Source organism: Agrobacterium sp. K11, from assembly GCF_059429395.1.
In genome coordinates, this window is the sequence record NZ_JCAHRB010000002.1 from 629,214 (window position 1) to 686,884 (window position 57,671).

The 57,671-nt window shown below is 57.2% G+C and carries 45 protein-coding genes (2 of these 45 cut by a window edge); 22 read left to right on the forward strand and 23 right to left on the reverse strand.

Features of this window, described 5'->3' with window-relative positions; all coding sequences use genetic code 11:
• From AC5SEO_RS04525 to AC5SEO_RS04545, 5 genes are all read left to right on the forward strand, one after another.
• Positions 1 to 163 carry the end of an FGGY family carbohydrate kinase gene (locus tag AC5SEO_RS04525; protein WP_025596024.1) on the forward strand. It extends 1,235 nt beyond the left edge of the window, so the window shows 163 of its 1,398 coding nt (coding positions 1,236-1,398); its start codon lies off the left edge, out of view; the stop codon is at positions 161 to 163.
• Between the two features lie 346 nt (positions 164 to 509).
• Positions 510 to 2,915 (forward strand): glucan 1,4-alpha-glucosidase, encoded by a 2,406-nt coding sequence (locus tag AC5SEO_RS04530; RefSeq protein WP_162716294.1) that lies wholly within the window; start codon positions 510 to 512, stop codon positions 2,913 to 2,915.
• Between the two features lie 36 nt (positions 2,916 to 2,951).
• Positions 2,952 to 3,956 carry a phosphogluconate dehydrogenase (NAD(+)-dependent, decarboxylating) gene (gnd, locus tag AC5SEO_RS04535; RefSeq protein WP_013761314.1) on the forward strand — a complete coding sequence of 335 codons (1,005 nt, stop codon included), beginning with the start codon at positions 2,952 to 2,954 and terminating at the stop codon, positions 3,954 to 3,956.
• Between the two features lie 11 nt (positions 3,957 to 3,967).
• Positions 3,968 to 5,338, forward strand: coding sequence for a glucose-6-phosphate dehydrogenase (zwf, locus tag AC5SEO_RS04540; RefSeq protein WP_174011836.1), 1,371 nt, complete (start codon positions 3,968 to 3,970; stop codon positions 5,336 to 5,338).
• A gap of 35 nt (positions 5,339 to 5,373) precedes the next feature.
• Complete coding sequence (locus tag AC5SEO_RS04545; RefSeq protein ID WP_025596028.1) at positions 5,374 to 6,051, forward strand: ROK family protein; 678 nt, start codon at positions 5,374 to 5,376, stop codon at positions 6,049 to 6,051.
• A 66-nt stretch (positions 6,052 to 6,117) separates the two neighbouring features.
• Here AC5SEO_RS04545 and AC5SEO_RS04550 read toward each other — a convergent pair whose 3' ends face one another.
• Positions 6,118 to 7,896 (reverse strand): diguanylate cyclase, encoded by a 1,779-nt coding sequence (locus AC5SEO_RS04550; protein ID WP_495363753.1) that lies wholly within the window; start codon positions 7,894 to 7,896, stop codon positions 6,118 to 6,120.
• A gap of 345 nt (positions 7,897 to 8,241) precedes the next feature.
• On the opposite strand from AC5SEO_RS04550, the gene AC5SEO_RS04555 reads away from it, so the two are divergent.
• Positions 8,242 to 10,188 (forward strand): ABC transporter ATP-binding protein/permease, encoded by a 1,947-nt coding sequence (locus tag AC5SEO_RS04555; protein WP_111782641.1) that lies wholly within the window; start codon positions 8,242 to 8,244, stop codon positions 10,186 to 10,188.
• A 231-nt stretch (positions 10,189 to 10,419) separates the two neighbouring features.
• Positions 10,420 to 10,827 carry a low affinity iron permease family protein gene (locus AC5SEO_RS04560; RefSeq protein WP_025596031.1) on the forward strand — a complete coding sequence of 136 codons (408 nt, stop codon included), beginning with the start codon at positions 10,420 to 10,422 and terminating at the stop codon, positions 10,825 to 10,827.
• Between the two features lie 26 nt (positions 10,828 to 10,853).
• Here AC5SEO_RS04560 and AC5SEO_RS04565 read toward each other — a convergent pair whose 3' ends face one another.
• Positions 10,854 to 11,297, reverse strand: a complete 444-nt coding sequence (locus AC5SEO_RS04565; protein WP_236736254.1) for a cyclophilin-like fold protein — start codon at positions 11,295 to 11,297, stop codon at positions 10,854 to 10,856.
• Between the two features lie 25 nt (positions 11,298 to 11,322).
• Positions 11,323 to 12,438: an MFS transporter gene (locus AC5SEO_RS04570; protein ID WP_111782697.1), complete on the reverse strand. Its 1,116-nt coding sequence runs from the start codon at positions 12,436 to 12,438 to the stop codon at positions 11,323 to 11,325.
• Positions 12,439 to 12,902: 464 nt separating this feature from the next.
• On the opposite strand from AC5SEO_RS04570, the gene AC5SEO_RS04575 reads away from it, so the two are divergent.
• Both AC5SEO_RS04575 and AC5SEO_RS04580 read left to right on the forward strand, forming a co-directional pair.
• Positions 12,903 to 13,964: an alpha/beta hydrolase gene (locus tag AC5SEO_RS04575; protein WP_495363792.1), complete on the forward strand. Its 1,062-nt coding sequence runs from the start codon at positions 12,903 to 12,905 to the stop codon at positions 13,962 to 13,964.
• A gap of 115 nt (positions 13,965 to 14,079) precedes the next feature.
• Entirely contained in the window at positions 14,080 to 14,973 is an 894-nt protein-coding gene (locus AC5SEO_RS04580; RefSeq protein WP_013761305.1) for a LysR family transcriptional regulator, read from the forward strand.
• A gap of 98 nt (positions 14,974 to 15,071) precedes the next feature.
• On the opposite strand, the gene AC5SEO_RS04585 is transcribed toward AC5SEO_RS04580, so the two are convergent.
• On the reverse strand, positions 15,072 to 16,433 hold the full coding sequence (locus AC5SEO_RS04585; RefSeq protein WP_495363754.1) for a class I SAM-dependent methyltransferase: 1,362 nt from the start codon (positions 16,431 to 16,433) through the stop codon (positions 15,072 to 15,074).
• Between the two features lie 42 nt (positions 16,434 to 16,475).
• On the opposite strand from AC5SEO_RS04585, the gene gmd reads away from it, so the two are divergent.
• From gmd to AC5SEO_RS04600, 3 genes are all read left to right on the forward strand, one after another.
• Entirely contained in the window at positions 16,476 to 17,546 is a 1,071-nt protein-coding gene (gene gmd, locus AC5SEO_RS04590; protein WP_019566379.1) for a GDP-mannose 4,6-dehydratase, read from the forward strand.
• Positions 17,530 to 18,525 (forward strand): GDP-L-fucose synthase family protein, encoded by a 996-nt coding sequence (locus tag AC5SEO_RS04595; protein WP_060642725.1) that lies wholly within the window; start codon positions 17,530 to 17,532, stop codon positions 18,523 to 18,525. Before gmd ends, AC5SEO_RS04595 begins: the two co-directional genes overlap by 17 nt.
• A gap of 164 nt (positions 18,526 to 18,689) precedes the next feature.
• Positions 18,690 to 20,996, forward strand: coding sequence for a glycoside hydrolase family 28 protein (locus tag AC5SEO_RS04600; RefSeq protein ID WP_111789534.1), 2,307 nt, complete (start codon positions 18,690 to 18,692; stop codon positions 20,994 to 20,996).
• 540 nt (positions 20,997 to 21,536) lie between these two features.
• Here AC5SEO_RS04600 and AC5SEO_RS04605 read toward each other — a convergent pair.
• The 7 genes from AC5SEO_RS04605 to AC5SEO_RS04635 all read right to left on the reverse strand — a co-directional run bounded on the left by AC5SEO_RS04605 (position 21,537) and on the right by AC5SEO_RS04635 (position 29,091).
• On the reverse strand, positions 21,537 to 21,833 hold the full coding sequence (locus AC5SEO_RS04605) for a hypothetical protein (protein WP_060642727.1): 297 nt from the start codon (positions 21,831 to 21,833) through the stop codon (positions 21,537 to 21,539).
• 224 nt (positions 21,834 to 22,057) lie between these two features.
• Positions 22,058 to 23,317: a polysaccharide biosynthesis/export family protein gene (locus AC5SEO_RS04610; protein WP_111789533.1), complete on the reverse strand. Its 1,260-nt coding sequence runs from the start codon at positions 23,315 to 23,317 to the stop codon at positions 22,058 to 22,060.
• A gap of 3 nt (positions 23,318 to 23,320) precedes the next feature.
• Positions 23,321 to 25,483, reverse strand: a complete 2,163-nt coding sequence (locus tag AC5SEO_RS04615; protein WP_111789532.1) for a polysaccharide biosynthesis tyrosine autokinase — start codon at positions 25,481 to 25,483, stop codon at positions 23,321 to 23,323.
• A 56-nt stretch (positions 25,484 to 25,539) separates the two neighbouring features.
• Entirely contained in the window at positions 25,540 to 26,250 is a 711-nt protein-coding gene (locus AC5SEO_RS04620) for a response regulator transcription factor (protein WP_013761297.1), read from the reverse strand.
• An 89-nt stretch (positions 26,251 to 26,339) separates the two neighbouring features.
• On the reverse strand, positions 26,340 to 26,993 hold the full coding sequence (locus AC5SEO_RS04625; protein WP_025596041.1) for a PIG-L deacetylase family protein: 654 nt from the start codon (positions 26,991 to 26,993) through the stop codon (positions 26,340 to 26,342).
• Positions 26,990 to 27,802, reverse strand: coding sequence for a glucose-1-phosphate cytidylyltransferase (locus AC5SEO_RS04630; RefSeq protein WP_013761295.1), 813 nt, complete (start codon positions 27,800 to 27,802; stop codon positions 26,990 to 26,992). Before AC5SEO_RS04630 ends, AC5SEO_RS04625 begins: the two co-directional genes overlap by 4 nt.
• Positions 27,799 to 29,091, reverse strand: a complete 1,293-nt coding sequence (locus tag AC5SEO_RS04635; RefSeq protein WP_013761294.1) for a class I SAM-dependent methyltransferase — start codon at positions 29,089 to 29,091, stop codon at positions 27,799 to 27,801. The genes AC5SEO_RS04630 and AC5SEO_RS04635 overlap by 4 nt, the downstream gene beginning before the upstream one ends.
• Positions 29,092 to 29,398: 307 nt before the next feature.
• Here AC5SEO_RS04635 and rfbC point away from each other — a divergent pair, with 307 nt between their 5' ends.
• Entirely contained in the window at positions 29,399 to 29,926 is a 528-nt protein-coding gene (rfbC, locus tag AC5SEO_RS04640; RefSeq protein ID WP_019566369.1) for a dTDP-4-dehydrorhamnose 3,5-epimerase, read from the forward strand.
• A 4-nt stretch (positions 29,927 to 29,930) separates the two neighbouring features.
• Here the strand turns inward: rfbC and AC5SEO_RS04645 are convergent, their stop codons facing one another.
• The 4 genes from AC5SEO_RS04645 to AC5SEO_RS04660 all read right to left on the reverse strand — a co-directional run bounded on the left by AC5SEO_RS04645 (position 29,931) and on the right by AC5SEO_RS04660 (position 34,822).
• Positions 29,931 to 31,274, reverse strand: a complete 1,344-nt coding sequence (locus AC5SEO_RS04645; protein WP_080850104.1) for a DUF4910 domain-containing protein — start codon at positions 31,272 to 31,274, stop codon at positions 29,931 to 29,933.
• A 13-nt stretch (positions 31,275 to 31,287) separates the two neighbouring features.
• Complete coding sequence (locus tag AC5SEO_RS04650) at positions 31,288 to 32,358, reverse strand: NAD-dependent epimerase/dehydratase family protein (protein WP_112153382.1); 1,071 nt, start codon at positions 32,356 to 32,358, stop codon at positions 31,288 to 31,290.
• A gap of 117 nt (positions 32,359 to 32,475) precedes the next feature.
• Positions 32,476 to 33,879 carry a glutamate-1-semialdehyde 2,1-aminomutase gene (locus AC5SEO_RS04655; protein WP_013761290.1) on the reverse strand — a complete coding sequence of 468 codons (1,404 nt, stop codon included), beginning with the start codon at positions 33,877 to 33,879 and terminating at the stop codon, positions 32,476 to 32,478.
• Between the two features lie 214 nt (positions 33,880 to 34,093).
• Entirely contained in the window at positions 34,094 to 34,822 is a 729-nt protein-coding gene (locus AC5SEO_RS04660) for a LuxR C-terminal-related transcriptional regulator (RefSeq protein ID WP_003517620.1), read from the reverse strand.
• Positions 34,823 to 35,616: 794 nt separating this feature from the next.
• Here AC5SEO_RS04660 and AC5SEO_RS04665 point away from each other — a divergent pair.
• Positions 35,617 to 39,900 (forward strand): CheR family methyltransferase, encoded by a 4,284-nt coding sequence (locus AC5SEO_RS04665; protein WP_041694613.1) that lies wholly within the window; start codon positions 35,617 to 35,619, stop codon positions 39,898 to 39,900.
• Between the two features lie 33 nt (positions 39,901 to 39,933).
• Here AC5SEO_RS04665 and AC5SEO_RS04670 read toward each other — a convergent pair whose 3' ends face one another.
• The 3 genes from AC5SEO_RS04670 to AC5SEO_RS04680 all read right to left on the reverse strand — a co-directional run bounded on the left by AC5SEO_RS04670 (position 39,934) and on the right by AC5SEO_RS04680 (position 43,856).
• Positions 39,934 to 40,893 carry a glycosyltransferase family A protein gene (locus AC5SEO_RS04670; protein ID WP_060642735.1) on the reverse strand — a complete coding sequence of 320 codons (960 nt, stop codon included), beginning with the start codon at positions 40,891 to 40,893 and terminating at the stop codon, positions 39,934 to 39,936.
• Complete coding sequence (locus AC5SEO_RS04675; RefSeq protein ID WP_060642736.1) at positions 40,890 to 42,401, reverse strand: oligosaccharide flippase family protein; 1,512 nt, start codon at positions 42,399 to 42,401, stop codon at positions 40,890 to 40,892. Before AC5SEO_RS04675 ends, AC5SEO_RS04670 begins: the two co-directional genes overlap by 4 nt.
• A gap of 222 nt (positions 42,402 to 42,623) precedes the next feature.
• Positions 42,624 to 43,856, reverse strand: a complete 1,233-nt coding sequence (locus AC5SEO_RS04680) for a polysaccharide pyruvyl transferase family protein (RefSeq protein WP_060642737.1) — start codon at positions 43,854 to 43,856, stop codon at positions 42,624 to 42,626.
• Between the two features lie 270 nt (positions 43,857 to 44,126).
• On the opposite strand from AC5SEO_RS04680, the gene AC5SEO_RS04685 reads away from it, so the two are divergent.
• The 6 genes from AC5SEO_RS04685 to AC5SEO_RS04710 all read left to right on the forward strand — a co-directional run bounded on the left by AC5SEO_RS04685 (position 44,127) and on the right by AC5SEO_RS04710 (position 50,645).
• Positions 44,127 to 45,326 carry a glycosyltransferase family 4 protein gene (locus tag AC5SEO_RS04685; protein WP_060642738.1) on the forward strand — a complete coding sequence of 400 codons (1,200 nt, stop codon included), beginning with the start codon at positions 44,127 to 44,129 and terminating at the stop codon, positions 45,324 to 45,326.
• A gap of 64 nt (positions 45,327 to 45,390) precedes the next feature.
• Positions 45,391 to 46,650: a glycoside hydrolase family 140 protein gene (locus AC5SEO_RS04690; protein WP_236773618.1), complete on the forward strand. Its 1,260-nt coding sequence runs from the start codon at positions 45,391 to 45,393 to the stop codon at positions 46,648 to 46,650.
• A gap of 254 nt (positions 46,651 to 46,904) precedes the next feature.
• On the forward strand, positions 46,905 to 48,050 hold the full coding sequence (locus AC5SEO_RS04695; protein ID WP_495363756.1) for an MraY family glycosyltransferase: 1,146 nt from the start codon (positions 46,905 to 46,907) through the stop codon (positions 48,048 to 48,050).
• A 142-nt stretch (positions 48,051 to 48,192) separates the two neighbouring features.
• Positions 48,193 to 48,759: a YdcF family protein gene (locus tag AC5SEO_RS04700; RefSeq protein ID WP_236773617.1), complete on the forward strand. Its 567-nt coding sequence runs from the start codon at positions 48,193 to 48,195 to the stop codon at positions 48,757 to 48,759.
• Positions 48,756 to 50,033: a hypothetical protein gene (locus tag AC5SEO_RS04705; protein WP_162694331.1), complete on the forward strand. Its 1,278-nt coding sequence runs from the start codon at positions 48,756 to 48,758 to the stop codon at positions 50,031 to 50,033. The genes AC5SEO_RS04700 and AC5SEO_RS04705 overlap by 4 nt, the downstream gene beginning before the upstream one ends.
• Positions 50,034 to 50,036: 3 nt before the next feature.
• Entirely contained in the window at positions 50,037 to 50,645 is a 609-nt protein-coding gene (locus tag AC5SEO_RS04710; protein ID WP_174003081.1) for an LbetaH domain-containing protein, read from the forward strand.
• Here AC5SEO_RS04710 and AC5SEO_RS04715 read toward each other — a convergent pair.
• From AC5SEO_RS04715 to AC5SEO_RS04725, 3 genes are read right to left on the reverse strand one after another with little or no spacing between them, the layout of a single operon-like run.
• Positions 50,609 to 51,784: a glycosyltransferase gene (locus AC5SEO_RS04715; RefSeq protein WP_174003078.1), complete on the reverse strand. Its 1,176-nt coding sequence runs from the start codon at positions 51,782 to 51,784 to the stop codon at positions 50,609 to 50,611. The two genes, AC5SEO_RS04710 and AC5SEO_RS04715, sit on opposite strands and share 37 nt — an antisense overlap.
• Positions 51,781 to 53,064, reverse strand: a complete 1,284-nt coding sequence (locus AC5SEO_RS04720; RefSeq protein WP_112391058.1) for a glycosyltransferase family 4 protein — start codon at positions 53,062 to 53,064, stop codon at positions 51,781 to 51,783. Before AC5SEO_RS04720 ends, AC5SEO_RS04715 begins: the two co-directional genes overlap by 4 nt.
• Complete coding sequence (locus tag AC5SEO_RS04725) at positions 53,061 to 54,314, reverse strand: glycosyltransferase family 4 protein (RefSeq protein WP_174003101.1); 1,254 nt, start codon at positions 54,312 to 54,314, stop codon at positions 53,061 to 53,063. The genes AC5SEO_RS04720 and AC5SEO_RS04725 overlap by 4 nt, the downstream gene beginning before the upstream one ends.
• A 639-nt stretch (positions 54,315 to 54,953) precedes the next feature.
• Here AC5SEO_RS04725 and AC5SEO_RS04730 point away from each other — a divergent pair.
• Together AC5SEO_RS04730 and AC5SEO_RS04735 are read left to right on the forward strand one after the other, a co-directional pair.
• A complete protein-coding gene (locus tag AC5SEO_RS04730) occupies positions 54,954 to 55,430 on the forward strand; it encodes an Hsp20 family protein (RefSeq protein ID WP_112959767.1) in 477 nt (158 codons plus the stop codon).
• A gap of 73 nt (positions 55,431 to 55,503) precedes the next feature.
• Positions 55,504 to 55,803 (forward strand): DUF982 domain-containing protein, encoded by a 300-nt coding sequence (locus tag AC5SEO_RS04735; protein WP_065660130.1) that lies wholly within the window; start codon positions 55,504 to 55,506, stop codon positions 55,801 to 55,803.
• Between the two features lie 196 nt (positions 55,804 to 55,999).
• On the opposite strand, the gene AC5SEO_RS04740 is transcribed toward AC5SEO_RS04735, so the two are convergent.
• Together AC5SEO_RS04740 and AC5SEO_RS04745 are read right to left on the reverse strand one after the other, a co-directional pair.
• Positions 56,000 to 57,247 (reverse strand): glucarate dehydratase family protein, encoded by a 1,248-nt coding sequence (locus AC5SEO_RS04740; RefSeq protein ID WP_112391060.1) that lies wholly within the window; start codon positions 57,245 to 57,247, stop codon positions 56,000 to 56,002.
• Positions 57,247 to 57,671: the 3' portion of a sugar phosphate isomerase/epimerase family protein gene (locus AC5SEO_RS04745; protein ID WP_035199242.1), read on the reverse strand. The gene runs 373 nt beyond the window's last position; only the last 425 of its 798 coding nucleotides appear in the window; its start codon lies off the right edge, out of view; it ends in the stop codon at positions 57,247 to 57,249. Before AC5SEO_RS04745 ends, AC5SEO_RS04740 begins: the two co-directional genes overlap by 1 nt.

Sequence of the window (57,671 nt, forward strand, 5' to 3'; positions counted from 1 at the left end):
GCGCGAGTTGACGGCGCTTGGTCTCGCGGAACTGTGCGATATCGATGTAACCGCCATGCGAAAAGATGCCGAGATATTCAAACCCGACGGATCGGTCGAAGAAGCGGATCACGCTCGCTTCTCACGCGCCATAGGCAACGCAAGGGGCTGGTCGGGCGGTTGATATCCACTTGGAATAGCCGGTTCATCGGCAATATCGGTGTGATCCACAACGGCCGCCCGCTCTAGCGGCGGCTCGGTGGCTGAGCGTGTTGGTCCTGCAACCCAAAACCTCCAACGCGCGGCGCGGCTTAAATTACCAAATCTTTAGTTGTGTACCAGTTCGCCAATACCTAGCTTTATGGCGAGGCTGCATCCGTTGTGGATATGAGCAAGGAACCGGTAAGCCCGTTTCCTGTTGTTATCCAGGAACAGAGCCTTGGTTCAAGGTCGAGATACCCCGTCATGACTGTTCAGGACTGCAATTCGCGCCACTTTCGCCTGCCTCATCAGCGTAACCGAGACATTTCATGATGCGCACCGGACTGGATTTTGCACCGGGCGCGCCTGGCATAGAAGCGCGCTGGACGTCGAGCGCCAAAAACGGGGTCGGCACTGCGCTGTCGGAAGCATCGCCTATCTGGTTCACGCTCAGCCACGGCATTCTGAACGAGGTCTATTATCCGAGGATAGACAGTGCCTGCACCCGCGATCTCGGTTTTGTTGTCACTGGGCCTGAGTGTTACTTTTCGGAAGAAAAACGCGACTGCGTATCCGTCACCCGCCCTTTTAAAAGTGGAATTCCGGCATTTCACATTACCAATACGGCGACGGATGGCTCGTTCAGAATTGAGAAACAGGTGATCAGCGATCCCGCGCGGGCCAGTGTTCTTCAGCAGCTTTCGTTCATTCCCCTGAAGGGACAAATTTCGGATTATCGCGTGACTGCGCTGCTGGCACCTCATCTCGTCAATGCAGGCAATCTTAACTCGGCTTGGATTGGCGACTATGAGGGATATCAGGTCCTCTTCGCGACCGGCCGTTCACGATATCTTGCGCTTGTCTGCGATCTGCCCTGGCGGGCAGTCAGCGCCGGTTTCGTGGGTGTTTCCGATGGTTGGCAGCAGTTGCATCGGCACGGACGCATCGTTGAAGAGTACCAGCGAGCCGATGACGGAAATGTCTCGCTGGCAGGTGAGATCGACTTCAGTGATGTCAATGGCGCGGCAACATTGGCGCTCGGCTTTGGCGAGACGGAATATGAAGCGGCTGCGGCGGCCGTTTATAGTCTGAAGCATGGCTTTGAACGGGCGCACGAGGCCTACGTTGCCAACTGGCGCAACTGGCAAGACCGGCTGGAAACGCTCGACCGCGATACGCATCACGGCATCAATTCCTATCGGGTGTCGACAGCAGTGCTCGCCGCACATCGTGCCGCCGACCGACCGGGCGCTGTTGTTGCAAGCCTGTCGATCCCTTGGGGAGCATCGAAGAGCGATGACGATCTCGGTGGTTATCACCTGGTCTGGCCGCGCGATCTGGTGGAAGCGGCCGGCGGATTTCTGGCGGCCGGCGATCACCACGAGGCGCTGGCGATCCTCAATTATCTTCGTCAGGTACAGCAGCCATCGGGCCGCTGGCCGCAAAATCTCTGGCTGGATGGCAAACCCTATTGGCCAGGCGTCCAGATGGATGAATGCGCCTTTCCGATCCTGCTGGCGGATATGCTGCATCGACATGGTCACCTGGATCATGCCACGCGGGCGGATTTTATGCCGATGATCCACCGCGCCGCGGCCTATATTCTGGCAAACGGCCCGACGACCGGTGAGGACAGGTGGGAAGAGGATGCCGGCTACAGTCCCTTCACCCTTGCCGTCGAGATCGCTGCGCTGCTTGCCGCTGCCGACCTTATCGATATGGACGGTGATGCTGCCGAAGCCGTGCATCTACGGGAAACGGCTGATTGCTGGAACGAGCAGATCGAACAATGGACCTTTGCCGGTGACGAGACATTCTGCGCCGCGCTTGGCATTTCCGGCCACTATGTTCGCATCGCTTCGCCTGACGCGACCGACGTAGCTCGACCATTCGGCGATACGCCCATCCGCAACCAGACGCCGGACCGTTCCACGCTGCCGACCAGCGACGTCATCAGTCCCGATGCGCTTGCCCTTGTTCGCTTCGGCCTGCGCGCGCCTGACGATCCGCATATTCTCGCGACGATCAAAGCAATCGACCATTGCCTGCGTGCCGATCTGCCGCAGGGGCCTGTATGGTATAGATATACGGGCGATGGATATGGTGAGCACGCCGATGGAGCAGCATTCGACGGCACCGGGCAGGGGCGGCCATGGCCGCTTTTAACCGGCGAACGCGCCCATTACGAGCTTGCTGCGGGAAGGCGGGAGGTGGCCGAAGCGCTGCTGGTAACGCTGGAGAAATCGGCCGGTGGGAACGGCCTTTTCCCCGAGCAGCTCTGGGACCAGCCCGACATCCCCGAATACGAGCTTTTCTACGGCCAGCCCTCAGGAAGTGCGATGCCGCTGGTCTGGGCGCATGCTGAACATATCAAACTTCTGCGGTCGCTTGCCGATGGTTCCGTTTTCGACGTGCCGCCGCAGGGTGTGGAGCGCTACATCCTCAACAAGACGCCGTCGCACCTTCGGATCTGGTGTTTCAATAACAAGATTGCCGGGATGCCGGCCGGCAAGATGTTGCGGCTCGAACTGACGGATGATGCTGTCGTGCACTGGAGTGCGGATGGCTGGGTGACGACCAGCGACACCAGAACGAGTGCTTCCGGCCTTGGCACATATTTCGTCGACTTGCCCGTTCAGGATATGGCGGCGGGCGACGCAATCGTTTTTACTTTCTTTTGGCCAAACACAGGGAATTGGGAAAACCAGGATTTCACCGTTCGCCTCGGCGAATGAAGTACATATCGCGCATTGGACAAATGGAGTGTCAGCATGCAGATCGGAATGGTTGGGCTTGGACGAATGGGCGCAAACATGGTGCGCCGTCTTCTGAAACAGGGTCATGATTGCGTGGTCTTCGACGTCAATCTCGACAATGTCGCAGCATTGGTGAAGGAAGGCGCAGTTGGCGCGACCTCGCCAGACGACCTGGTTGCGAAGCTGTCACCGCCACGCGCCGTCTGGCTAATGCTGCCGGCGGCAATAACGCCGAAAATTGCTCGTGACTTTGCCGCCAGATTGCAGGCGGGCGATGCCATCATCGATGGCGGCAACTCCTTCTACCGGGATGCCATCGATTTGGCGGCGGAATTTGCGCCCCGTAGCATCGACTTCATCGACACCGGTACATCCGGTGGCGTCTGGGGTCTGGAGCGCGGCTATTCTCTGATGATCGGTGGCCCGTTGGGTGCTGTGCAGCGGCTCGATCCGATTTTTGCTTCGCTCGCTCCCGGTGCGGGCCAAGGCATCGCGGCCGATCCCGTCACCGGCACGGCGCCAATGGGATATTTGCATTGCGGACCGTCAGGCGCAGGGCATTTCGTCAAGATGGTTCACAATGGCATCGAATACGGTGTCATGGCCGCCTATGCTGAAGGCCTGAATATCTTGAAGGCCGCGAATGCCGGCACGCAGCACCGGGAGGCCGATGCGGAAACTGCGCCGCTCGCCCACCCGCAATATTACCAGTTCGACATCGATCTTCCTGCCGTGACGGAGGTCTGGCGACATGGGTCTGTCATCGGCTCGTGGTTGCTCGATCTGACGGCGGAGGCGCTGAAGCAGGACCCTCATCTCGACCAGTATGGCGGGCGGGTGTCAGATTCAGGCGAAGGGCGCTGGACCCTTCAGGCGGCCGTCGAAACGGGTGTTCCTGCGCCTGTTTTGGCTTCCGCCCTGTTCGAGCGCTTCTCCTCACGCGGTGAGGCGGAGTTTGCCGGCAAGGTACTCTCGGCCATGCGCAACGCCTTTGGTGGCCATCTGGAAAAAGCAAAATGAGGGCGCCGGCCATGGATAAGCAGCGATCGGACGTGCTCGTAGTGTTCGGTGCCACCGGCGACCTTGCCTACAAAATGATCTTTCCTTCCCTTTACGCCATGGTGAAACGCGGCGCGCTTCAAACACCAGTCATCGGTGTCGCCTTCGATGACTGGTCGCGCGATCAGTTGATCGCAAGGGCGCGCGACGCGGTTACCAGCCACGTCGACAAGATCGATGAAGCCGTCTTCGAAAAATTCGCTTCTCAACTGCATTACGTGTCCGGCGACTACCGAAACGAGGCGACATTCGAAAAGCTGCGCGCCGCACTCGGTGACCACGGTCATCCGCTTTATTACCTCGCCATTCCGCCGTCACTGTTTGAAACCGTCGTGACCGGGCTTGATAAGGCCGGGATAGCCGCCTCGGCACGATTGATGGTGGAAAAACCGTTCGGCCGCGATCTTGCCACGGCGGAGGCGCTGAACCAGTCGCTGCACGCGGTTTTCGAAGAGGACGCCATTTTTCGCATCGACCATTTTCTCGGCAAGGAGGCGATTCAGAACCTTCTTTATTTCCGGTTCGCGAATGCGTTTCTTGAACCGGTCTGGAACCGCGACCATGTTGAAAGCGTGCAGATCACCATGGCCGAGGATTTTGGCATCAAGGGACGCGGAAAGTTTTATGACGAGGTTGGATGCATCCGGGATGTGATCCAGAACCATCTCATCAACGTGCTGTTGCTACTGGCCATGGAGCCACCGGCAACAAGCGCTTCGGACGATCTTGTCGATGAGAAAGTGCAGATCCTCAAAGCCATGCCACCGCTCAGCCGCGAGGATGTGGTGCGTGGCCAGTTCGACGGTTACCTTGACGAACCCGGCGTTGCGTCCGGCTCGAGCCGCGAGACCTTTGCCGCCGTGCGGTTTCGCGTGGCCACATGGCGCTGGAACGGCGTGCCTTTCTTCATCCGCGCCGGAAAGAACCTGCCTGCCCATGCAACCGAAGTTGTGGTGCGCTTCAAGCGGCCGCCGATAGCGCTATTCGGCGATGTTGAGACGGCGGCCGCAAATTATGTGCGCTTTCGGCTCGGGCCAGATATCGCCATCGGCATAGGCGCGCGCCGCAAGGCTGCCGGGGACGGTATGCTCGGCGAGGCGGTGGAACTGGGTGCTGTCGATGACGGCATCGGCGACATGGCGCCTTATGAACGGCTGATCGGCGATGCGATGGAAGGCGAACGCCAGCTTTTCACCCGTCAGGATGCGGCAGAACTCGCATGGAGAATCGTTGAGCCCATTCTCGACGACCCGGCCGTGCCGCCACGCTATGCCGTAGGAAGCTGGGGTCCGGTCGAGATGGAGAGTTTCGCGCCGCCCGGCGGTTGGGTCGATCCGGAGTGACGCCCATGCCGGCAAATACCACGGACGGTAGTTCAATGACACAGGATCGGATCGTACTAGCGATCGATATCGGCGGCAGCCACGTCAAGATTCGCTCAAGTGCCGGTGGCGACGAGCGCAAGGTCGAAAGCGGCAAGGCGATGACTGGGCCAGAAATGGTCATCGCCGTAACCGCCATGGCGAAAGACATGACCTATGACGTCATCGCCATGGGATATCCCGGTCCGGTCGTCCACAACAAACCGCTTCGCGAACCGGTCAATCTGGGTACAGGCTGGGTTGGTTATGATTACGCCGGCGCTTTCCGCTGCCCCGTTCGTATCGTTAACGATGCGCTGATGCAGGCAATCGGCTCCTATCAGGGCGGGCGCATGTTGTTTCTCGGTCTCGGAACAGGCCTGGGAGCTGCGATGATTGTCGAAAACGTGGCCCAGCCCATGGAGATCGCTCATCTTCCCTATCGGAAGGGCAAAACGTACGAGCACTATCTCCGAGAGGCGTATCGCGAAGAGAAGGGCAATGCCAAATGGCAAAAGCGCGTCACTGATGTCGTAAAGCGTCTGACTGCCGCCCTTGAACCGGATGAGGTGGTCATCGGCGGCGGTAATGTCGAAAAACTCGATACCCTGCCGCCCGGATGCCGCCGCGGAGACAATGCGCTTGCTTTCGAGGGCGGATTCCAGCTGTGGAAGAACCCGAACCTCATCGTCTAGCCGGTCAAATATGCTAGGTCGGCTGCTGCGTCGATAACCACGCAATCGGCGCGGCGGAGCCTCTACCTAATCGGTTGGAGGCTTCTCGGCCGACACCCACTTGTTCCGGCCTGTCTGCTTAGCGCTCAAAAGCGCAGCGTCCGCCCGTTCCAGGACGCTGCTCACGGTTCCGGCACCCGGTGACGTTGCGATACCAATGGATATGGTGATCGAGTCAAGGAGACGGCCCCGGTAGGTGAAAGGTGCGCGCTCGACCGCGTGCCGGAGTTTCTCCGCAACCTTGATGGCATCTTCAATGCCCCCAGCCGGCATGAGCACGGTGAATTCCTCGCCGCCGAAACGGAATAGTTCACCCAGATCGCCGACAGCTTCCGACAGTACCTGGGCGACATATTGCATCACCGCATCTCCGGCATCATGGCCAAACCGGTCATTGAAGCGCTTGAAATGGTCGATGTCGAGCATCAGACACGCAAGAGAATTGGCTGGCTTTTCAATATGCCTGTTCAGCGTCTCATCAAGCGATCGACGGTTCAAAAGACCAGTCAGGGCGTCTTGCCGTGCCATGCCAACCAGCCGCTGCCGAAGCTGGAGGTTTGCAACGGCAAGGCCTATATTTTCGGCGAGGAGTTCGAGATATAGCCGCTCTAACTCCAGCGTCTCGCTACTCTGCGGAATTTCAAGATACAATAAGCCGACGGTGTCTCCCAATGCGGTGAGTGGTATGCAAAGGCCGGTTCCGAAACTGCCATGTAGGTGACGGCAGACAACATCGTCTCCGCCCGGGTTGCTGGCGTGGGGACGTCCGCGACGGAGAGCCCAGCAATCGTCTATCGAAAATTCCGGGGCGGAAAACGAAGGATCGGACCATTGTCCGGTCGATTGGAGAACCGAACTGTTTTCCTTGAGAACAAGCAGGCGGCCGGCAATGGCCGGGAAAATCTGCGGCATGAATTTCGAAACGACGTCGGACAATTCTTCCTGATTCTGGCAGGCCTGAATCCGATGCATCATCTGCAGGATCAGGTCCTTGATGCGTTGATTCCTGCGGTGCTCCGCGTCAAGCCGTTCCCGTTCCAGCCCGTTGCTGCGGAAGATCCTGATAGCCTGGTTCATTTCACCGATTTCGTCACGCCGGCCTTCGTCGGGCAGGTCGATACTGTAATCCTGCCGAGCAAGGCGCGTGACGATGTTGCTCATTTTGATAAGCGGCAAGGCAACGCGTCTGCTGAGGACAAAATAGAGTACGGCCACAAACATGAGGGCGGTGAGCGCAAGCATCACCTTCGCGATCGATCCGTAGAAATCGCTTCGGTCTTTAGCCTGGTCAACAATTGCCTGCGAGCGGGCCGCAATGGCTTCTCTCAGCGTCGCGACGGTTGTCAGCAGGTCCGTATGCAGTCGATAGTGCTCATCGCCGAACAGGACCTGCTGTGCATCGTTCTGGCGGCCGGATCGATAGAAACCGATTGCATCGCGCTCCATCTTGTCCAGTGCGTCGGCGCTCTTTCGTATGTCCTGAAATGAGCCTGCCTCTTGCGGCGAAACACCAAGAGCTGCGAGTTTGTCCAGGCTGTTTTCAAGGTGCTTTTCCTGATCTTCGTCGATGTAGAATTTTGCGAGATGCTGCTCGTCGCCCCGCATGACGTAAAGACGCGCCTCCTCGGTGCGCTCGTCCGCAATGATCGCCAGTTCTTCGGCGAGATCGGTCAGTTCGAGATGATTCTGGATTGCCACCCGCTCTTGAGAAGCGCTTCTGGCCGATAGAATGAATGTGGTCGCCGATACTGTCGTGAGCACGAGGGTGACAGCATAAGCCAGGTTCGTGATGGTACTGAGTCGCATGATGGCGCCGTATGCTTGCCGCACGGCATGAAAACCGGGTGCGGCGGGGTCCAATTTCAGAGTCTGCTTATGTTAGGCCATCTCGTCAAACGGGAAGTCAACACGCGGTTAACCGTCAATATGATCTGTCGCACCGCGCGCTAAGTCAGGCACCCCATGGCGATGCACCTGGACCGTCTCCACCAACGGTCAGAATATCCGCTAGCGCAATTCCGGTATGTCGGCAGCGGGCCAGAAAGCCGTGTATTTAGAGCCTTTTGAAAAGCGCCGCGCAGTAACGGAATTATATTTCACGACGCATCACAAAGTCGTGAAACCTTTCGACGCATTGTTCGTTTAGCGCCCATGATCGATAATGACGCAGGACCGAAGCCGGTCGTTGGTGCCGACGAGACTGGCACCCCAACCGCATCCGAAAACGATGCCCATGAAAACGATGATCCGCTCCCGCCAGAGGAGATGGAACCCGCTTTGGGCTTGACGCCGGAGGAGGCAGAGGAGGCTCGCAGGAAATATCTGCTGAAGCGTTTCTGGATCAGCGCGCGAGGTTTCTGGAGCCGTCGCGGCGATCGGCTGGCCTGGCTGTTTTCGCTCGGGCTTCTGGCTATGATCGGCATAAATGTCGGCTTCCAGTATGGCATCAACGTCTGGAATCGCGGGATTTTTGACGCGATTGAAAAACGCGACGCGTCGACGGTCTATTTTCTTGGATCCGTCTTTCCGCTGCTCGTCCTGGGAAGTGTCTTTATCGTGACCTCGCAGGTGTATGTCAGGATGCGCATTCAGCGGCGCTGGCGTTCCTGGCTGACAAAGGCGCTCGTTGGGAGATGGATTGCGAATGGCCGCTATTATCAGCTCAATTTGATCGATGGTGACCATCAAAACCCCGAGGCAAGGCTCTCGGAGGATATGCGTATTGCCACCGAGGCGCCGGTGGATTTTGTTTCAGGTGTCATCGCTGCATTCGTGTCTGCCTCTACCTTTATCGTTGTCTTGTGGACGATTGGTGGGGCTCTCACGGTCTCCATCGCGGGCGTCTGGATCACGATCCCCGGCTTTCTCGTGATTGCGGCCGTTATCTATGCAATCATCACATCCAGTTCCATCGCCTTCATTGCCCGGAACTTCGTCAAGGTTTCCGAAGTCAAGAACCAGGTTGAAGCGGAGTTTCGCTACACGCTTACGCGCGTCAGGGAGAATGGTGAGAGCATCGCCCTGCTTGGCGGCGAAGACGAGGAGCGCAGCGATCTGGACAAGCGCTTCGGCAATGTCCGGCGGCAGTGGCGTCTCATGGCGCAGCAATACATGCGCACCACGGTCGTATCGAATGGATCGATGTTGATTGCCCCCGTCGTACCGGTTCTGTTGTGCGCGCCGAAGTTTCTCGATGGAAGCATGTCTCTTGGCGAGGTAATGCAGGCTGCTTCCGCTTTCACCATTGTCCAATCCGCATTTGGCTGGCTGGTCGACAACTATCCCCGTCTGGCCGACTGGAATGCCTGCGCGCGACGTGTTGCCTCCCTGATGATGTCGCTCGATGGCCTGGAGCGCGCCGAAAAGAGCGATACGCTCGGTCGGATCGTGCGAGGCGAAACGGAAGGCGAGACAATACTCAGCCTCAAGGATGTGTCCGTTTCTCTCGGTGACGGAACGGCCGTCGTCAAGGAGACGGATGTCGAGATCGGCGCGGGTGAGAGAGTGCTTGTCGCGGGGGAATCGGGCTCGGGCAAAAGCACACTGGTTCGGGCCATTTCCGGTCTCTGGCCATGGGGTGGAGGCAGCGTCAATTTTCGCGCCGGCAGCCGATTGTTCATGCTGCCGCAGCGGCCGTATATTCCGGCCGGAACGCTACGTCGGGCGGTCTGCTATCCGCAACCGGCCGAGAGCTGGACGCCGGAAGAGATCGGGGCCGCTCTCGACAAGGTCGGTCTGGGTCAACTCAAGGACAAGATTGAAGACGAGGCGCCGTGGGACCAGACGTTATCAGGTGGCGAAAAACAACGGCTGACCTTCGCACGCCTGTTGCTGAACGCCCCCGACATCATCGTTATGGACGAGGCGACGGCGGCTCTGGACGAGAAAAGTCAGGACAAGATGATGCAGACGGTAATTGATGAGTTACCCGATGCGACGATCGTAAGCGTAGCGCATCGTGCCGAACTGGAAGCGTTTCATAGCCGGAAGATCACATTGGAACGGCGGGAGGGGGGCGCAAAGCTTGTCAGCGATATCGATCTCATTCCTCACAAGGCGAGAGGCTCCATGCTTCGGAGAATAGTCAAGCGGAGGTGATGGCACCGACACTTGTGCTGACCTGCTTGAATGCCGGGGTAGGAGAGTTGGTGGCCGCCTCATTGTCGTTGGGGAGAATTCACCGACCACTTTGGCGAGAACGAACACAAATGAGGGCTTGCCGCGGATCGAAGTGCAAATCGGAACTTCTGCTGTCACGGCACCCGGGAACAATCGTGCATTTTGTTTGTTAGTTGGCATCCCTAAAATGGCAACAAGGGGCAGCGTGTTATGAATAAATTCTTCACTCGCTTCGCAAGCGCTATAGCTTCATTTTCCGGCTCTCCAACGGCGTTCATGGTGGCTCTCGGAACCGTGCTCGTCTGGGGGATAAGCGGACCGCTGTTTGGGTTTTCGGAGGTCTGGCAACTGGTCATCAATACGGGTACGACCATTGTCACCTTCCTGATGATTTTCCTCGTGCAGAATTCACAGAACCGGGATTCCGCGGCGATGGAAGCAAAACTGGACGAGCTGCTGCGGGCGGTGGAGCAGGCGCGCGGTGACTTCATTGGGATCGAGCACCTCACGGAAGAGGAAATCGAAAAGATTCGTGCACGTCTCGAAAGGGAAAGCGGACCGGATAGCGATAAGCCGGCACCCCATCATGCCATGACCCGCTTGCTTTCCCGACGTTAGTGGCATTTACCTTTGGCAGGCGCGTGTCAGGCGCGCTCTATGCGCAGAGAGAATTCGCCTCGGGTCAAAAGTGGCTCGAAGCCGTCATCGAAACGTCCGAGGCGGATCAGCCCTTTCGAGTATCGGTAGCTGTCGTAGTAGAAGACCAGATTACCCCATGGCGCGTAATAAGCGATGTCGCCGGGACGTGCGTTATCGAACGGCTTATCCGTCACCTGCGTCAACTTTCGAGGCAGATATGCGATTTTCTCGTTGGTCGAATAGTCTTCGATCGTGAGATCGAGCGGCAGCATTTTCATGAGCTCGCGTGCGGACGGGTTGTCAAACAAGGTCGCGGTCATGCTGTGACCACCAAAGGCCATTCGGAAACTCATCAAGGATACCTCCGTTTTTGTTGCCTGACCGAACAATGCGGACGGGAAAGCTGTGGCCGCGGTAGCCAGCCCAAGAAATAGACGCCGGTCGATCATTGGAATGCTCTCATGCCAAACTGCTTTACGAGGATATTCTCGATGATTTGAATGCCAGCGCTGACGCTGCCAGGAGCAAACCTGCGCTTGCCAGGAAAGTCATGCGGTAGCCGGATGCGTCGTAAAGAAATCCGCCCACTATCGCACCGGCTGATATCGCAAGCTGGATGACCGCAACCATGAGACCACCTCCGGCTTCTGCATCCTGCGGCAGTGAGCGGGCGAGCCACGCCCACCAACCCACTGGCGCTGCAGTGGCGATCATTCCCCAGACCGCAAGCGCTATCGCCACGACAGGGAGACTGTTGCCGAAGGCAGCAAGTATCATGGCCGTCACCGCCATCAGAGCCGGGATGACGATCAGAACGCGATACAGGCGGTTGGCGAGAAAGTAACCGATAAGGCTGGTGCCAACGATGCCGGCAACGCCGATGCCCAGAAGAATGGAGGTGAGTATCGAGATATCTACTCGTGTCACAGTTTCGAGAAACGGGCGGACATAGGTGAACAGTGTGAACTGGCCCATGAAGAAGACCGAGACCGATGCCATGCCGATAGCGATCAAAGGACGGTTCAGTAACCTGAATGCATTCTTTGACGTTTTCCCGGGGAGAGGTTTCATGGAAGGGAGGCTTGCCAGCTGCCACAGGAATGCGATCGCCGCGACGGGGACGACAGTGAAGAAGGCACCTCGCCAACCGATGATCGATCCGAGAAACGCGCCGAGCGGAGGAGCAACGACAGTTGCCAGCGCGTTACCGCTGTTAAAGATTGCAAGCGCTCGGGGAACGAGATGCTCCGGTACAAGACGCATGGCGGTCGCCACCGATATGGACCAGAACCCACCGATCACTATCCCGATGAGCGCGCGCCCGACCATGAATATTTCATAGTTCGGTGCGATCGCCACGGTCACGCCAGAAAGGGCCATAAGTGCCGTCAGGGCAAGCAGCAGCAGCTTACGGTCCCACTCTCCCGCGAGATACGAGACAAAGAGGCTCGTGACGACGGCGAAAGCGCCGGAGATCGCGATCGAATGTCCGGCCGATCCTTCGCTGATGCGCAGTTCATCCGCGATCGGCGTCAGCAGGCTGAGAGGCATGAATTCAGACGCGATCAGGGCGAAAACGCAGAGCGTCATCGCCAACACACCGCCCCAATTTGCGGATCGGGATCTGGCTTCCCCTGTGGAAATTGTAGTTTCTATGGACATGGTACGGCAGCTTTTCTTGACTATTTCTTCAACGGTCTTCCGCTGCTGATGGGAGGCAGCGAGGTGAACATAAGTCATGAAGCATCTTGCAATTAGCCGCCTGTCACGGGATGCAGTCATGAACGATGCTCATCAAAGGGTCTTGTTTAGCCGCGCCCGGCCTGCTTGCGCGTTATCCACGTCGATGCAAGGGCTCGGTTCATTCATGAATATCGCTCATGACGGCATGCCTTCGCCGCGGTCTAATCTCGCGACAATCTCCGATCTATCTTTTGAGCGACGCTGCTGCATCACCCCTCAAAGCAGCCCACCGGCCGCTCGTCACGGCAACGACAATGGAGAGTGAAGTGAGCAATCAGAACGAAAACGCTTCTACGGGAGAGGGCCTAGACATGGGCCGCCGCGGCCTTCTCAAGATTACGGGCGTCGGCATCGCCGCGATTGGCGCGGCGTCAGTGATGGCGGTTTCGAAGGCAGAGGCGCAAACATTGAAGATGACGCAGGACTGGGACAAGGTTTTTCCGAAGAGCGAGAAGGTCGATCACCAGAAGGTCTCGTTCAAAAACCGTTATGGCATCACCCTGGCGGCCGACCTCTACATGCCCAAAACCCGCAACAGCGTCGGAAACCCCGCAATCGTGGTGAGTGGACCGTTTGGCGCGGTCAAGGAACAATCGTCCGGCCTTTACGCACAGACGATGGCCGAACGCGGTTTCGTCACTCTGGCATTCGATCCTTCCTATACAGGTGAGAGCGGCGGCGAACCGCGCAATATCGCGTCTCCCGACATCAACACCGAGGATTTCAGCGCGGCTGTGGACTACATCGGCCTTCGTCCCGAAGTCGATCGCGAACGGATCGGCGTCATCGGTGTCTGCGGCTGGGGTGGCATGGCGCTCAATGCCGTGGCCTCGGACAAGCGTGTGAAGGCCGTGGTTGCCAGCACCATGTACGATATGACCCGCGTCATGTCCAAGGGCTACAACGACAGCGTCACGCTGGAGCAGCGCGCGGCGAGCCTGGAACAGTTGAGCCGCCAGCGGTGGGTCGATGCGGAAAAGGGTACACCTGCCTATCAGGCGGCCTACAACGCGGAAGTCGGACCCGACGCGCCGCAGTTCATGGTCGATTATCACCACTACTACTCGACACCACGCGGTTATCATAAGCGGGCGGTCAACTCCCGTAACGCCTGGTCGCAGACAACGCCAATTTCGTTCATGAACATGCCGATCCTGAGCTACATCGCGGAAATTTCGCCGCGCCCGGTTCTATTCATTCATGGCGAGAATGCCCATTCTCTCTATTTCGCGGAGACCGCGTATGCAGCGGCGGCCGAACCGAAGGAACTCCATGTCATTCCCGGCGCCAGCCACACGGACCTCTATGACAAGATGGATGTGATCCCCTTCACCAAGCTCGCCAGCTTCTTTGAGCAGCACCTGTCGGCTTGATACGTCCTGCAGTGACGTAACAGCTCAGGAGCCCGGCCGAAGCGGGCTCTTTTTCCGTTAGTGCGACATGAGCATTATGCCATAATCAACAGGTCTGGATGCAGGAGGCTCATGAATGGCACGCGATACCGTCAACGATCTTGCAGCTTTCATTGCTGTTGCCCGAGAACAGAGCTTTACCCGGGCTGCGGCGAAGCTGGGCGTATCGCAGTCAGCATTGAGCCACACACTTCGCCAGCTTGAAGCCAGGTTGGGCGTGCGTCTCCTGATGCGGACGACCAGAGCGGTTTCGCCGACGGAGGCGGGCGAACGGCTGCTAAACGGGATCGGTCCACATTTCGACGAGATCGAAGCGCATGTCGACGCGTTGAACGAACTGAGGGAAAAGCCGGCGGGAACGATCCGTATCGTCGCCGCCGAGTACGCGATCACCTATGTCCTCTGGCCCAAACTCAGGAAATTTTTGCCTCAATATCCCGACATCAAGGTCGAGCTAATCCTCGACAACGGACTGACCGACATCGTGACGGAGCGTTATGATGCGGGGGTGCGTATGGGCGAACATCTCGCGAAAGACATGATCTCCGCAAGGATAGGTCCCGACTTTTGTCTCGCTGTCGTCGGATCGCCCGCCTACTTCAAGAACCGACCACACCCGAGGCATCCCAAGGACCTGGTCGGCCATGATTGCATCAACTTCCGGCTGCCGAGTGCCGGCGGCCTTTATGTATGGGAGTTCGAGGACAAGGGCCGCGAGATCAAGATCAAGGTCGATGGCCAGCTCGCCTTCAACAACAGTTTCAATTCGCTGGAAGCCGCGCTTGACGGCTTCGGGCTTGCCTACATCCCGGAGGAAATGATCCTTCCTTATGTCGCAGACGGCCGGCTGGTTCGCGTGCTGCAGAAATATTCCCCGCCCTGGGACGGATATTACCTGTATTACCCCAGCCGTCGCCAGGCATCACCGGCGTTCGTCAGGGTTTTGGAGGCCCTGCGATATCGGGTTTGACGGGCGTTGGCGGTCCCCCTGTGGATGTCCGCAACCCGGAACGATCCATGTCCGACTTTCGTCTTCTCTGCGCTCGCTCCGGCTGACAAGTCCTGATCCTAGATCAGAAGATAGCTGGCTTCAGAAATGCGTTGAACAATGGCTTGCCCCGCAAGGACGATAATGTCGCCTTCCATCGGTTGATGAGGCCGCAGCAAGTGTTTGTCGATCGTCAGCAGGAAATGCGATGAATGCAGTTCGCCTGGCGAAATGGAAATGTAGGACCAGCGATGCCAGGCAAATGGCATGGTGGCGAGGGCCATTCCCAGTAATCCTTTGAGGCGCATCGACCATGTTGACGAGGACTTGGCGTGGCGAGCAGCATCGGTTGCAACGGCACCTTCGACAATATGCTGTTGGTTCCAGGTTGTCTGGCCATGGTTGATCTTCCATGCCTCGGGGTCATCGTTTGCCAGATCGATCCTCGATTTTACCGGCTCGGCGATCAGCGCGACGTTCGGACTGAGAAAGCGTGGAACAAAAGAAAACGGCAGGCTGCGGATTTCGCGCAGGGGCGCGTTGACGCGGATAAGCTGCGCCAGACACCGCCAGTCGAAGCCCTGGTGTGACGTATGGTGCGCGGGCACCCGGTCCAGCCGGTATAAGCCTGCCCAAAAAGTCTCTTTCAGATTGCCGGATTGCCGGTTGTAGCCCATGAGGGCCGAACCCCAGTTCTTGATCCATACGGCTGGCCCGACTTCGACGGGTACCGTAACCAGGAAAATGCGGGGACGAACGATCGCGCAGACGTGCTCGATCACACGGACGGTGCGGTTGAGGTGGATATGTTCAAGCGTTTCCAGCGCGATGACGATGTCGGCCTCGATCGTTTCGTAAAGGCTCTCGTCGGTGGCGTCGCCGACGATGAAACGGCAGTTTTCGTAGTTGCTGTAGCGATTGCGCGCGGCCTCGATGAAGATTGGATCGTAGTCGATACCGACGTATTCAACGTCGAATTTTTCCAGAATATGTCCGACCGCGGTTCCGGGGCCGCAGCCGATATCCAGTATTCTGACCTTCCGATTGCCGACGTCCTTCTGCACTGTTTCGAGGACCTCGAGCAGCTTTCGATAGCGGCCTGCATGCAGAAAGCGCGTCAGCCAGTTGAAGTTCTGCATTTTTTCGTAAGTCGTCGCGAACGTACCCATCCAATCCGCCTCCATGAACCGTAGATGATGTCGTCTCGCGCTACCTGTTATCGTAAAGATCGTGCGCGACCCGGCGTTGTATTTTTGAAGTCTGGCACGGCCTACGTGACCTGCAACTCGACCAAAAGGCTTAAGTCGGAAGCGGGGATACCCACCCTGCCTCCTCTTAAAGGCAGATGTCGACGTGGTGGACGGTGAATCAGCCAGTTCTGACCGGCCGTCCTCTCCCTTTTGGTATGCTGCCGATGCGCAGGGCCTCGTTATACCTTTCAAGGAGGCGCCATCCGGGGCCGGAACCGCTGGGAGATGTGGTGGATGGTAGACAAGAGAGCCTTGATTATCGGCGTAACCGGGCAGGACGGCGCGTATCTCAGTGAATTGCTACTTGCCAAGGGATATATTGTGCACGGCCTGAAAAGGCGGTCCTCCTCATTCAATACCGGCCGGATCGATCATCTTTATCAAGATCCCTTCGAGGAAAACCTTCGCTTTCGTCTTCACTTCGGTGACCTGACGGACGCCACGAACCTGTGCCGGGTCATTCAGGAGGTCCAGCCCGACGAGATCTACAATCTCGGCGCCCAAAGCCATGTCCAGGTCAGCTTCGAGACGCCGGAATATACGGCAAATGCGGATGCGCTTGGCACGCTGAGGCTGCTGGAGGCCATGCGCATTCTGAACCTCGGAGACCGTTGCCGGTTTTATCAGGCGTCCACATCGGAGCTGTTCGGGGGGATGGGCACTGTTGCTCAGCACGAGGGTACGCCGTTCTATCCGAGAAGCCCCTATGCTGCGGCAAAACTCTACGCATACTGGATGACGGTCAATTACCGGGAAAGTTACGGCTTTCACGCATCCAACGGCATTCTCTTCAACCATGAGAGCCCCATTCGCGGGGAGACATTCGTCACGCGGAAAATCACGCGCGGCGTTGCCGCCATCGAACGCGGCCTCATGAGCAAGCTGCGTCTTGGCAATCTCGACGCAAAGAGGGACTGGGGGCATGCGCGCGATTATGTTGAAGGCATGTGGCGCATCGTGCAGCAGGAAATACCCGAGGACTATGTGCTCGCAACCGGCGAGGCACATACGGTGCGGGAATTCGTTGAGCTTGCTTTCGGCGTAGTCGGCAAGACCATCGAGTGGAACGGCGATGGCAGTGACGAAGTGGGATACGACGCCAAAACCGGCAATACGATCATCGAAATCGATCCCAGATATTTTCGTCCGGCGGAAGTGGATTTTCTTCTCGGCGACCCCAGCAAGGCGCGCAGGAAACTCAACTGGAGCCACTCGACTTCCTTTTGCGACCTCGTTCAGGAAATGGTCGAAGCGGATCTTCGCCTCGTGATGTTGGAAGAGGGAAGAAATGAATTCGTCGCATAAATCGCAGGAAATCCCGTTCAGCTTGAATGGCAAGCGCGTCTGGGTTGCCGGCCATACCGGAATGGTCGGCTCGGCACTCGTGCGACGTCTCCAGCGCGAAAATTGCGAAATTCTCAAAGTCTCTCGCAGCGAGCTTGATCTGACCCGACAGTACGAGACGGAGCAATGGATGGCGGCGGCAAGACCTGAGGTCATTTTTGTTGCTGCCGCCAAGGTTGGAGGCATCGCAGCAAATGCGGCCTATCCGGCGGACTTTCTTTACACCAATACGCTAATTTCGATGAATATCATGAAATCGGCTGCCGATATCGGTGTTGAAAAGCTTCTCTGGATGGGATCTAGCTGCATCTATCCGAAATTCGCAGCGCAGCCGATCACGGAAAATTCCCTTTTGACAGGCCCTTTGGAGCCGACCAACGAGGCCTACGCGATTGCGAAGATCGCGGCGCTCAAGCTTTCCCAATTCTACTCCAGTCAGTACGGCCTGAATTGCGTCTCCGTCATGCCGACCAATATTTACGGGCTGAACGACAATTTCGATCCGCAAAGTTCACACGTCATTCCTGCGATGATCAGGAGAATGCATGAAGCAAAAATCAGCGGTCAGAACAAGATTGTTCTGTGGGGTACGGGCAGTCCTCTGCGTGAGTTTCTCCATGTGGACGATCTGGCGGATGCCTGTTGCTTCCTTATGAAATCATCGGCGCATTTTCCGCTGATCAACATCGGCTCGGGGCGGGAGATATCCATCCGCAATCTCGCCCATCTGATTGCCGGTATCGTCGGCTACGATGGGCAGATCGTTTTTGACACCAGCAAACCGGATGGAGCCCCCAGAAAGCTGCTCGATTGCTCGCGGCTCAACGCGCTTGGCTGGAACTCGACGGTCGAACTCAGATACGGAATTCAGGATTTGTATGAGTGGTGGCGACACCCGAAGTCGCTGCAATCGGATATGTTACGACAAGCGGCAAGATGAGATCGCCAAATGCCCTGATATCATCGATTTTGCTTGCCGCCCTTGTGCTCGCATTTTCGGGTCTCCCGTCTGCCGGGCAGCCTGCGATGCTGGGAGGGCAAGAGCAAGGCAGCCAACCTGATCCACGGAAGTTCGGTTTTGCGATACCTGTTCCAGAACCACGATTGCCGGATGATGCGGATGCCTTCAATCCGCCATGGACAGAGGTAGGCGGCAAGGGTCCGGCAATCGCGGAAATTTCGAGAACGGCGGGCCCTGGCGAGGTTGTCTCGATGACCGGTGTCGATCTCGATGGACGAACGGGTTTCGAAGTCTTTTCGCAAAACCCCGGTGTCGCGGAGGGCGTCGTGACGCCGTTGGTGTCGCTGACGGCTGACGCGACGGCGGCGACGCTGCTGCTGCCAGCCACGCTTCCTTCATGGTCCACCTACCTGATCAGGCCCCAGCGGGGTACTGTTCAAGGGCGCAGCTTCGCAATCAATCGCACGGAAAGCTGGTGGATCGGGCCCGATGCCGCAGCGCCAGGAGCGATCGTCTCGGTCTATGGACGCAACCTTTCGCGGTCCAACGGGACCAGCCAATCCTATCTCTATATCAAGCCGGTCGCTGTTGCCGGCTCGTATGTTCCGGCAATCTCCGTCAACCCCTTCAAGGTCGATTTCGAGGTGCCGGCTCTGCCACCGGGTAACTATGAAGTTTGGGTTCACAATACGCATGGCGGCCGCTTCGGCTGGAGCGGTCCGCTGACGCTTGAGGTCCTGTCGCAATCGCCATGGGCGGCGCAGGATAAAAAGCGCATCGATGCCAGGGAGTTCGGTGCAACGGGCGATGGCATGACCGACGACACCGCAGCCATTTTGCGCGCGCTCGACGCCGCGGCCGCAACGGCGCCATCGGTTTTGTATTTCCCCGCCGGGATTTATCTCGTGACAAAGCCTTTGATTGCGCCCGCCAATGTGGCGTGGTTCGGGGAAGGGGTGAACAAAACGGAGATCAGGCTGAACCACGGGATTGATCAGAGCATGGTTGTCGTTAATGGCGACGACACCCGGTTCGGAAACCTGACCCTCAATGCCAACCGCAACATTGCGGGTAAACCTCTTCTTGCTTTGCGCAACGCCAAAAACACACGGCTGGATTCCGTACGTATCGACGCCTGGGGCGTGCCGGCGTTCGATGCCCAGGACACCGTAGGTCTTTTTGTCCATGCGTCCGAGTTGATCGAGAACGGATCCTTTTACGGCGCGAGCCGGCAGGTATTTTTCTCCAACAACCGATTCCGGATGACGGGTTACGGCGAATCCGTCGTCGCGCTATGGGGTGGGCGCGATTTCGCCATGACGGGCAACGAGCTGACAAATGCGGATGAAAGCCGCGACGACGGTCATGGCATCGGACGTTTTTTTGTTGCCCAGGCGCATTTCGGGAGCATGCGAAACCTCTATTTTGAGAAAAACATCTCGCGAAACGCCGCGCCCCACGACTGCGCCAAGGTCGATTGCAACAAGGGCGAACAGATCTGCTTCGAGATCGTCGGGAGCAAGCTTAAGAACGATTTCGTCCGCGCTTCCTCGAACTCGGTTACCTTCAAGTCCCTGTCGGATCTGGGGGATGCCGCGCCGGGCGGTTTCGATCTCGTCATCGTTGGCGGGCGAGGTGCCGGGCAGCACCGTCACATCGCGTCGACGGGCGGTTCTGTCGTTCTGCTCGAGCAACCCTGGAATGTCGTGCCGGATCGAACGAGCCGTTTTGCTCTGGCAGCGACCGCATCGAGAGCCGTGATATACGATAATGTGTTCGATGGCAGGTCAAGCTATGCGGAGCATGATTCCGATTCCACCGGCGTTCTTCTCTACGGCAACGTCTACGACGTGGTGGTCGACAGCAACCGCATCTCTCAGATGCGACACGGCATGATGACGGTTGCGCTGGACTCGACGCGGGGACTTAGCCCGTATTTCCTGCAATATTCCAACAACAGTGTGACACGCAGCAACAGCGGCCTCTATGTCGGCACGACATTCGCGGATTCCGGGGTTGCCGGCATCTGGGGCGGTCTGGGGAATATTTATCGCAGGAACAGGTTCACAGATATCGCCTATATCGGCGTCGAATATGAAACCTGGAACCATCCCGGCTCCGACTATAATGGGACGGTCTTTGATGGAAATACCTTCGCCAACGTCCGCTACGGCTTCGTAGATGCCTACAAACTCATGTGGACGCACGACGGCAGCTTCAAGGCCGGACCGGACGAACGCTCAAGGCGGATCAACACGGTGCTCTACGACAATCATTTTACCCGAGGAACGCCAGGGCCCGTTCAAAGTGCGGGTTTCGTGACGATGCATCCGCAGAACAGCTGGGTAAATGTCGGCTCTACATGGAGCGGCTTTGCAATGGGAAACGGGGGCCCTAAGGCCGGCACCGTTAAATCGTCCTCCAATGCTGCAAGGCCAACACCTGATTGAACCAGAGTCCATTCCTGCGAAAATCCCGGCAAACTACCTCTAATGACGTATCTGCGGTGAATTGACGAGCTGCCGGAAAGTGGCGAATATGGCTCAATAAATCAAGGCCATGCGATACCACGGGCCATTGAAATTCAGGCTCGGCGGTTTTCATTTCAGGCGAGGGGACCGACGGATCGTTCGTTACTCTATGAGTGGCGAGCGGTCTGTGGTTCCGTTTGACTGGGGTGACATTCCTGCAAATTTCAATCTGAACCCGTCGACACAAGAAGATTTGCGCGGCGCTGGTGACGGCATGTGCAGAACGCAAATAGGCTCGCCCGGTTGAACGAGCGAGCCCTCCCAGTTACCAGATAACCCCGGTAACCAGGGACCCGCCAAAGTATCAGGGGGCGACGGGTAACTCTTACAAACCGCTTTTATCGCTTCTGTTCAATCTGGCTATAAGCGGTAGAATCCACATCCATCCATCTGATGTCTGCCAAATTTTCGCGCTTTGGGTAACGGCAAAAGGATAAAAGCGTTAGAGTTTGAGAGACGTCACTTGGCCGGTCCGGTTTCCGTCGCCATATTGAGCCAGGCCCGGACGTCGGTCGCCGTGATCCAGATCTGTCCATCGAACGCAAACATTCCCTTCTCGATTTTGGATGTCGCTATCGTCGCAAACACATCGACGAATTGCGCCAGACGTTGCGCATCGCACTGCGGTGGGGACTGAATGTCGTTCAGGGCATCTTGCGTCACATGGACGGGCTGCAGCCCTCTTTCGCCGTTCATGATGATGACGGCACGCTGCCTGACCATGTGATAACCAACCGGAACGATCGCAGATTCCATCTCCGTCTCCCCCGACACTTGTGCCGATTATTTCTGTTCTCTGGAGGAAGTAAGGAGCCTACCGATCGGAACGTCGGCAAACCCTTTTGATCGGTGCGGTTCCTACAAGACTGTTGGAGTGCACTATTCAGGATAGCAAATTGCGACTTGGCGCTATAGTTCTCCAAAAGCGGTAGCTGCTTTACAGGGCCGCTCAAACGAGGGCATCAGAGACGCTCGTCTCTCTAGTTGACGCTTCCTGTGACGACGGCTGCCGAAACCGGATCTCTGCCGGATACCGACAGGCGGACACGGACGACGTCCCCCGCGCGGACCTGCGTATGCTCGTCCGCAGCGATTTCGCTATATGTGCCTGCAACCTGACGCACGATGAAGAATTTGGTTTGGATCATGTCCTCGAGGCTGGAAACCCGCCGCGCCGTCGAGCCGATCTCGGCCATGGATTGAAGGCTGAAGGCCAGCTTTTTCTTCAGACGCATAATGTCCAGGGAGGTCTCCCGCAATTCGGTCGCGGCGTCATTATGCCTTTTGCTCTTCAGCTCCAGAATACGCCGCTCCACCTCGCTCTTGTTTTGTTGCGCGCGCGCCAGGAACGATGTTGATTCCAGCACCTGCTGGTTCATGGATAGCAGTTCGCGCTTGCGCTCTCTCAGGGCTGACTCTGAGGCTGCGCCGCGTGTGACAAGTTCCTTCGAGGCGTTCACGTCCATGTCGAGCAACTCCAGTTGCTGGCTGCGCATGACGTTGCTTTTCTGAAGCGTGTCTATTTCCTGAATGAAGTTCTGTCGTTGGACCTCGAGATTGGTCTTTTCGTCCTGCTGCGCCGAGAGGCGAAGGCGAAACAGACTTGTTTCAGATGAGACGATCTTCTCCAACGCGGTGCGATCCCGGACAAGTCCGATTTCATCGCCCCTATATTCGAATTCGGTGTCGTTCAGTTCCGCTTCCAGCCGGACGCGCCGGATATCCTGCGACAGGAGTTGCATCGACATATCTTCATATTCCTGCTGGGCAGCGATCAACTGTATGCCCGAGGTATCCCTCTGCGCATTCGACTCGCGCAATCCCCCGCCGAGTGCGAAGAGTTCAAGCACGATCATGCCGGGACGGTATTCATATTTTCCCGGCTTCTGGACGTCACCGACAACGAAGATCGGAGCATATTCCTTGACCGCGACGGCAACGGAGCGGTTTGCCACATGGCTTGCCAGATCGCGGCTGATCCGCGCACCGATTTCGTTCACCGTCTGGTCGACCACGTTGACGTTGCCAAGAAGCGGATAACCGATCGTGCCATCTGCACTGACGGGGAAAAGACCGGTCAGGCCCGCATCGCCATAGACGGAGATCGTTAGGACGTCGCCGGTGACGACCTTGTAGTTGGTGCCATCGGCAACAGCTGGTAGCGGGCAAACCGCCAGAGACAGCAAGGTCGCACCTGCGATCGTCAGGGAAAGACCTCTGGACCTTTTAACGAAGCGCATTTTTCACCTCTCAGTATGGACGACAGCCGGCGGGCGCAGATTGGTCACCCGCTTCCGCAGCTTGAAAATTGTGTTCCAGTCGCGGAAAATCCTCGGCCAGACCGGCGGCTGACGCTTTCTCGGGCGTCGTATGCCGTTGAGGATGATGCCCGTGATCGGCCGGCCCGCGACCCTGAGCTTGAGGACGGCGTTTTTCATGCCCGTGCCATCGGCGACCTCCTGCCGAACGACGAAGGAGACGGCGTCCGAAAGAGTGGCGATCCGCAGCAAGTCGAGGTCATAGGCAATGGATGGCGCGTCGATCAATACCAGTTCGTATCGCTGTCTCGCCTCGGCAAACAGTGCGGCGAAGCGCTTGCTTCCAAGCACAAGATTGGGCGGCAGGTCGCTTTTCTCGGCGATGATGATATCGACGCCCGAGGCTTGGTCGCACTGGATGATGTCATCCAGCGATACCTCACGGTTGACGGCCTGGGCAACATGCGAGGCCGATCCCACATCGAATTCCGACCCGAGAGCCGGATTTCGCAGATTGGCATCGATCAGCAGCAGCTTCACGCCGCTCATCGCAAGCGATCTGGCAAGGTTGGCAATCACGAAGGTCTTGCCTTCGCCATCGGCCGAAGAGGTGAAGGCGATCACCTTGGCCTTGCTCTCCGCCAATTGTATGTGGGTCTGAAGGTCGGCAAACGCGCTGTAGAAATCCGCCGCGCCGCTGCTAAATTTGCCCGGCTTGTTCTGGAACTCCCCGAAGGAAATGCGCGGGATGCGCCCGATGACGTTAAGTCCGGTTTTCTGCTGAAGGGACGCGATGGAGCCAACGGACCGGTCGGTGAAATTCAGGACAAAAGCCGCCGCCAAACCGGTGCTGCACCCGAGCAGAAGCGCAATCAGGCCCCACAGACCCTCGTCGGGACTGGTCGGTTTGCGCGACGGCATGGCGCTCGATATGATCCGCGCCTCCGCAGTCGCGATGCCGTCCTGTTCGATAGTCTGCTTGTAGCGGGCCAGATATGTCTCGTAGATCGAGCGGTTTGCTGCCGCTTCCCGGTCAAGTTGCCCGGATTGAACCATTGCCATATCGGTCGTGGAAATCGCCCGTTGCACATCGTTGAGGCTTGCTTCCACCTCTTGTCGCTGTTTTTCGTTGACCTCGATCTCGTTGCGCAAGGCAGCGATGATCTGCGAGATTTCTGCATCGATCTGCTTGTTGAGTGAACTGAGCTGGGAGGATAGTTGCGGCCGCTCCGGGCTCATGACGGCGCCGCTTTCATCGATCTGCGCGATGGCGCGGATGACCCTTGCCTGCTCGGCCCTCAGAAGCTGGATCGTCGGCGAGGACAGAACTTCGGTGATCCCGAGCCCATCGCCGCTTTTCTGAAGTGCGAGCGCTGTCGCCAGCCGCGCCCTTGATCCCGCCAGCTTGGCCTGGAGCGTTGTCAGCTCGACATTCAGGCTTGAAAGACGCTGCGATTGCAGGGGAAGACCGCCCGTGTCGATCAATCCGGATTTTTCGCGAAATTGCGACGCCTGGCGTTCGGACTCCTCGAGTTCCGTCCGAAGGCTGACGAGCCGTTCCCCGAGCCAGGCGCTGACGCGCCGGGTTGCCGTCGTCTGGAGGTCGATCTGGTAGTCGATATAGGCTGCTCCGAAAGCATTGGCGACTTTCGCGGCCAGTGCCGGATCGGCGGCATAATAGGAGATGTAAATCGTATACGACCGGCCATCGTTCATCACGCGAACATTGGTCATGAGGGTGTCGATCATTTTCGATGTCTCGGCGTCGTTGCCGAGAACGGTCGCGTCGGTATTCGCGCGGTCAACCTTTGTTTGCCGCCCTTCGAGCATCCGATCTTTCTGCAGGATGACGAGAACCCGTTCGGCCATGGACCTAGAGCCGATGATATCGAGTTCCGTTCGAAGCACCGGGCTTTCCTGCGGCAGCGGCGAGACCACGGATTCGGTCGGGAGCGCCTGAAGCTTGCGGACATCGAGTGCAAGGGTTGCCTCTGCCTTGTACTTTATCGGACTTCGCGCATAGCCGATTGCCGCGATTATGAAACTGGCGAGAAAGCAGATGAAGACGGCTCTGCGCCGCTCCCGCAGGATGGCCATGAAGCGGGAAATACCTTCCTGCTCACCCGGAGATGAGGACGACTGGATCATGACGGTTCCTGCTAGGTAAGCGGCGCGTTCGGTAGAGGTTGGTGAATGGTGCGTGCTCAGCGCCCGTAAGCCATGTCACCGATCTTGCAGGCAACTTCCGTGCGGTTTGTTGCTCCAAGCTTCTTCATGATATTGCGGATATGCACCTTGATGGTGCTTTCACAAAGGTTCAGCTCCAGAGCGATATCCTTGTTCGCCTTTCCGCACCGCAAGGCCTCCGCAATAGCCGATTGACGGCTTGTAAATTTTGTCGGAGGAACGGATGCGTGTGCCGTCATGCCGAACAGGCTTTTCATGTTCATGACGCTGCTGGCCGGTATGAAACGGCCGCCCGCGATTGCAAGACTGATCGCCTGGACGCAGACGTCGATGCTGACGGAACTCGATATGTACCCGCGCACGCCAAGAGCGATCGTATCCAGAATGGCATTGATATCCTGATCGTCAGAGAGCACCACGACGGCGGCCGGAGACACGGCAGCCACAATCTCTGCAAGATCGCGGTTTGTCTCTGCGGACGGACCGGGCCAGGCACTGACCAGAACTGCCGCAGGCATGCCGATCTCCGCGCGTGCCTGTCGCCATTCGCCAAGATCGGAGAAGGTCAGAATGCGCCTGTCGGCATATTGATAGTTGAGACTGTGGGCAAGGCATTCCCGCTCCAGCATGCGGCGGTCTATGATGCCGATATAGCCGGCCGCACTTGATGCGGCCTGCGGGTGCGATGCGCCTTCCGACGGGTTTTCGGAGATGTGATTGTGGATCATGACGAAGATGCCCCCTGTATTGTTTTTGGTTTCTTGTGAACTTCTGCAAACGTCTAGATTTAATATCGCCAACTAGCTTTGGGTCTGCTTCAGGCGAACGTCAGCTTCCTGACGGTAAAGGCTTCCGCAAAACGTGTCGGCGCCCGGCATTCCATTCCCCGCAGCCGCGCCAGGCCGCGAAAGGTATCGGCGTCGAACCAGTCCTTGGATCTCTGTGTGCCAAAGTGCTGCAAGAGAAGCTCGACCTTCATGTTCATCGCGTCTTCGCTCAACGGCACGTAGGCGTTTCGCCTGCTGAAATCGCCGTCCCATTTCGGGATTTCGTATTCCATGATCAGGTGATTTCTGAAGATGTTAGATGTGAGCCTGTTGATTTCGCGGTGATCCTGATGCGCGTCCTCGCGGCTATGCGTGAATATGACGTCGGGACTGACTTTGTCGCGCAATGTCAGCAGCCATGACTTGATCTCGCGGCTCTGCGAGGGAAAGTAGCTGTCCTGAAACGATGCCAGTTCAATTGAGTAGGATGCTGCTTTTTCAAGAAAAGCTTCGGCGGAACTGCGTGCCTCCAGGGCGCGCTCGTTACCGGCACTGAGGACGCACCAATAGACATCGAGCAACACGCCCTTTGAAAGCAGGCTGAGTACCGTGCCTCCGACGCCGATCTCAATGTCGTCGGAGTGAGCTCCGAGACAAAGGATCGACAGACGATCACCGGCGGAAGCGAGGGACATGTTTTTCATGGCAGCAGCTTCGTGTTTGACGACTTGCGTGCCATCGACGCATCGTCTCCAATCCATGGCATGTCACCACGCTCTACCATTGCCTCCAACGTCTGCCAGTCGCGCAGCGTATCCATTGACCGCCAGAAACCCTCATGTTTGTAGGCCATCAATTTATCTTCAGAAATCAACCTCGAGAACGGTTCCAACACGAGTTCCTCGCCCTCGCGCATGTAGTCGAAAATTTCTGGTCGCATCAGGAAGTAGCCGCCGTTTATCCACATGTCGGATGTTTCCGACGACCGAAATTCCCGGACCCTTCCGCTCTCGTCGATTTCCGCCAGGTGGTAGGTGAGGGGCGGTCTGACAGCCAGAAAACAGGCGAGCTTGTCGCTCTTTTCGAATTGGTCAATCATGTCGTCGAGATCGACGTCGGTCAGGCCGTCGCTATAATTGGCAAGGAACATCTTCTCGCCCTTGAGATGATGACGTACGGCCCAGAGGCGCTCGCCTATATTGCGCCATATCCCCGTATCGATCAGGGATACGCGCCAGTCCCTAGGTAGCTCCTCGAGCAATTCCACGCGTCCGGGGCTCGATATGACGCAGTCGGCATAGCTTTCCGGCCGGCTGTTCAGAAAGAATTCTTTTATGACGTGCGCCTTGTAGCCAAGGCAGAGGATGAAGTCCTCATGCCCAAAACGAGCGTAATATTGCATGACATGCCGCATGATCGGTTGAGACCCGAGCGGGATCAGCGGTTTCGGGACGCTTTCGGAATATTCCCTGATGCGAGTACCCCTGCCGCCACAGAACAAGACGACCTTCATTGTACCAACTCCTTCGGATCAATGATGGATATGTCGGGAATTGGAACGACGAATTTCCCGCCCCAGTTTCTGATGTCGTTCATTTGTGCAACGATCTCATTCTTCAGGTTCCAGGGGAGAATGAGAACGTAATCCGGCTTCATGCGCTGGATTTCGCTCACGGGCCGGATCGGAATATGCATTCCCGGCGTGAGGCGACCATGTTTGTAAGGATTGCGATCGACTGCAAAATCGATGAAATCGGTGCCGATACCGCAATAATTTAGCAGCGTGTTGCCCTTTCCCGGTGCGCCATAGGCACAGATCGATTTGCGCATCTCCTTGAGGCGGATGAGGAAAGACAGGAGGTTTCGCTTTGTCTGGCGCACGGCTTCGGAGAAGGCCGTATAGGTCTCTATTCTGTCGAGCCCGGCATTCAGCTCCCGTTCCAGGAGGCTATCCACGCGGGCTTCACGCGGGAACTTGCTGTCCTCGTGCGAGAAAAAGACCCGCAGCGAACCGCCATGTGTGGGGATCTCTTCGACATCGAAAACCTTTAGCCCATGACGGCGGGCCATTTTTTCTATGGTCAGCAATGAGAAGTAGGAAAAGTGCTCGTGATAGATGGTGTCGAACTGGTTTTCCGCGATTAGCTTTTCGATATGCGGGAACTCAAGGGTGATGACGCCTTCAGGCTTGAGCAGCACTTTCATACCGGCGACGAAATCGTTGATATCAGGCACCTGGGCAAGGACATTGTTGCCGATGATGAGATCGGCTTTTTGGCCTCTGGCCGCCATATCGGTTGCTAGAGCCTCATTGAAAAATTCAGTCAGTGTCGGAATACCTTTGCCGATCGCCACCTTTGCGACGTTGACCGCCGGTTCAATTCCGAGCATCGGGATGTTGCTGGTCAGGAAATGTTGCAGCAGGTAACCGTCGTTGCTGGCAAGTTCGACAACGAAACTGGATTCGCCAAGCGCGAAGCGCTCGATGACCATGTCGCAGTACCGCTTTGCGTGAGCGACCCAACTGTCCGAGAACGAGGAGAAATACGCGTACTCCGTGAAAATATTCTCGGGCGCCACATATTCCTGAAGCTGGACGAGGAAGCATTCGTCGCAAACGAATGCGTGGAGCGGATAAAACGGCTCGACGTCGTTGGCTGCGTCAGCTGCGACGAAGCTTTCGCAGGGCGGAGACATTCCAAGATCGACGAAGGTATGCACCAATGGCGAGCTGCAAAGACGGCAAAGCCCGACGTGATGCGTCGAGCTCAGTCTTGCAGAAAAAACTGCCTCATTATTCATCTGACGCCCCCTGATTTCATCGCATTGTCTTCGAGTGAATTTCAGAAAATTCTTTTATTAACTGGAAAAAATACTATGGATTGGGGTGGGTGACGATACTGCATTCGGCTCGAAAACGTCATCCATAAGCCGTAGGGTTATCTGGGAATCCGCTAAAATTCGCTTCCAGCGGCTGGTTTCCGCAACCGAAAGGGTGACTTATTTGCCAGCCCGCCTTCAAGGTATGGTGCTGCATATGGGTGTATTCCGGAGCCGCTGGAATGGCGGAGAATTCTTCTTGAATACGGGATTGCATCAGGAGCGCCGAATGCTGTTTGAGAAGACGAAAATCGAGGGGCTCTGGGTCGTCAATACGGTGCCTGTGCGGGACAGTCGCGGCTCTTTTGCCAGGACGTTCTGCAAGCGCGAATTTGAGAGCAACGCGCTGGTATCGGACTTCAGTCAGCACAGCCTTTCTCTATCAAAGCTGAAACACACCGTTCGAGGGCTGCATTTCCAGAGACCGCCGCATCAGGAGACAAAGCTGGTTTCTTGCGTCAAAGGATCGATCTGGGATGTCGCCGTCGATCTGCGCCGCGGCTCGCCGACCTATCTACAATGGGTTGGTACGGTGTTGTCGGCAGACAATGGCGCGCAGTTCTACATTCCCGAGGGTTTTGCACACGGCTTCCAGTCGCTCAGCGACGACGTTGCTGTTTCCTATTTGATTTCGGTGCCCTATGCCGAGGCGAGTGCGGCAGGGATCCGTTATGACGAGCCCGCGATAGGTGTAGAATGGCCCGCGCCGCCCTCTGTCATATCGGAAAAGGACCTCGGTTGGCCCGCTTTGCAATGAAGGTTTAGCGCGTCAGGAAACCGAGGTTCGAGACAAGGCCCGCCTCGAGCAGCCTGCTGGCAGCGCTCGCAATATCGACAAACGGCATTTTGGACCTTTCGGCGATATCCAGTAGCGAGTTGGTTCCATCGGCGAGGTTGAGTATCCATAGATAGGCCATGGTACGGTCGTCATTCGTCTTATGGCCGCCTATCGCAGGAAAAAGCCCGTATTTCCCCAGCTGTGGCTCACCCTTGGGCCGAAGGTTCAACGGCGCCCAGTTGTCTTCGAGAGCATCGACCATGTCCATGATCATCCAAAAGGATGAGTCGAGATGTTTGGGCCGGATGAAGTCGAGATTGTCGGCCGAGGTGTGGTATTCCGGAAAGGTTCCGAAAGCGCTTCTTTGCAGCAGTCCGACCGGCAGGTTGAAGCCCGGCGAACAGAATTGGCGCTCGTCATAGCCGTAGGGAATGAAGTCGGCGATTGCCAGATGTTTACGATCCTCTCCACAGCGGGTGCAGGCGGCGATCCGGTCGATCAGTGCATCTCCCCTGCGGCTGCGCTTGTAGTTCGGCCCACCCCCGTCACCAATGCACGAAACCACAAGACCATGCGCAATGTTCGATATCCCGTCTCCGTTCTGCGCAAGCCATGACAGGGAGCCGATCGTTCCGGGTGCGAAGACGAACCTGTAGCTGTAATATGTGGACCTGCTTTTCAGGCCTGCAGCAAGACACGTCAGCAATGCCAGGCCGGAACAATTGTCGTTTGCGAGCGACGGGTGACAGATATGCGCGAAGAGAAGCACCTCTTTGGTGCTTTGTCCGATATGCAGATATTCGCCGTAATACAGATTGCCTGAGGCCTTTTCGGTGTCGATGACGACTTCATAGTCGCCTTCCTCTAGCTTGAGGAATTCATGGTGCGACATGCAAAAGCCCCAGGCATCCGTGTAATAGGCTGTTTTGTAAGGAATGAGATCGGGTTGTGCCGGCAAGGTGTAGATATGCGCTTGCAGTTCGGCCAGCGGCATCACGCGACGTTGAGGGATGCTGTAGCTCATGAGATGCAGGTTCGACATTTGAAAATCGATCACCTTGCGTCCCGCCGCGGTCTTCACATAGGCGTCCCGGACGTTCCATTCCTGGGGCACCGTCCAGTCGAAAACCCGCGTCCCGCTTGGGACGGCGCGCTGCTGGATATCGATATAGTCTTTAAGGATATCGATGGTGTCGCGCACGCCTTTGCCGGTGATGCTGCGACAGATCGGAAAGAGGCGGGAAGCCAGATCATGAATAGTCTGGCCGATACCTGACTCTCTCCATGCATCGCCTGTCAGCTTTGCACCAGGCTCCATCTTGCCCATCCGGGCCTCCTGTTTAAACCGATGCCGCAATATCGGCGTTCTGGCGCGGCGCGGCCATGGGGCGGCGCAGGTTGATGTCGATATCCTTGTCGCCGATCAGCTTCTGGAGTTGGCCGATCCGCTGATAGTGCGGTCCCTCGAATTCGGCCATTGTCAGGCCGGCGCTCTTGTAGGCGCGGTAGAGTTGCTCGGCACCTGCGGCCGCCGTCCATGTCGGTTTGAACGCCGGAAGCGCACGGGCGATCTTGCCAAAATCGACGCGGTAGGAACGGGTATCGGGGCTTGCATCGCTCGCATATTGCAGCCGGCATCCGGGCACCGTGAGAGCGACGATTTCGGCAATCTCCCGGATCTGATAGTTGTGCTCATCCTGTCCTACGTTGAAAGCCTGATTGTGTATGGCATCAGTGGGCGCTTCGAGCGCAGCCAGAAAGGCGCGCGAAATATCCTCGATGTGAACGATTGGGCGCCATGGCGATCCGTCGGATTTCAGGAGGATCAGTCCTTCCGTCACCGCCCAAGCGGTCAGGTTGTTGAGGACGATATCGAAACGCAGCATGGGCGAAAGGCCATATGCTGTTGCCGGACGCATATAGACCGGTGAGAAGCCGGGGCTCGCAAGGCTTGCAATCTCCCGCTCCGCCAAGACCTTCGACGTGCCGTAGGCCGATACCGGCTTCAGCTCGGCCGTCTCGTTGACCAGTCCTTCGCCAGCGGCGCCGTAGTTGCTGCACGACGAGGCGAAGATGAAACGCTTGACGCCTGCCTGCTTTGCGGCTCGCGCTGCCCGAACGCTGCCGCGGTAATTGATCTCATAGGTAATTTCCGGATTGAGATTGCTCAGCGGATCGTTGGACAGCGCCGCAAGATGAATGACAGCGTCGAAACCTTCCATATCCGAAGGCTGGATATCGCGGATGTCCTTGCAGACGCCGGGGACCTGCGGCAAAGGTCCGCCTGGAACATAAGCGCAGCGATGGTAGAATTCAGTGTCGTAGCCGTGTACTTCGTGACCCGCCTTGCGCAGGATGGGTACCATGACGGAGCCGATGTATCCGCGATGCCCGGTGACTAGAACGTGCATGAAATTTCCCCTCAAAATCTATTTTCGATCGCAACGAGCGTATCTTTTCAGGCTAGATCGATGCACCGCGCAAAGCGGCTGTATCGATAATGCGAACGGTCTAGGTGCCCCGCTCGGTTAAGGCTTTCGGATGCTTTCCGATAATTCGGGCATGTCGGCCATGACCAACCCATGGCTGGCCTGATGCTGCGCGTTGCCGTTGAAACGCCGGAAGACGACATCGGATGGGCGTCCTGTCAGGAATTTGTCGACGCCGTATTCCAGCGCTTTACGGTAGACGACGAGCGCTCCATCGATGGCGTCAAGCGTTTTGGCTATATCCTCGTCCTCATGCGTGTAGCTTACAACGAGAGACGGTGCGAGAAGGCCGCGACGGATGGTTTCCTGCAGAAACAGCGAGCGAAAAGCCTGAGACGGCTTTCCGGTCTGGTCCAGCGTGAAGTAGCTGAGGCAGGCAGAATGGCCCTGGATGCCGAAATAGGAATCGAGCCCGTGCGCAATTGCGATCTGGCTGATGGCGGCGCGCAGCGAATTTCCCTGTCGGACCAGATGTGGGACCACGGGTTCCTGCGTGTAAACCTTCATGGTTGCGATGGCCGCGGCCATCGCATGCGTTTCCGCGCCATGCGTCGTCGAAAGCAGGAAGACGCGGGGGGCATCGGTTTGATCGATACCGCCTCGTTCCATGAACTCCCGCTTGCCGGCAAGTGCGGAAATCGAAAAGCCATTCCCCAGCGCCTTACCGAAACAGGATAGATCGGGGGCGATATCGTATGTCTTCTGCGCGCCACCCGCATCCCAGCGGAAGCCGGTGATCATTTCGTCGAGAATGAAAAGCGCGCCGTTTTCGTGGCAAAGATTCTGGAGTTTGTGAAGAAACTGGTCCCGAGGCGGATCACCGCGCGACGGCTCCAGGATGAAGGCGGCTATGCGGCCTGGAAAACGGTCAAACAGACTGCGCGCACTCGCCAGATCATTATAGCTGAAGCCAAGGACCAGATTCTGGATCGCCTGAGGAATGCCCGCATTCATCTCCGTTGTTCCGATGAACCAGTCGTCGGTGGAGAAAAAGGGGTGGTCGCTGCAGCGCGCGATCAGGTCGCGGCCGGTAACAGCCCGCGCAAGTCGTATCGCAGCGGATGTCGCATCGGAACCGTTCTTGCAGAATTTGACCATTTCGGCCGTCTGGATCGTATCAAGGAAGGTCGAGGCGCAATCCACCTCGATCTTTGAGGGGCGCGTGAAATTGCAGCCGCGGTATAGTTCCGCACGCGCAGCCTCTACGACGTCGGCATAGGCATGGCCAAGGCCGACAGCCCTATTGCCCATACCGTACTCGATATATTCATTTCCATCGACATCCCAGACATGACAGCCATATCCCCTTTCAATGAAGCCGGGAGACAGGACAGGGTACTGGTCGTCACCCTTTGCATAGGTATGTGCGCCGCCCGGTATGATGTTGCGGGAGCGCAGGCGCAGTCGATCCGAGTTTTCGAAATTTTCGACGAAAGTTTGCATGGCGAAATCCCGGGTCCATATGTCCAATGACCAGAGATTACCGTATCCGGCCCGGTGGCCGTCACCCCGTCTTTATGCTTGGAATGCTAGCCGAAAGGCTTAGAGGAGATGTACAATCTTCTTGTCATAATCGTTCCGATGCGTTTGCATCTTGCGGGGCCCGACACCCGCAGGCAATTATGGATTTACAACAGGTCCACTGCACGACACATGACTAGTTTTTGAAGAGATCGGATATTTTAAAGATCACTTCCGTTCTGTTTTTGGCGTCGACTTTCTTCATGATATTGCGAATATGTACCTTTACGGTGCTTTCACGAAGATTGAGTTCATAGGCTATGATCTTGTTTGGCTTGCCTTGCGTCAAGGCGTTGATGACATCGACCTCACGTTGGGTGAACATGGCCGTGCGCTGACGTTCCTTGTCTTCCGCAACCACGAGCAACTGCCTGAGATCGCTCAGATTTTCAGCTGATACGAAAGCGCCGCCCGCCAATGCAAGTGAGATGGCGCCCACGCACACCGCCAACCCTATCGACGAGGAGATGTACCCGCGAACTCCCGCGTCGAACGCCCTCATGACCTGACGCAGATCGCGGTTTTCCGCAAGAATGACGACTGGCAGATAAGGGAAATCGGCGATGAATTCCCGCAACTCGTGAAGGGAAACGTCATCGCAAAAATCGCTGCGACCGACATTGACCAGGATGCCGCTATGCTGGCCGTTTGGAGCATGTCTCCAGTCGTCGAGTGATGAAAACAACTCGACTTCCATATCAAGGCCGTATGCGATCAGGCTCTGAGCCAGACACTCACGGTCGAGCGCGCGGTCGTCGATGATCGCCAGCTTTCTAACCGAAGTTTCCATAGGTTTCGAATGCGCAACCACATGGAAATTTGATGAGAATTGGCTATGTCCGTTGTTAGGAACTGATGTCAGCATGTTATGTCCTATCCGCGCTAAAGATTGCTTTGCGAACCTGCCTGGCTTGGCAGAGACGCAACCGAAGAGTTTCTTTCTACGAGCCGGCACAACGGACGTCGGAGGTAATTCAACCCGGAACGTCGTCATCAATCTGGAACTTCGGAAGAGATGATCTGAATTGCGGTCTGGATTTTTCGGAATTTAATGTCGGCCAGAAAGCAATAGACGTGGCACTACCCGAATTTCTACTCCGGCATCCTACAATGGAGTATCTCAACTGGAAAAGGCTCGGAAATTACTCACTTTTGATTGAGATTTCGAGACGGTGTTCAATCTGGCATGACGTAAAAATGCCAGCAGGCGCACGAGAACCGGTGAAATGGAATTTCGATCACACCAACGTCATTCTTCGCGGGCCGCGTCTAATTATATTGGATGAATTATAATATTTGCTGGATTGATTTATCATCAACCTTTGTTGCTCTTGTTTTTGATGTCGGCAACCTATGCGTGTTAATCGCATTTTCAAATTGCGCCTCAAGACAATTCGACACACTGTACCCCGTATATAACGGGGCGTGGTGAATATTTATCACTGACGAATGATCTCAAGGCCGTGTTGGCCGTTTTCAAGACTTCGTTGACCCTCCACCCCCTGACGCTTCGTAAGGGTCGATTTCTGTTTGGAATGCGCGTCAATTTTAACGAGAGTGAATATGACGGAACGCGGCGCGGATAGTAACAAGGTTCCCTCTACTTTCGAGGTAGACACCGGTCCGATGTCCGGGTCACAGGAAGCAAGTCCCGTTAGGATGTTCCCGATTGTCGGCGTCGGAGCTTCATCGGGTGGACTGAATGCGTTCAGATCCCTGCTCAAGGCGTTGCCTGAAAAAACCGGCTGTGCGTTTCTTCTCGTTCAGCATCTTGACCGGTCGCATGAAAGCATGCTCGCAGAACTTCTGGCGAGCGAAACGAATATGGTCGTGACCGAGGCTGTCAATCTTGCATTGATAGAGCCCGAGCACGTCTACGTCATTCCACCAAAATTCCTGATGTCGGTTGACGAAGGAAGGATATATCTGTCGCCCCGGCGTGAACTGCATGAGGCACCTCTGCCGTTTGATTTTCTCTTGGGTTCTATGGCCAAAGAATTCGGGCCGTGGGCGATAGCAGCTGTCCTGTCCGGCACGGGGTCAGATGGCTCATCCGGCGTCCAGCAGATCAGGGATTTCAAGGGACTTGTTCTAGTCCAGGAGCCTCAAGACGCACAGTTTGGCGGCATGCCCGAAAGTGTTATTTCGCTGGGCATTGGCGCTACGGTTTTACCGGTCGAAAAGATGCCTGCGGCCATCGCCAAACATATTGCGCTGTTGTCGCGGCTTCGAGCCGATCACTCGATGGTGCGCCGAATGCCCCAGCTGGGCCGGATTATCGAGATATTGAGGGTTTCCACAGCGAATGATTTTTCGGCCTATAAACATGGAACGATGCAGCGCCGTGTCGAAAAACGCATTGCGGTTCTCGGTATCGAGATCGAGGAGATTGACCGATATCTTGAGATGCTCGAAAACAGCGAAGAAGAGCGGCAAAATCTCGTCAGGGATCTTCTGATCAACGTCACCAGCTTCTTCCGCGACGGGAAGGTGTTCGACTTTCTACGCGACACCATTATTCCGGATATTCTCCACGCAAAAGCGGCTCACGGAGCAGTGCGGGTCTGGGTCGCTGGATGCAGCACGGGGGAAGAAGCATATTCTCTGGCTATTCTCTTCCTCGAGCTCATTCAGTCCATGGGCCTTCGTCTCCAGTTTCAGATGTTTGCCTCGGACGCCGATGGCGAGGCGGTCGCAATTGCCAGAGACGGACACTACTCACATGAGGCGACCAAATCGCTGCCGACGGACTTGCTGGAAAAATATTTCGTAAGGGATGACAACGGATACACCGTGACGACGCAACTGCGTGGGGCGGTGGTATTCACCGTGCAGAATGTCCTGAGCGACCCACCCTTCTCAAGGATCGATCTGATCTCATGCCGCAACCTGCTGATTTACCTTGAGGCAGACGCCCAGGCCAAAGTTTTATCGCTTTTCAGGTTCGCCTTGCGGGAGAACGGCATTTTACTGGTCGGAAAATCCGAAACCGTTGGCGGAATGGATGACCGTTTCAAGCTGATTTCGGAAACCGAACGGGTATATCGGCGTATCGGGCCGCCGGTTTTCGGTGATCTTAATTTCGGCGTGGCTCCGGGTGGAAATGTCAGAATTCCCTCTTCGCTGGGAAAGGTGACTTCAGCGTCGAGGCACAGTGCGCTTGCCGACGCGGTTGCCCAGGTTCTGCTGGGTAGCTACGTGCCCGCCGCGATCCTCGTCAATCGAAAGTATGAATATCTTTACTCCATAGGCCCGACAGCAAGGTTCCTGCGGATCGCTTCAGGCCCGGCATCGCATGATCTGTTCGCCATGACACCGAAGGCGATCCATAATAAGATCAGGTCTGCGATCCATCGTGCGACCCGGGATCAGAAGCCATTCGTAGCCAAGAATGCAAAACTCGACAGCAACGGCGCGCATATCGAGTTCAGCATTCACGTCGAACCGCTGTTCAGTCAGGGTGAAGAGCTGTTCCTCATATGTTTCGTGGAAGATGCTGCGCAGGCCAACAGGGTTGTCCGATCGCAGAAATCATCGACGACAGATGCGTCGCCCATTACCGAGCTGGAATTCGAACTGGAGGAGACACGGGCGGAATTGCAGGGCGCCATACGCAATCTGGAAATTGCCAGCGAAGAACAGAAGCAGATCACCGCCGAAGCACTGTCTCTGAATGAAGAGTATCAGTCGACGAATGAGGAACTCGTTACTTCGAAAGAGGAGCTGCAATCCCTCAATGAAGAGCTGACAGCCCTCAACAATCAATTGCACGAAGCACTGGAGCGTCAGCGTGCAGTTTCCAACGATCTGCAAAACGTCTTGTACAGCACCGATGTCCCGACGCTCTTTCTGGATGCCAGTCTTCGTATAAGGTTTTTTACACCAGCCACCCGGTCAGTATTCAAGATTATATCGTCCGATGTCGGCCGCCCCCTCTCGGACCTTAGCGGCTTTGACGGCGACATTACGCTTCAAGTCGATGCGATGGCGACCCTCCAGGACGGCAATACAATCGACAGGGAGATAGGAGGACCTGACGGCCGCTGGTATGTCCGCCGCGTCAAACCCTATCGCGGAGAGAGCGAAACCGTCGACGGGGTCGTTATCACATTCATCGATATGAGCGCCCAGAAACAGGTTGCGGAAAGCAGGGAGGCTGCAAAGAAATCCGCCGAGCGGGCGACTGAGGCAAAGTCGCAGTTCCTGTCTGCGGCAAGCCACGATCTGCGTCAGCCGCTGCAAACCTTGAAGCTGTTGCAGGGGCTTTTGGAAAAGAGCGTGGGCGAAGGCCAGGCGCGCACCTTCGTTCAGAGGATGGAGGAGACGCTGTCCTCGATGTTGGGAATACTCAACTCCGTTCTCGACATCAACCAGATCGAAGCGGGTATGGTGGAACCTCAGATCGTGAGCTTTGCAATAGGCGATCTTCTGGGAAGGCTCTTCAAGGAATTTTACTATCCCGCTCAGGCCGCCGGGCTGCAACTCCATGTCGTGCCGTCCAGCCTCGCCGTTCGCACCGATCCGCGTCTGTTCGAGCAGATCGTCCGCAACCTTCTGTCCAATGCGCTGAAATATACGACGAGCGGCAAAATTCTGGTCGGTTGTCGCCGGCGCGGTACGAAGGTTCGTTTCGAAGTGTGGGACACTGGCATCGGCATTCCCGAAAACCATATCGAGGATGTTTTTCAGGAATACCTCCAGCTCGATGCGCCTGCTGGAACGGAAGACCGTGGTTTGGGGCTGGGATTGTCGATCGTCAAGCGGCTCAGCGAGCTTCTCGAACTAAGGGTAGTGGTGCAGTCACGACTGCATAAAGGTTCGGCATTCATGATCGAGATCGATCACGCACCGGCCGGTGAGCCGCTTGTACCACTTCCTGCGCCAGTGGATGACCATTCGAACCAAGCGGCTACCCTGTCGCGGGCGTCGGTTCTGATCGTCGAAGACGAAAACGGCATGCGTGATTTGCTCAAGATGGGACTTGAGCAGACTGGATATGTGGTGGCTGCGACCTCTACGGCTGCCGAGGCGCTCGCGATTGTTCGAGGATTGCAGTTCACGCCCGACGTCATTCTCGCAGACTACAATCTCCCTACCGGGGGGAATGGCATAGCTGCGATAGGAGATATCCGGCAAGCACTCCGCCGAAATGTTCCGGCGCTCATTCTCACAGGCGATATTTCAAGCAAGGCCCTGAGGGCTTTTGCACAGCACGAAATTCCGTATCTGCACAAGCCGGCGAAACTCAAGGACGTCGTGCAGGTCGTCGAGACCCTGGTTGTTCGCCAAACCGACGAGAGGGTAGTGCACATAAGCGAACCCGAATACATGAGGCCGATGACGGGTCGGCTCATCGAAGTCATCGACGACCAGCAGGACATCAGGGACAATTTGCGCGCTCTTTTCGAAGGAGAAGGCTGGACGGTTGCAACCTATGTATCGGCAGAAGAGTATCTTGCAGATTACCAGCCGGACAGATCAGGTTGTCTGCTTGTCGATGCGTATCTGCCGGGCATGGTCGGCATGGAGTTGCTGCGTTTACTGAAAGAAAAACATCATCGGTTTCCGGTGATTGTGATCACGGGTCGTAGCGATGTCCGTATGGCAATCAATGCGATGCGATATGGAGCGGCCGATTTCATCGAGAAGCCGTTTTCTTACCAGGAGATATATCGGAGCGTGCAATCGGCCCTCGAGCGATCGCGTGATGCAAACGAGCGCGAAGAGCGGCGTGAAACGGCTCGTGCCACGCTGGCAACGCTTACTCGCAAGCAACGCCAGATCCTTGACCGGATTGTTCAGGGGCAGGCCAACAAGGTTATTGCAGCTGATTTGAAGCTTAGTCAGCGCACTGTCGAGAACCATCGCGCATCAATCATGCGCCGAACGAAATCCGCTTCGTTGCCGGCGCTGTTGCGGCTTGTCCTGAATGCCGAAGAATAGGCCGTCATCATCGAAAATTTGGCCGGTCTATCGCTATCGGCGGGCGATCGCTGCGCGAATGCGATGTAATGCATCAGGTCGGCGCACAAGATAACTCACCGGTGGCAGAAATGCTGAAGCGGGTCTCAGGCGGAAAGCCTGTGCGAGAAGGGCACCCGCGCCGGGCCGGCGCCGGACCAGATTGGAAAGCGCGCACCAATAGGCGCGGTCGCTCAGGCTCGCGCGACCGCGCCTTAGCAGTGTTTGGGCATCGGCAAGCAAAGCCCCTTCATTGCCAAAGAAGCTTTCGAGCGCGGCTTCGATTTCGGTATTCCAGGCAAGCACGTTATCAAGGATGGCGGATTGGTTCGCACCGTGGATACGGGTGAAATTCTGCACGGCATCAAGTTCGACGATATCGCCCAGTACCGCGAGCCGCATCCACATCTCGACATCGTCGGTATGGCGCAGTGCTGGCCGATAATGACCGGCATGTTGTTGAATGTGCGTCCTGGTAACGGCGAGTGGGCCCGGCACCGGGCTGCGTCCCGTCACGCAGATTCTGACGATGAAGTCCATGCCGCGATGAAGGTGCATGCCATCGGCATCGCTGCGAAATCCTGATGGTATATCGGCATCGTCACGGAAGAAGGCGGTGCGGCCGAACACCATATTCGCGCCGGGGTGGTTGTCGAGCGCCTCCATTGCGCGCGTGAGTGCTCCAGGCGACAGGACATCGTCGGCGCAGATGATGGCGAAATAGTCCGCCCGAGCCCAATCGATGCCTTCGTTGAAAGACGCGTGACCGCCGAGGTTCCTTGGGCGCAGGCTCGTTTCGATACGGGGATTTGCTGCCGCGAGAGACCGGGCGATCGCGACACTGTCGTCTGTGGAGGCGTTGTCTATGATGAGGATACGCATGTCCGGGATGTTCTGGCCAAGGACGCTTTCTACGCATCCCTCCAGAAAGCGACCGTAATTGTAGTTGGGGATGACGATATCGATGCTGCTCATGGTTCCACCGCTGCGGGAACGACGGTGTCGGGAATGGAAGCCGACGCAGGAGGTTTTCCGACCCTGCGCAGACGCCCGGCAAAAGCATCGAGCGTCGAACGTATTTCGCTGACGAGTGGATGACGCAGAAGAAACAGGCAAACGGCCCAGCCTGTCACCGAAAGGAGGACGGCGCCGCCAGCCTGGGCGAGGGAGTAATCGAAGCGGAATCCCGTCCAGGCAGATATGGCGAGCGGCCCCACAATCGCGGCAAGGGTCACGGCGGCACTCGGGCCGATGGCTGCGAACAGTTCGGGTAATTTGAAGTGCGCATGGCGTCTGACGAGATAGAAGGCGACGAGCATCTGGAAGGGCAGCGTGACGAACTGGCTCAGCGCTACCGCGGTGAGGCCGAAGAAGCTGGCAGAGCAGAGCACAATTGCCGAGACGCTGCGGCAGACGAAATTGCCCAGAAAAGCCTCCCGGTTGGCGTTGAGAGCGATCAGCAGCGGCGTTGTCAAAACCATGGGAAACCAGAAGATCGACGCAAGCGCGAGAATCCGGGTGATCGGTACGGCGGCGAGCCACTGGTCTCCAAGTGCAAGGCGCACGATGGGATCGGCGAGAATGGCCACCATGATCAGCGACGGCCAATACAGCACGGTGATGTAACTGAGGGCGCGCAGGTAGGACCTGCGGACGTCTCCACCTTCGCGAACTTCGGCGGCGAGCGCCGGGAAGGCGAAGGAAAAGATTGCCGAGAGGAAAATGCGATCGGGAATGGAGCAAACGGTATTGGCGCGATTGTAGATCGCGACCGCTGTCGGTGTCATGGCAAAGCCGAGCACCAGTTGCGGCAGGGACTCGTATAATTTGTCAACGATGGTTGCAGCGCCCCTGTAACGGCCGAATTCGGCCATACGGCGCCACGACTTGAGCGAAAGGCGTGCTGTACGCTGGGCCGGATCGGCATAGGCTGCAAGGGCGCTGGCAACGCTGTTGCCGACGAGCAGGCCGAGCGCGAAGCTGACGAAGCCCCATCCATTGCTGGCAGCGAAGATCGTCACGGTAGCCATAGCCACGAGGCCGATGGTTCGGACGCGTGCGATGGTGCCGAATGCCAGCCGGCGACGCAGCATGGAAAATGCCGGCATGCCCAGGCTTTCGGCCATGACGGCGGCAATTGCGAGGATAAGATAATGCTGGAGACCGGGCTGGTGGTAGAAAATCGCCAGATAGGGTCCGCATAGATAGAGAACGATCCCGAGAATGCCGCTGACGAGGAGCAAGAGTGTAAGCGACGTGTTGATGTCATCGCGTTCAACGACATCGAGCTGAATGAGAAAATCGGACGAAACGAATTCGCGAAAGGCGAATATCACCGATGTCACCCCGTAGCCGATGACGGCAAAGCCAACTTCCGCCGGCGACAATAGTCTCGATACGATCGCGATCAGAGCGAGATTGATCGCAATTCCGAGGTGCTGTTCCAGCATGGCCATGAAAAAGGCGCGGCGGACTTTGTGCATCGAGGGCTCCGACAGCGTCGCCGATAATCGACGGTAGCGTCAAATCTAGAGTGGGGACTTGGATCTTGGAAATCTGACCGTTGGGATGGCAGCCGGATCCGTAGGTGTAGGCCGTTTGGAGAATGTCCGTTGAAGGGCGTGCGACATTGTGCGGACTACTCCCGTCGAGTGGTGAAGAGCCTCGGTATTACGTCGAAAGCATTAGGCTGCGGGACACCTTTGCTAAGGCGTAACGCTCTGCGGCGTTGCGACGGCATCAGTTGAGAGAAATTCCCGGCCGAGTAGCGCCTCTTGCTCGGAAAGCTGGCGCTTGAAGCGATCATTGGCGTGGTCGATCCGCTGTCTTACCGCCCCGGCTCCAGCGAGTATCTCCTTCACCAGCTCGATAACTTCCTCGACTTCGAACGTGTCGATGTGTCGGGCAAATTTCTCCTGGTCGAAATCGTTCATCAAATCATCGAACTTTCTGGCATAACCTATTGATATCGTCGGATTTCCGAGCTTCAGGGAACAGACAACTCCATGATATCTCGACACCACCGCAAGGTCGATTGCTGCCATCTGCTGCATGATATCGCGCAGCGTTGCGGCCGCGCTGATGTCGATCTGCGCCAACTCGTCCTCGGAGAGCATGTCCGTCAGCAGAAACATCAGATCCGCGCAGGCGACCCTGTCCGTAATGTCTCCCATCAAAAGGGTGATGCGATGGCCTTCACCGATCAACCAGCTCACGAGCCGTGAGAGCTTGTGGATGTAGGTCTTGTAAATCCTGGCGGCCTCGGGATCGTTGTGACGCCAGCCGCGATAGTCCATGACGCCGACGCCTATTCTCATTACGCCGTCGGCGGGGCTCTGCCGGTGGGGCACAGGAATAGGAAGATCAAAGGCGATATCGGGGTAACGGTGGTCTCGCGACACGTCGACACCGATCGTTTTCATGTAGTTGAGCGAGAAATCGTCCCGGTAGGATCGATAGGAGGCCATCTGTGCGGCAGAGCGCAGGAACCAGCGGCTGAGACGGCTTTTCATCGGGCCAGCGCCGATGCTGACGAAGGCGATCCGTGTGTTGCGAAGGCGTGCAACGAGACACCAGCAAAACACGACAAAGGGCCAGCCGAACCACTTTTCCTGAAAATCATCGAGGATGCCGGTCCCCGGTATGATCATCAGGTCAGCCTTGTCGAAACTAAAGAGGGAACTGACCAATAGCATGAGCCGTGAAGGCACCTTGCCGAGCAGCTTGTCCAGGTGCCTCATCCATGCATTTGTCAGGGGAGGCCCCCCAACACCCATCGCACGAATATTGAACTTCGCACTTACGACTGTCGGACTTGCACAGATACACAACAGATCGGCATCGGGCCTCATCCTGCGCAGATAAAGGAGCATGGCTTCCAGCGATCCGTCATTGCCCGAATTGCCAGAGCCAAATTGTCCAAGGAGAGTGATCCTCATTTATTTTCCAATCGCAGCCCGGCGCCGACACGCTCGATATGGCATTGATATCCGCTGGAGCAGTCCGACCCCACACCGACATTCGGGTTGCGTCTTACGCCAAACGAATAGTCTGACTGACGCAAACCTCTCAAAGGAAGATACAGCTAAGCCTAAGATGCAACTGACTGTCATCCCGTGGCTTTTTAGTATGTCGCCTTAGCAGCCACTCGAACCATCCGCCGTCGATCCGTTGCGGCATGGTTGTGGATGCAAGAGCGAGAGTGTCCCATGAAGCTTGCCTATTTTGTTCTTCCCCATATCGGCGGCACCTATTCCGTCTTCAAACATCTTCGCAAAGGTCTCGCTGCCTATGGCATAGACGTGCGATGGCTCGGCGTGTGCAAGGAAACATACGGGCTGCCTTTCGATCTCCAGGGTGAGAAGGCTTTCGGTCAATTGCTGCGGATGCCCGTCAATCTCAGCGAACGCGAATGCGCAGGGCGAATGGCGACTGCCATCGAAGACGGAGGGTTCGACGGTGTGATCGTCAACGTTCTAGGCGATCAGTTGCAGACAAATATCGCGCGCTATTTGCCAGAAGGTATCCTGCGTATTCTCGTCGTCCATAATATCTCGCCTGGAACATACGCGGCTGCGCGCTCGGTCCGGGACTATGCCCATGTCACGATCGGCGTATCGGAGCGGTGCCGCGCCGACCTTGTCGCGCGCAACGGCTTTTCGAAGGAGCGTACCTACGCAATCCCGAATGCGGTGGACAGCGATGCGTTCCGGAGCCAGGCGGTTCGGCGCTTCAACCGAGGGCCGGAACTCAAGGTTCTCTTCGTCGGCCGCATTGAAGATGCATCGAAAGGCGTGATGTGGCTGCGGGAGATACTGGATGCCTCGCCCGAGGCCGTGCGCCTGACGATCGTCGGAGATGGGCCGGATATGGGCAAGCTCAGGCGACGGCTAGACGGCCATGGCCATCGCGTCAGTTACGCAGGATCCGTTCAGCTTTCAGACATACCGGTCATCATGGCCAGTCACGATGTTCTCATCATGCCGTCCCGCTTCGAGGGGCTTGGCATGACGATGATCGAGGCAATGGCCGGCGGCTGCGTCCCGGTCGTGTCTCATATCCGCGGCGTGACGGACACGATTGTCGAGCCGGGCCGAAACGGCTTCCTGTTCCCGATCGGCAATTATACGGCAGCGGCCAATGCGATCGCGCGCTTGCATGCCGATCGCGACCTTCTCGAGCGGATGTCGATCGCGGGAAAGGAAATGGTCCTGAACCGCTTCAGCATCGAACGGATGGCCGCACGCTACAACGAAGTCATCACTATGACACTGAACGACCGTCCTGGCCTGTCAACAGTGCTCAGGATGGAGGACTGGTCTATTCCCGCCGGTTTGAGGCCGGGCCTTCGAACCTATCTGCCGTTGCCCTTGAAAAACTGGCTTCGCGTCGTTCGTGAACGGCTCTGAAGCGATGATCGGCGATCAGCGGCGACTTGGACATCTGTGTGGCGTCTTCTTTTTTTGGCTATGCATGTTTTCGACCTGCAACGCCCAGGATACCGTTTTTCCGCTGCAGACGTCGAAGGACGGGCGTTATCTTGAAGACAGCAAGGGTCTGCCGTTCCTGATTGTCGGCGACAGTGCGTGGTCGCTCATTGGTGATACCTCTATTCCCGATGCGGAATTTTATCTGGAAACCCGAAAGCGGCAGGGCTTCAACACCGTGCTTGTATCGTTGATCGAGCATCAGTTCTCCCGCAAGGCGCCGGCGAACTTCTACAACGAGAAACCTTTCGCAGGCGATGCATTCGAGCAACCAAACGAGGCCTATTTCGACAGGGCAGAAGCCGTCATAAAGGCAGCCGCCAGCCACAACCTGCTGGTGCTTCTCTGTCCGGCCTATAGCGGCGCACGCGGTGGCCCCGAAGGATGGTATCAGGAAATGGTCGCGGCCGGGCCAGAAAAGCTGCGGGCTTATGGACGCTATGTCGGGCAGCGTTTTGCGAAGTACCCCAACATCATCTGGGTGCAGGGCGGGGATTACGATCCGCCCGATCGCAATCTGGTCATGGCTGTTGCAATGGGGATCGCTGAAACTGATCTTTCGGCATTGCAGACCGTGCATGGCAATCCCGATACCGTGACGAGCGATTTTTGGCGGGGCGCTTCCTGGCTCGATATCGATTCAGTTTATACTTACAGCAATGTCGCGGCGGAGGTGCTGGATCGTTACCGATCTGGACCAAGACGCCCTTTTTTCCTCATCGAAGGCGCATATGAAGGCGAGAACGATGTGAAGGAGCGTCAGGTTCGTCTTATCGCCTATGGTGCGCTGCTTTCAGGCGCGAGCGGTCAGCTCTTCGGCAACAATCCGGTCTGGCATTTTTCCGCCGCCGGGCTTTATGAAGCGAAGGACAGCTGGCAAGGTTCGCTGAACAGCCGTGGTGCTCAAAGCATCACCCATCTGGCCTCGCTTTTCAGACAACTGGCATGGTGGAAGCTCGTACCCGATCAGGGAAGCTTGCTGAAAAGCGATGCGGGCGCATTCGCGGCGCGCGACAGGGAAGGGTTTTTCGCCGTGATCTATCTCGACACTCCTTCCGTTGCGATCGATCTCGACAGTTTGGCGGCAGGCGAGAAAACCCTTCGCTGGTATGATCCCTCGAATGGAATTTACATCGAACCGATCGAGCGTCTTGGCCGCAGCGGCCTTCGTAACGTGACGGTGCCGGCATCGGCGAATGCTTTCGGCTTTCAGGACTGGATCGCCGTTCTCTCCACACAGGAATGATCACTTGCAAGATGCCGCACGCTGCCGAGTCGTTCATTTGTGGTCGCTCGCCGTCAAGGTCTCAAACCTAGCTCTTTCGATAGTCGATCCGGTTCGGGGGTGGGTAGGGTAGCCGTTAATTTCGACACCCTCTCCCTTTGGTGGATTTCACACGCCTTTTGCCCGCATACCCCTCAGGGCCGGTGTTTTTTAGGATCGTCTGGAGGCGAGTATCGTTGCAAATGCGCCGCCAAGCTTCAGTGTGGGGATCAGACATGTCGGGGATACTCTTCAACACCATTGCCACTTTCGTTCTGTGCGTATCCCTCATCGTCGTTCTCAGGCGCCTGACCATTGTGTTTCAGCTTGTGGATCGCCCCGATTCAATCCGCAAACGCCACACGGGAGCCGTTCCTCTTTGCGGTGGCATCGCGATCTTTGCCGCTTTCGCTGTTTCCGCATTCGTCGGTGGGTGGAGCGAGGCTCTCGGCATGAACTTCTGGCTCGGGCTGGCGGTCATTCTACTAATGGGCGTTGTCGATGATCGCCGGCCGCTACCCGCAGCAGGACGCCTTCTCATGCAACTAGCAATGGCGATCGCTCTCGTAGGCGGCGCCGATATCGGCTCTCTCTCCATCGGCGTGCTGTTCACGCAGCATTCCGAGCTGTTCCTGCCGCTATTTTTCGTCATCGGAGTTCTCTTCGTGACCGGGCTGGTGAATTCGTGGAACATGCTTGATGGCGTCGACGGGCTTGCAGGTGGCACTGCGGGTGTCGCGTTGATCTGGCTGATGATCGTGGCGATCTTCGCAGGTGTCGGCGACATTATCGCGCCGCTTCAGGCACTCTGCGTATGCCTCTGCGCTTTTCTGGTCTTCAACATGCGCGGTCCATGGCGCGCACGGGCGAGCATATTCCTCGGCGATGCGGGCAGTACCGCACTGGGTGCGACGATTGCCTATGTAATCGTCCTGCTGGCGACCACAAGCGCTGCGGTATCCTTTCCGGCATTGCTCTGGATCGTGATCCTGCCGATCACCGATACGCTCAGCCTGATCGTCCGTCGTATCATGCACGGTCGCAGTCCAATGTCGGGCGATCGCTGGCACTTTCATCATCTGCTGCTGGACTATGGTTTCGCGCCGGCGGCGGCAACGAACACGCTGGTCGTCATTTCCTTCATTTGCGGCGGCATCGGTTTTGCCGGAATAAAAGCCGGTGTTCCGGCGGAGATGATGGCCGCCGGCCTTCTCGTGCCGATTGCCCTTCACACCGCGTTCGTCCTTACCGCGACGGGCTACCTCTCGAAAACCTGGCTTCACAGGGGTAATTTCGATCTCTACCGCGAGGTGGCGCGTCTACCGGTCGCCGCAAGCGCCGCGCCGGAGCCAAGAGCCATTCAATCGGCGAATGAAGAGTAATCGCCTCATGAAAGCGCCGTGGCCCGGACCGCGAATTCCCTCGACACCGGTTTCAAAAGGACGGCTTTCGCGTTCGCGCATTTCCCAGAACATCCGAAACGCTCCGCCATTGAAACGGAACGCAATTTTACTGGGCTTGATGATGCTGACTGCAATCGGGCTCTACGGACTTGCCCTCGTCTCAGCGGGGTCGCTCCTTGTAGTGGAGGACCCGCCTGCGCAAGCCGACGTCATCGTAGTTCTGGGCGGGGACGGTCCTCCTCGAGCTGCCCAGGCCGCAAAACTATGGCACGAGGGAAGGGCGCCGCTCGTTCTGGTGACTGGCTATGGGGATTGCGACTTCATCCGCGACATGCTGGTGCGGCTGGGGGTGGATTCCGCAGTCGTCTCAACGGAATGTCTTTCGCTCAGCACCTGGGAAAACGCGACATTCGCACAGCCTATACTGACTGGAATGGGGGCAAAAAGTGCCATTCTGGTCACGAGCTGGTTTCATTCACGACGCGCAGTAAAGCGCTTCCGGTTTGTGATGCCTCAAATCGAGTGGATTTCCCTTCCTGCGCAACGAACCGTGCCACTGTGGCGGCTTGCCATCAACGGCGACGGGGTGCAGGTGTTCAAGGAGTACGCCAAAGCGCTCCTCTACGACCTCAGAAGCAGTTTCGTGCGGGATATGCCGCCGGTTCAGGCGGGGCTTGCTTCATCATGAACACGCTTCTGGTCTTTTGCCTCTTCGCTGGTGTCGTCCTGCTCCTCTTCTGGGGAATGATGCGTCGGGAGCGAATTTACGAATTCCCGTTTCTGACGGGCGTCATCACGTTCAGTTTCATCTTGCCGCAGGTTCCTGGCCTCTCGTCTGAAAACTTCCTGCCGGAAGGCGCGTTCACCCGAGCCGCAGTGTTCATGATGCTGTGCCTTTTCATGTGCTGGTGGGGATGGAAAAGAACGGCAAAACCCTTTGCATTCTTCCGTATCGATTTCGACGAAACACGTCTGCTGATCGTCGCAGCCGTTCTCTCGGTCGCCGGCGCCTACTTCTATTTCAAGCTTAGCCGTTTGCCGGGAGAGTTGACCATTGCGGTGCAGATGACCGGAGTTCCGGTCATGTACATCTTCTTTTCGCGGTTGTTGAGTTATGGTCTGGCCATTGCGGTGCTTTGCCTTGCACGGCGATTCTCCTGGCTGGCGCTGGCCGTCCTTGCGTTCGATCTCGTCTTTTACCTGGATCGCATCGTGATAACCGGAAAGCGCGCCGAAGCGGTGGAACTCATCATGATGTTCGCGCTGGCATGGTGGTTTTACAAGGGATGGGCGATCCCGCGCATCTTCGTGATCATTGCGCTTTTCCTCGGCACACTGTCGATGAACAGCATGGGCGACTACCGCGCCATCACCAAGGCCAACGACGCTCCCGTGTGGGATGACATCAAGAGGATAGATGTCATCGGCAATCTTGAGAAAGTGTTCCGGGACGGCGGCGACGAGATGCGCAACGCGATCATGCGGATCGACAACACCGCAAACACCTTGCAATTCGACTACGGCAAGTTCCACTGGAACAGGCTGGTGTTCAACTTCGTGCCCGCGCAACTCGTGGGCGTGGAGGTCAAGCAATCCTTCATGTTGCCGGTGCCGGTTCAATCGCGCGACTACAATCCTGTCCTCGGCACGACCGAGACCGGAATGGCGGATGCGTTCGGATCCTTCTGGTATCTGGGGGCGTTCAAATTTTTCCTGCTCGCCTATCTGGTGCGCCGGATCTGGGTGACCGCAAACACGGGCGAGTTCGCTGCGCAATTCACCTATCTTTTGTCGATCATACCGTCCATGCACGCCATATCGCATCAGACCGACTGGGTTCTCATGGTCTGGGTGCATATGCTGATGTTTGCAGCGCCGGCGCTGGCATTTGCCGTCATACCCGCGCGCGTGCAGCAGAGTCGGTACGCGATACCATATTTGACGTCTCAAGCAGGAGGATAGGCGATGCGCTCACGATACGACGATCCTGCCTTCCAGCATGCAACGACGACCCTGCCGCGTTTCGGAGGTCCGACCTTTGCACTGCATTTGCGGCTGAAACGACTGGTCTGGATGATCGTCTGGCGGCTTCTTGCCGGCTGGACGCCACCGCCGATGCGCCGCTGGCGCAATTTTCTCCTGCGCAGTTTCGGCGCGCGCCTGCATGACACCGCAATGGTGCATTCCAAGGCGATCGTGTGGTGGCCGGGGCACCTCGTCATGGAGCGTCATTCATCTCTTGGACCTGGGGTGATCTGCTACAACGTCGACATGATCACCATCGGCCAATATGCCTCTGTCTCGCAACGTGCCCATCTGTGCACCGGGTCGCATGATGTTCAGGATAGCGCGTTTCCCCTCGTGACGCGGCCGGTGTTGATCGAGGAGGACGCCTGGGTTGCGGCGGAAGCCTTCGTCGGTCCCGGTGTCGTCGTCGGCAAGGGGGCCGTGCTCGGTGCGCGAGCCGTCACCGCGAAGTCATTGGAGCCCTGGACGATCTATGTCGGCAATCCGGCAAGGCCAGTCGGCTCGCGTCGTCAGGAAGCGGCGGCCTCCAACGCGCTCAGCCGATAACCCTCCAGGGTGGCATGGGCGATGGCCGGCCAGGTGAATTTCTCCAGCACAAGTCGACGACCGTTTTCACCCATCGTTCTCGCTTTGGCGGGGTTGCTGAGCACGCTTGCCAGGCCCTTGGCAACCTCGGCCGCGTCAACCGCGACGATAACCCCGGCATCGGCAGATCCGACTTCGGGAAAGTGACACTGGTCGGTGATCACCACAGGCGTGCCGCAGGCGAGCGCTTCGGTGATCGCCATGCTGAAACCCTCCTGTCGGCTTGGCAGGCAGAAGCAGTCGGCATCGACCATGGCTTCGAGCTTTGCTTCGCCGTAAATGGCCCCGACCATAAAGACCCGGTTCCGGATGTTCAGTTTTTTGACCAGGTGCATAAAATGGCCCTCTGCTCCACCGGGTGGACCTGCGACGACGAGATCAACGTCGACATAGGTGTCAGAGATAGCCGCAAAGGCCGAGGCGAGAATGTCGACACCTTTTTTGATGTGCAGGCGTGACAGGAACAGAATGTAACGCCTGCCGTGCGCCAGGGCGATTTTCTGCTTGAAATGTCCCCGGGCCGGCAGGGGATCGAATTCCTCGGCAAAAACACCGTTCGGTATGATCAGATTTCGTGCCTGGAAATTCAGCGGCTCGACAGCTGCCATTTCATCGACGTTCAACAGGTGCAGGAACGCAGCCTCGTTCAGCATCTTGCGGTAGCACAGCATCAGGGCGATCTTCTTTTTCCACGATCGCTGGCCAAGGCTCCAATGGTCCAGCATGCCGGCCGGGCAGATGCAGTAGGGTACGCCAGCGGCGCGGGCGAGCTTGGAAGCATAGAGCAGAAAAGGCTCCCATACCCCGTGAATATGCATGAAGGATGCATCTTTCAGCACGTCTTTCAGCACTCGCCGGCCTTTAAAGCAGAACAGCGTCTCCAGCCTGCCGGACGGCTGCAGGAGATGCCAGTGGATACTCTCGAAATGCGGTATGCTGCGACCGATTTCCGTGACCTGTGCCTCGATTGCGGCGTCGCCATAGCTGACGATATTCACATCGAGGCCGAGGCCGGCCTGTGCAGCGGCAAGGCGCATGGCAACGGCCTGCAAGCCGCCATGTTTGGGATCAATCGAAGCGATGACGTGGATGATCTTCATATCTCGTAGTTCCCCAGGTACCGCGCATCGTCCGTCATGCAAAGAGTTGGCGAGCGCGACAGATGCGGGCCGGACAGGGCCGCAAGAAGCCGCTTGCCATAGGATTCCACGGTATGTTCGGCTGCGCGAAGGAGTGCATTGGCAGACATGATCCGCCTCAGCTCGGGATTGTCGGCAAGCGCACGCACCGCGGTCGCGATAGCTTCCGGATCGCAGACGGGAACGATGAAACCTTCGATGCCATCGCGAACGACGCTGCCGGTGTTTTCGGTCGTTATAACCGGCAGGCCCGCTGCCAGCGCTTCATAGACGGCGGTTGCGGAGCCTTCGCAGAGCGACGGCAGCAGGAAGACATCCGCCCACCGAAACTCCTCGGCGATCTGCGAGCGCGGAACGATACCTCTCAGCTCGACCCATTGCGAAATCTGCTGCTTGACATCATCGGGTACGCGAACGCGACCCGCCATCCGGAAGCGGGCGGCGCCGTCCATCAATCTGGCAGCTTCCACGACATAGGGCGATCCCTTGCGCAGCCCGACTTCGCCCACGGTCAGGACCCTGATTGGCCCCGGCATGCGTGCCGGTCTGTCGATGGCAGCCGTGGAATTGACCCCATAGGGAACGACGACACACCGGTCTTCCGGGCCACCGCATGCTACGACGTGCTTGCGGACAAATTCCGACGGGCAGACGATGACATCTGCAAGGCGCCACTCCGCTTTCTCCCGATCGGCAAACAGACGCGCATGCGGATTATCCCGCACCGGGCCGGCCCATGCGGGAAACCGCATCATCTCCTGGTCCAGAAGCGTTTCGACGACATCGCGTGGCGCGATCATCTGCTCGACTGCGGTCCAAAGGCCCTGCTGTTTTGCCGCCCGCATCTGTTCGAGGGCGTCGCCGCTGAAGGCGTAGAGACCAGCTGCGCCATGGAAGCCGCGCCGGGCCACCATTTCGGAGAAAATCGACCCGGCCCAGATCGCGTGAGAGGTTTCCTCCACAACGTCTTTCGTTCGCATGTGGCGCAGCACGGAACGGAGGCCAAAGCTGGAAAACACCGTCGTTAGCGCTGTCGGCACGCCTTTTGGCAGCCGACCGGCCAGCCGTTTGACAGGTGCGGGATAAAGGGTTGCCGGAAACGAATTGACGATCCGGGGCCAGCCTTTCGTGGCGCATATATCGGTGTAAAAATGCGCAAGGCGGCCAGCGGATGCAAATATTCTCGGTACGGCATAATGCATGCGGGCGCCGAGCTGGCTGACGACGACTTTGTCTTTCATGACGAGATACCTTGAGCGATAGGGGGACTGGAAGGCTCGACAGTCTGCAGCCCGGCGATCAGCACTGCCCAGGCATCTGCCGCCTTTTCTCGGGAATAGTCGGCACAAAGCAGCCGCCGTGCCGCATCCCCCATTGCTGTCGTGGTATCCGGGTCGTCGCAGAGCTTTTCGATGGTGCTGGAGAGCTTATCGATCTCTCCGATTTCGACGTTGCTGCCGCATCCCTTGGCTCTGAGAACGCGCGGCACCTCTCCATCAGGGTCGCCAACGAAGATCGTCGGCCTCCCGGCCGCGAGGATGCCATAGAATTTGCTTGGAATGATGCAGTGTTCCAGTTCCGGCAGCAGCGAGACCAGATGCACATCAGCAACGCTCAGACTTTCAGCAAGTTTCTCAACGGGCTGCAGCGGCTTGAAGATGACGTTTTGAAGACCGAGATCCTGCACGACAGTCTTCACAGCCGCGTGCTGGTGTCCGCCGCCAATGAGAAGGAACCGGATATCCTGCCGGTGCTCGAGACCTTTCGCCGCTGCCAGCATAGTGCCGAACTCATGCGCCCGCCCGAAGTTTCCTGAATAGCCGACGACAAACACATCCTGCAGTCCCCACGCCTTCCGCAGGCTGTTATCTTGGGGTAGGACAGGATAGATTTCCTCCCCATCCGACCAGTGATGCAGGACGCTGACGCGATCCTTTGCAAGCCCTTGCGTGAAGAGGAATTCTGCCATCTTGTCGGTAGGGCAGACAACCATGCCGGGGGATCGCAGAGACCAGTTGCGCGCCTGCGTCAGCCATGGCGCAAGCCACCGTGCACGTTTCCTGAAAAATCCAAGCTCGATTGCGGTCTCGGGAAAAAGATCCATGATCCAGTTCACCATGAGTGCGCCCTTTAGGCGGATCGCGATGCTGCTCATGACGGAGAGGAGCGGAGGATCGGTGCAGACAACGACCGTATCCGTCGCCCGAACGTTGCGCAGAAGCCAGGCGAATGCCAGCACCTGAAAAAGAAGATAATCAATGCTCCGGCGCGTGAGGCTGTGGCGGCCGAAGCGGCCGCTTGCGAGCCGTCGGATCTGTACACCCCGAACCGTTTCGGTTGCGGGCAACACGCTTCCGGGATGATTGTGTATTTCGCGACTTGCAACGACAGTCACGTTCATTCCGCGCTGCGCCATTGAAACGGCGAGCGATGATATCATCCGGCTTGTTGCCGACTGGTCGGGGAAACCGTATCTGTTCAGGAAGATCATCCTCACGCTTTTTTCTCCCGCCAAATGTCCGGTCTGAAGGAGCATTCTTGGCGACGTGAAAACAGGCGGCAAGCTGGTCGTAAGGACTAGTGGGCGCATGATACGGAGTGGCTGGTACTCCGAAGTTGGCGCCGTACTATCCTTTTGGTAGCTGAAACGCAGATGAAGCCCTTATGGGTTATGAAATCCATGATGCCCCGGGCCAATCAATGGCAGGGACGGGCCGATGTGGATCGCGAGCTGACTGCGCGCCGTCCCGAGGCGCAACCGCACGCGACGCTGTGTGGCCTCGAACCGAAGTCCTGTCTTAAGATATGGATTTAACACCGAGTCCGACCGAGCTCCCCGCCGATGTCCAGGAGAGTGGTGCCTCAATGGCGGTTCCAGGTTGTGCCCAGGGTCGGGCAGAAATCCTGCTTCCCGGGCCGAATATCGGCGTGGCTGGAGGCGTTTGATCGCGCGGTACCCGAGCCATATTTAATACGGGTGCGAAAGCAAATTTCGTTCGCTTCGCCTCTTGATTTTGAAAACACGAAAAACCAAATCGTCAGCCGCCAGTCGCTGATGACAGGACTGGCCGTGCTGGAAGCGCCGCTTTTGGCGCTTTGGTACCCATGTTGCTTCAAGGAGGATATGGTTATGGCAACATCTTACGACTATGCACCGTTGTACCGATCGAGCATCGGATTCGACCGGGTCTTCAATCTTCTCGAAAACGCCCAGCGCACCCGCACGATCAGTGACTGGCCGCCCTATGACATTATTAGGACGGCCGAAGACAGCTATCAGATTTCTATTGCGGTGGCTGGTTTTACACGGGACGAGATCGACATCACTTTCCAGTCCAATCTCCTGACCGTGACAGGCAAGAGGCAGGAGACACCCGCGGGGGGCTACCTGCACCGCGGCATTGCGGCCCGTCCGTTCGAGCATCGGTTCGAACTCGCCGATCATGTCAGAGTGAGCGGCGCCGAACTGAAAAACGGTCTCCTTTCGATTGATCTCGTCCGCGAAATCCCGGAGGCCCTGAAGCCCCGGAAAATCGACATCCAGACCGATGCGGTTCTGGTGCCGACAGTTGCCCCGGGCCAGATCGAAGCACAAAAGGCGGCTTGATTTACATTGTTGGATGAACAGGGGCGCCGTCGCGATGGCGCCCACCAATATCCGGGATGGGAAGGAGAAAGCAATGAAACCCGATATGTTCAGACAGCCTGTTTTCATTCTTGTCGGTCTCGGCTTTCCAGCGGAGGTTCGAAACGTGCTGGAGGCCTACCGACATCTTTCCGAGTGGCCCGCAACAAACCGAGATAGCGCACATTCCATTGCGCTTAAGGCATGTGCTGCCGCGTTGCGCGGCGAGATTGAAGCGGAGACCGCCCGCGGCTTGTTCGTGGCCTTTGCCGAAAGACACGATCTACTTGCACCGGAAGATAGTGCCATCGCCGCGTCTCGTCTTTCGCGCGACAGAGATCCGCATGTGAATTGAGATAGACACGGTTATAAATGTGCAGCGGCGAGTTGTCCGTTATGCGGGGGCGGTATCGTGCACGGGCTCTAGAATGCCGAGCGAGCTGATTTACCGCCCCTGCGAAAGCGATTACTGCGAAGACTGTCACGGTCTAGGTAAGGAGGACAGGTGTGCTGCCTCGAGGTTGACGAGGGTGTAACATAGTATCTTCTCGTCACCAGCGTGGCACACGTCTTTCATAGGCTGGGTCGAAGAGCTTCATATAGGCTGTATCATCGCGTTCTTTCATCGAGGTCTGTTCGTAAAGTGCCGCAAGTTCGGTGAGTTTTTGCCGATCGAGCGTCACGCCAAGTCCCGGGCCATTGGGAACATCGAGGCGACCGCCACGGAACGTGAACGGCGTGCCCTCGATCACGTCGACACCGGTCCATGGGTAATGCGTGTCGCAATCGAAGCTCAGGTTCGGCGTTGCGGCTGCAGCATGGACCATTGCCGCCAGAGTGATGCCGAGATGCGAGTTGGAATGCATGGAGACGCCAAGACCCAACGTCTCGCAAATCTTTCCGAGATGGGTCGAGGCGCGCAGTCCACCCCAATAATGATGATCTGACAGCACAATCTGCACCGCATTTTTGCGGAAGGCCGCGGCGATCTGGTCGAATTCGAGGACGATCATGTTCGTGGCGAGCGGGATCGACGTAGCGGCTGCGACTTGTGCCATCTGATCCATACCGATGACCGGATCCTCGAGATATTCAAGGATATTCTCAAGCTTGCGTGCGATGTAGATGGCCGTGTCCACAGTCCAGCCGCCATTGGGGTCGATCCGCAGCGGATGATTGGGAAAAGCTCCCCGAAGCTTCAGCATGGTCTCGATCTCGAGATCCGGATGCAGCACGCCACCCTTGAGCTTCAGCGACTGGAAACCGTATGTGTCGACCATCCTGCGGGCTTCGCCAACCATCTGATCAGGCGTAAGAACCTCTCCCCATTCATCCGGGGCTTCACCTATATGGGCTGCGAATTTGAAGAACAGGTAGGCGCTGAACGGAACGCTGGTACGAATGGCGCCACCAAGCAGATCCGAGACCGGCCGCCCGAGAAGCTTGCCCTGAATGTCGAGGCAGGGGACTTCAAAGGCTGAGGCAACCACGTCCGTCAGCTTGTGATCGGCCACCGCCGATTTGGCATTGATGCCGCCACTGCCGGGCAATGCGGTGATGACGCGAGATTTCAGCTCGTGAAGATGAAACGGGTCGAGCCCGATCAGGGCAGGGGCCGCCCGTCGCAACCCATCCAGCGCCTTGATACTTCCGTAACTTTCACCAAGGCCGACCGTACCGTCGTCACATATGACCTCGATGACCGTGCGCAACGCATGCGGCTGATGCACGCCTTTACAGTTCAGTAGCGGTCTGTCGGGAATGGCGACCGGTGTGAGGTGAATTTCGGCTATGCGCATTAAAAAGCTCCTTGTCGCCACCAGCCGCGCGCAGCTTTTAGCGCATCGTCCAGCGGGGACAGTTCGGGATGCCAGTGGCGTTCCCATTCCAGACTGAGAGGGATATGTCGTTCATCCGACTGTAAAAGCGAAAGCAGTTCCGCCATGGGAAAATCGCCATGGCCGGGCAATACGTAGCGTCGTCGGCCATCGCTGTCCGTAGTGCTGTCCTTGACGTGCAGATGGACGACATTTTGTGCGATGTGTTGCCAAAGGATTTTGAGATCGCTGCCTTTGGCCCAGGTGTGGTGAGTGTCCCACAAGAGCTTCGATGCTGGCACGCACGCGATGAAGGCAAGAAGCTGCTCGAAGTCCGCCAGCGCGTCGTGTGTTTCGATCATGAGGTCGACATTCAGACCGCGTGATAGTCGCAGCGATTGCCAGT

Excerpts from the sequence above, each read along its gene's own strand:
- AC5SEO_RS04580 (WP_013761305.1), top strand. The coding sequence starts at position 14,080 with ATGGCACGCGATACCGTCAACGATCTTGCAGCTTTCATTGCTGTTGCC.
- AC5SEO_RS04690 (WP_236773618.1), top strand. The coding sequence starts at position 45,391 with ATGTTTTCGACCTGCAACGCCCAGGATACCGTTTTTCCGCTGCAGACG.
- AC5SEO_RS04530 (WP_162716294.1), top strand. The coding sequence starts at position 510 with ATGATGCGCACCGGACTGGATTTTGCACCGGGCGCGCCTGGCATAGAA.
- AC5SEO_RS04740 (WP_112391060.1), bottom strand. The coding sequence starts at position 57,247 with ATGCGCATAGCCGAAATTCACCTCACACCGGTCGCCATTCCCGACAGA.
- gnd (WP_013761314.1), top strand. The coding sequence starts at position 2,952 with ATGCAGATCGGAATGGTTGGGCTTGGACGAATGGGCGCAAACATGGTG.
- AC5SEO_RS04610 (WP_111789533.1), bottom strand. The coding sequence starts at position 23,317 with ATGCGCTTCGTTAAAAGGTCCAGAGGTCTTTCCCTGACGATCGCAGGT.
- AC5SEO_RS04575 (WP_495363792.1), top strand. The coding sequence starts at position 12,903 with ATGGGCCGCCGCGGCCTTCTCAAGATTACGGGCGTCGGCATCGCCGCG.
- zwf (WP_174011836.1), top strand. The coding sequence starts at position 3,968 with ATGGATAAGCAGCGATCGGACGTGCTCGTAGTGTTCGGTGCCACCGGC.
- AC5SEO_RS04650 (WP_112153382.1), bottom strand. The coding sequence starts at position 32,358 with ATGCACGTTCTAGTCACCGGGCATCGCGGATACATCGGCTCCGTCATG.
- AC5SEO_RS04720 (WP_112391058.1), bottom strand. The coding sequence starts at position 53,064 with ATGAAAGACAAAGTCGTCGTCAGCCAGCTCGGCGCCCGCATGCATTAT.
- AC5SEO_RS04570 (WP_111782697.1), bottom strand. The coding sequence starts at position 12,438 with ATGACGCTCTGCGTTTTCGCCCTGATCGCGTCTGAATTCATGCCTCTC.
- AC5SEO_RS04605 (WP_060642727.1), bottom strand. The coding sequence starts at position 21,833 with ATGGAATCTGCGATCGTTCCGGTTGGTTATCACATGGTCAGGCAGCGT.
- AC5SEO_RS04635 (WP_013761294.1), bottom strand. The coding sequence starts at position 29,091 with ATGAATAATGAGGCAGTTTTTTCTGCAAGACTGAGCTCGACGCATCAC.
- AC5SEO_RS04555 (WP_111782641.1), top strand. The coding sequence starts at position 8,242 with ATGATCGATAATGACGCAGGACCGAAGCCGGTCGTTGGTGCCGACGAG.
- AC5SEO_RS04670 (WP_060642735.1), bottom strand. The coding sequence starts at position 40,893 with ATGAGCAGCATCGATATCGTCATCCCCAACTACAATTACGGTCGCTTT.
- AC5SEO_RS04695 (WP_495363756.1), top strand. The coding sequence starts at position 46,905 with ATGTCGGGGATACTCTTCAACACCATTGCCACTTTCGTTCTGTGCGTA.
- AC5SEO_RS04685 (WP_060642738.1), top strand. The coding sequence starts at position 44,127 with ATGAAGCTTGCCTATTTTGTTCTTCCCCATATCGGCGGCACCTATTCC.
- rfbC (WP_019566369.1), top strand. The coding sequence starts at position 29,399 with ATGCTGTTTGAGAAGACGAAAATCGAGGGGCTCTGGGTCGTCAATACG.
- AC5SEO_RS04705 (WP_162694331.1), top strand. The coding sequence starts at position 48,756 with ATGAACACGCTTCTGGTCTTTTGCCTCTTCGCTGGTGTCGTCCTGCTC.
- gmd (WP_019566379.1), top strand. The coding sequence starts at position 16,476 with ATGGTAGACAAGAGAGCCTTGATTATCGGCGTAACCGGGCAGGACGGC.
- AC5SEO_RS04655 (WP_013761290.1), bottom strand. The coding sequence starts at position 33,879 with ATGCAAACTTTCGTCGAAAATTTCGAAAACTCGGATCGACTGCGCCTG.
- AC5SEO_RS04645 (WP_080850104.1), bottom strand. The coding sequence starts at position 31,274 with ATGGGCAAGATGGAGCCTGGTGCAAAGCTGACAGGCGATGCATGGAGA.
- AC5SEO_RS04630 (WP_013761295.1), bottom strand. The coding sequence starts at position 27,802 with ATGAAGGTCGTCTTGTTCTGTGGCGGCAGGGGTACTCGCATCAGGGAA.
- AC5SEO_RS04545 (WP_025596028.1), top strand. The coding sequence starts at position 5,374 with ATGACACAGGATCGGATCGTACTAGCGATCGATATCGGCGGCAGCCAC.
- AC5SEO_RS04625 (WP_025596041.1), bottom strand. The coding sequence starts at position 26,993 with ATGAAAAACATGTCCCTCGCTTCCGCCGGTGATCGTCTGTCGATCCTT.
- AC5SEO_RS04615 (WP_111789532.1), bottom strand. The coding sequence starts at position 25,483 with ATGATCCAGTCGTCCTCATCTCCGGGTGAGCAGGAAGGTATTTCCCGC.
- AC5SEO_RS04700 (WP_236773617.1), top strand. The coding sequence starts at position 48,193 with ATGCTGACTGCAATCGGGCTCTACGGACTTGCCCTCGTCTCAGCGGGG.
- AC5SEO_RS04620 (WP_013761297.1), bottom strand. The coding sequence starts at position 26,250 with ATGATCCACAATCACATCTCCGAAAACCCGTCGGAAGGCGCATCGCAC.
- AC5SEO_RS04715 (WP_174003078.1), bottom strand. The coding sequence starts at position 51,784 with ATGAAGATCATCCACGTCATCGCTTCGATTGATCCCAAACATGGCGGC.
- AC5SEO_RS04550 (WP_495363753.1), bottom strand. The coding sequence starts at position 7,896 with ATGCGACTCAGTACCATCACGAACCTGGCTTATGCTGTCACCCTCGTG.
- AC5SEO_RS04565 (WP_236736254.1), bottom strand. The coding sequence starts at position 11,297 with ATGATCGACCGGCGTCTATTTCTTGGGCTGGCTACCGCGGCCACAGCT.
- AC5SEO_RS04560 (WP_025596031.1), top strand. The coding sequence starts at position 10,420 with ATGAATAAATTCTTCACTCGCTTCGCAAGCGCTATAGCTTCATTTTCC.
- AC5SEO_RS04595 (WP_060642725.1), top strand. The coding sequence starts at position 17,530 with ATGAATTCGTCGCATAAATCGCAGGAAATCCCGTTCAGCTTGAATGGC.
- AC5SEO_RS04710 (WP_174003081.1), top strand. The coding sequence starts at position 50,037 with ATGCGCTCACGATACGACGATCCTGCCTTCCAGCATGCAACGACGACC.
- AC5SEO_RS04665 (WP_041694613.1), top strand. The coding sequence starts at position 35,617 with ATGTTCCCGATTGTCGGCGTCGGAGCTTCATCGGGTGGACTGAATGCG.
- AC5SEO_RS04730 (WP_112959767.1), top strand. The coding sequence starts at position 54,954 with ATGGCAACATCTTACGACTATGCACCGTTGTACCGATCGAGCATCGGA.
- AC5SEO_RS04725 (WP_174003101.1), bottom strand. The coding sequence starts at position 54,314 with ATGATCTTCCTGAACAGATACGGTTTCCCCGACCAGTCGGCAACAAGC.
- AC5SEO_RS04660 (WP_003517620.1), bottom strand. The coding sequence starts at position 34,822 with ATGCTGACATCAGTTCCTAACAACGGACATAGCCAATTCTCATCAAAT.
- AC5SEO_RS04680 (WP_060642737.1), bottom strand. The coding sequence starts at position 43,856 with ATGAGGATCACTCTCCTTGGACAATTTGGCTCTGGCAATTCGGGCAAT.
- AC5SEO_RS04735 (WP_065660130.1), top strand. The coding sequence starts at position 55,504 with ATGAAACCCGATATGTTCAGACAGCCTGTTTTCATTCTTGTCGGTCTC.
- AC5SEO_RS04675 (WP_060642736.1), bottom strand. The coding sequence starts at position 42,401 with ATGCACAAAGTCCGCCGCGCCTTTTTCATGGCCATGCTGGAACAGCAC.